Raw genomic sequence first — 57,131 nt, forward strand, 5'->3', positions numbered from 1 at the left:
GTACGAGGGCGATCCTCCGCCTTGCGACTGCACGCACCAGACGCCGCGGGCCCCGCCCTCCGGGCGGACGGCGCCACTTTCGAAACACGCCCTAGGCCCGACGCCCGCCGCCGGTCGGTGCTTCGCTCAGTGCCCGGCGGCCGGCCGGACGATGCCCTGGGCCCGTGCCGCCGCCAGCCACCGGGGGAACTCGCCGACGAGCCGGTCGTACAGCTCGGCGTCGGACATCCGGCGCGGGTCGCGGCCCGCGTGGAAGAAACCGGCGTTGTCGACGGCCCTGCGGTCCGGCACGGGGAGGTCGTCGAGCCTGCGCAGGAAGTCGAACTGCTTGGCGTCCGGGTCGCCGAAGCCCACGAACTGCCAGAACAGCGGCAGTTTCGCGGCCTTGCAGAGGTAGCGCTCGGCGGCGGGCCTGCTGACCGGGCCGCCGTCGGTCTGGAAGACGACGAGGGCGGGCGCGGTGGTGCCGCTGTCGAGGTAGTGGTCGATGACGGCGTCCATGGCCAGGTGGTAGCTGGTCCTGCCCATGTGCCCGAGCCCGGCGACGATCCGCTCGACGCGGCCCCGGTGGTCGGCGAGCGAGATGTCGGTCTCGGCGTCGATGTCCGTGGTGAAAGTTCTACGTATGGTCCCCTTGAAGGGCACGTCATCAGGGAGGGGCCATGGCCACAGCAGTAGCGACACGGACCGCGCGGGAGTACCTGCGCGTCTCGAAGGGCAAGGGGCGTATCGCCCGCTCGATCACGGACCAGCACAGGGACAACGTCACGGCCGAGCAGGAGCACGGCCCGTGGACATGGGGAGAGGCGTACGCCGATACAGGCAGCGCGTCCAAGTTCGCCCGCAAGACACGGGACGACTTCGATCGGCTCATGGCCGATCTGGAGTCGAAGGACTTCGGAGCACCGGGGACCGTGCTTGTTCTGTGGGAGATCTCCCGCCTCGCCCGCGAGACGGGTAAGGGCGTGTCCCTGGTGGACGCGGTGGAGTCCGGCGGATACCTGATCCACGTGACCAGCCTTGACCGCACGTTCAATCCCCGGAACTACGGCGACCGGCACGCCCTGATCTCCGGCATCAATGACGCGGAAAAAGAGGCACGACTCCTAAGCGTCCGTACGCTGCGAGGCGTGAACTCCGCACTGGGTGAGGGACGGCCGCACGGTAAGACACCGTTCGGGTACGCCAGGGACTATGAGTTGATCGATGGGCGCCCCCGTCCCGTCCGGCAGTACCCGGACCCCAGCGAGGCCCCGTTGGTCCGGGAGTTGTTCCGGCGGGTGCTCGGCAGCACCGAAAAGGCCCCGGAGTCCATCCGGTCCGTGGCCCTGGACTGGGAGCGACGCGGCATTGTCAGCCGCCAGAGCAAAGCCACGTTCTCACCGCAGAACCTGCGGCAGATGCTCATGCGTAAGGCGTACATCGGCATCCGCGTGCACGCGGGCACCGAGCGCCCCGGGAACTGGGAACCACTCATTGAGCCGGAGGTGTTCGAGGCGGTACAGCGGATGCTGGCCGACCCGTCCCGGAAGACGTACACCACGGCCAGCGTGCGGTACGTACTCACCGGCACCCTGCGGTGCGACGTGTGCGGCGGGCGCATGTCCGTCTCGAAAGGCGGCAATCGCCACCAGCTCCACCCGGCATACGTCTGCTACGCGTACGGCCATCTGGCCATCGACAAAGCCGAGACGGACGCGTTCCTGATCGGAGACGCGGAGCACCCCGGCGTCTTGCTGGCCTACCTGTCACGCCCCGACGTGGCGGCGGGCCTCTCCTCCCCCGCCGACGACTCCGAGGTGTCCGCCGTGCGCACGGAGTTGGCCACGGCGCGCGCCAACTTGGAGGCGTTCGAGGCAGAGGACCCGGAGACCCCGGCGGAGGCGCGGATCATCGCGCGGAAGATCTCCAGCCTGGAGGAGACCATCAGGGAGTTGCAGAACCGGGAGAGCGCCCTCACCGCGCCGAACCCGCTGGCCTCCATGTTCGAGGCGGGCCCCGGCGCGGCGGAGCGCTGGGAGGCAACAGAGGTCAACGCGCAGCGCGCCATTGCCGCCTTGCTGTTCTCCCCCGGCATCATCGGCCAGCCGCGCGTCATGCGTGCCGCCGACAGCGACTCAGGGTCCGTGTTGGACAGGGTCCGTTTCGTGGTTTCTCCTACGGCTTAACCCGCAGGTCGGGCACACAAAAGGCTGTCAAAGAAATAGAAGCCACGATCAGGTCACTGTCACAGGGCGCCACTTCCGATTCCGATTTCGGAGGTGGCGCCTTGTAGTATTTGTTGGGCCGTGGGAAGGAGAGCCCCGGTCGCAACGACGCAGTGTCGTTGCGCCCATTCGCCCTCCTGGAGAACGGCAATGCACAGCATCCCCGTGCCGGACGACCTGATCGGCCCTGGTCGCGCAGCGGAGATCCTTCACGTCAATCCCCTGACGATCCAGCGCATGGTCAAGCGGGGCGAACTGACCGGTTACCGGGTCACCTCGGGACTCACAAAAGTGAGTGAGGCCGAGGTGCGTGCGCACATCAAAACGACTGCGCCCACGGTCACAGAGCTGGACGCGCATGTACGCCGGATAGTCGATGCCGCCCCCGCCCTCACACCGGACCAACTGGGGCGCCTGCGTGCGCTCCTGGCGCCCTCCACGGCGGCATGAGCCGCGTCCGGGACGAATGCAGAGAACGGCTCCGGTTCAGGTTCCGGAGCCGTTCCACCACCTCGATGAAAGGCGATCTCAGCATGCCATAGCGAGACCACCAGGCCCTTACGGAGGAGAGGACCCCCGCCATAAACGGGGGCTGACGCCGGGCCCGCAACACAGCAAAAAGGCAACCACCCCGGCGGGCGGGCCGGGGTGGCTTTACAGAAAGCGATGTGTCAAGCATGGCAGATAAGCCAGCGTTTGAGATTCGCAGTCCTCTCCTCCAGGCGGCATTCGCCTACGCCCGCAACGGCTGGTCAGTCTTCCCGTTGCACGACACCACGTCGGGCCGGTGCTCCTGCAACAAGGATTGCGGAAAGGACGTCGGCAAGCACCCCCGCACGATGAACGGCCACAAGGGCGCGACCACTGATTCTCAGCAGATCTTCGAGTGGTGGGACAAGTGGCCGGACTCCAACATCGGCATTGCTACCGGCAGCTCGAATCTCTTCGTGATGGACGTTGACACGAAGGTCTACGTCGACAAGGACGGAATCGAGCAGCGCAAGAAGGGCGCCCAGACGCTCTCCACGCTGGAGGCGGAGAGCGGCCAACTGCCCTCCACCTACACCGTAAAGACCTCCACGGGCGGGTGGCATCACTACTTCCAGATGCCTGCCCAGCGCCTCGGATGCACGCGCGGCGAAGACGGCAAGTACCTCGGTGCGGATATCGACACCCGAGGCGATGGCGGGTACGTGGTGGCGCCTCCGTCGGTCATCTTCGGGCGCCCGTACGCGCTGGAGGTGAACGCGCCCCTGGCGCCACTGCCCGAATGGGTCGTTCAGAAGCTCCAGAAGCCCGTCAGGGTGCCGATGACTCTTCCGGTGGACCGGCGTACCGGAGAAGTCCTTGAGGGCTTCCAGGGGACGCCTGAGGGGCTTCAGCGGTACGTGGACAAGCGCTGCCAAGAGATCCGGGATGAGCCGGTCGGTGGTCGCGGTGAACCCTGGGTGGACGGCATCGCGCTGGAGTTGAGCCACTACGCCCCGCACCAGCTCCACACACACGATCTGCGCGCCGCGCTGTACGCGGCGGTCGACACCTGGACCGACCACCCGGAGGCCGGACGTGCGGGGGTGGATCACGGCCTACGGCACATTGGCACACCCGAGCACGAGACCCGGGTGTGGGAGGAGCGGCGTACGCCGTCGGCGACGGACGGCGCGGAGATTCTTCCCCCGCCCTCGAACCCCATGGCCACGGCACGCGCCTTGATGGTGCGCTGGACGGTCCAGGAAATGCCGACTCTGCGGCACTGGAATGACCAATGGCTCCGCTGGCACGGCTCGCACTGGGTCGAGACCACGGGGACCGACTTGCGGGCAGACATCTATCCCGCCCTCGAATCAGCCCACTACCTCCAGGGCAAGACACCCCTTCCATGGCACCCGAACCGACGCAAAGTCGCTGACCTCATCGAGGCCATGCAGGCCGTTGCCTATCTGTCCGCCACAGTCCAGGCCCCCTCCTTCCTGCCCTGTGCAGGGTGTGTGCAGGGTGCTGTGCAGGGTGCTGTGCAGGGTTCAAAATGCGGTCTGACCTGCACTGTGCAGGGTGTGCAGGGTACAGAGCAGAAAAAGACCCCTATAGGGGCCGTAGTGGCTTGCAGCAATGGACTGCTCGACGTAGCCACGCGGACGCTGCACCCGCTTACGCCGCGCTTCTTCAACTTCGTGTCGGTGCCGTTCGACTACGACCCCGACGCTCCTCCGCCGCAAAGGTGGCTGCGGTTCCTGGACTCGGTCTGGGGGGACGACCCGGATTCGATCCGTGCTCTCCAAGACTGGTTCGGCTACATGGTCAGTGGCCGTACCGACCTGGAGAAGATCCTCTATGTCCAGGGGCCGACGCGCTCGGGCAAGGGAACGATCGAGCGCACCATGACTGCACTCGTGGGCGAGGACAACCGCGCCTCAACGACAGCGGCAAAACTGGCCACAGATTTCGGCCTGGAGTCCCTGATCGGAAAGTCGCTCGCCGTGATCCCGGACTCCCGTGTCCCGAAGGAGAACTCCGAGATCGTGCTGGAGCGACTGCTGTCGATATCCGGCGGCGACCCTGTGTCGGTGTCCCGTAAGTACCAGCGGGACTACATCGGGCAGATTCCCGCCCGCCTGGTCCTCATGAGCAACAACCTGCCGGACTTCAGGGACCCGTCGGGCGCCCTGAGTGGGCGCCTGGTCATCCTCAGCATGACTAAGTCGTTCCTCGGCCAGGAGGACACAACCCTCAAGGAGGCCATCGCCGGAGAGATGCCCGGCATTCTCAATTGGGCCTTGGATGGCCTGGAGCGCGTTGAGCGTCGCGGATACCTCACGGAGCCCGCCTCCAGCGCTGCGGCGCGAGGCATCACCGAAGAGTCTTCCTCCCCGTTGAAGACCTGGATCGAGGACACCTTCACCCTCGGTTCCGAGATGGTGATTTCGAAGAAGGACATGTACGACGCCTACGCCGAGTGGGCCGGGGCGTACGTCATGAAGGACACCCGCTTCTTCAAGGAGCTGTACGAGAGCGGACTGAGGTTCGCCCCCTTCCGCTCGAAGCGAGGACTGTTCGGGGACGGAAAACAGACCCCGATGTTCCGGGGCATCGGGGTCGAGGACGGGTGCCCCGTCTGTGGGCGCCCTCTGGACCCCTCGGTCCCAATGGAGACAGGGCACCCCTGCTGCGCAGTTCCGTAAACAATGGGGGGTTTTGCCCTGCACACCCTGCACAGTGCCGCCTGACCTGCGAAAAGGCTGTGCAGGGTACCCCTGCACAGAACCCTGCACAGCCCCGCTGGGCACCCCCGAACGTGCGTGAGGCCCGCTCCTGGCCGGACATCCGGGAGCGGGCCCCTTCCCCTCAACGCGACCACATCAAGAAGGAGGAGACGAGTATGCGGTTCTCCCGCAGCGTCGTCCAAGAAGTCCGTGAGTGCCCCTACGGGGGCCTGAAGGCCGCGTGCCCTCACTGCATACCGCTGGTCGTCCAAGAGGCCACCATGCGGGCGCACAGCCGTCGCGGGGAACAACCCCTTATCCGCCTCGCCTGGCTTATCGGCATCATCGAGCGGGAGCCAGGCTTGGAGCAGTCGCTGCGCCGCGTCATGCGGCAGGCCAGGGCGACGAAGAAGAATTCCGTCACCTCCGTCTATGAGGTGGTGACGGTCAAGCGCTCCACGGAGTCCTTCGGACTCATGGGGCATCACGAGAAGGGGCCCACCATGGCCGAAATGAGGGTGTCCCTGGAGGGACAGAGCGCCGCCGGGACCACGCTGAGCGCTGTCCCGGGGAATGCCACGGGAACAGCCGTCGACGGCACCCATCCGCACGGTGTGGCAACGGTCGTTGCCGTGGGAACCGGCACCCTGGCCGGGACGCTCACTATCGAGGGCTCTTTGGACGGCACTGCGTGGGTGTCGACCGGGACAACGGTCGCCCTTTCTGCTGCTGCCACTGTCACGGCGACGTCCACGGGAAAGGCGTTCCGTTTCTTCCGTACGTCCTTGTCCAGTGCGACGGGAACGGGTTCGTGCACAGCCCTCATGGGTGTGGTGTGAGAAATCCCAGAGGCCGGAGCCGGCCCCGGCCTCTCCCTTCCCGGTAGATTCATTCCATCGGCGGAGATCTCCCGGCCCTCCGTCTGAATCCGAGTCCGGCGACGGAACCCCTTCCCTTCCTCGGGGTAGGGCGGCCAAGGAATGAGGCCACGCCATGTACGGCATGGGTTACTACGACGGCAATGAGTACGACGCCGACGAGTACGAGGAATTCGAAGAAGCACCACCGCAGCAGCAGCGCAACGCGCCGCGTTCGCCAGGGCTGCGCGCCCACGTGAAGGCGATCACGGCGGAGAACGTGGCTCTGAAAAGGGAGTTGGAGAGTCAGAAGGCGATGCTCCAGGAACTGATGGAGGGCGACGCCCCCCAGATTTCCCAGAGCCCTTATCCGAACTCCCGGCTGACCCCGGAAGAGATCATGCAGTACCAGCGCATGCAGTCCATGGGTGCAGTGGGGGCAGCACCGCCCGCTGGTACCCAGGAGGAACAGATCCGGCAGATACGTGCCGCCAAGAGCCCTGAGGAACTTACGCAGTACCTGCGGAGCCAGGGTTCCATGACCGGCATGAACTACACCGGCGTTGGCTATTAGCCACCCCATGGGAGTTGTCATGGATTCCACGCGTGCCGTACCCGGCACCGACCTGTCCGGCGACCCGGGGCACGAGCGCGGACAGGTGTGGTCGGTCCTGTCGGGCGGTGGTTCCGGCGGGCCCGGTTACACCCTGCCTATGGGAGCGGAACACGGAAACCCTATTCCCAGCGACCTGCCCGCGTCCGGCGAAGAAGTGGAGAGCACCAGTGGCCGAGCGATTCATTCCGGGGCCTGAAGTCGTGGAGGACAACGCTGGCCATGAGGCTGGCGGCGGAGTGTGGCCGGTCATCTCCAAGCATGGCGGCTGCGCGGATTCCTCCATTTCGACACAGCAGCTCTGGATGGCCCCCAATACGGGCGCACAGCGCCCTGGACCCAATGCCATGCACAACGAGTCTCCGTCGTCTGGCTTCCTGGGCGGATCGATGCAGGCTTACACAGGCCCGAGCGCCTAAGGCTGCGCACTCGCCTGTGTACCTGGAATTCGTCGGGGAGTGAGCGTCTTCGGACCCCTTTGGCCATTGCCTCGGACGCTCACAAAACCTGGCGGATGACAGAAGAACCCCCCTGGATCGAGACGTCCAGGGGGGTCTTCCATTTCACCGGAAAGAGCTTCGACGGGGACCGCTAAAAAGCCCCGAGAGATTCCTTGCTAAACACGGGACGTGCTTATCTCCCTCACAGGCCCTGAATTGTCGACTTTCCCTCCGGAATGGCGCGTGTACAGCTTCTTTTCACGGAGCTGCGCGCAAAAAGGGGAGGACTCTCCCCCTACGCGCTTCCCCCGCTCCCCGCACGCGCGGCCCAGATGCGCGTCATGATCCGCAGGAGGACGGGGTCGATCAGTTCCACGTCGTCGACGTGGTCCGCGTGCGCCCAGATGTCCCAGCCGGGACCGGAGTTGGACTCCTGGTGCGCTACGAGCACAGCCGCCTGCGGCGGCACGATCACCTTGTCGCAGGCCCGGCACACGCGCGTCACGCCTGCCTGCCCAGGTTCTCGTAGTGGTCGCACAGGGCAGTGACGGCACGCGCGAGCTTCTGCGCCACAGCGATGCGGACGGCCAGCGTCCCGCCGTTGCCCAGGCGCAGCCTGTCGCGTGCGGTCATCACGCACACGGAGGCCGCGTACCGGGGGGCGCTGCCGCTCGGTTCCTCGTGAGCCAGCCTCTCGACGTCCGGGATGAGCCGCTGCGCATACCCGCGCAGCGCGGTGACGACGGAGTCCAGGTCGTCAGGGGGAATGGCTTCAGTGAGCGCACGGCGTGCACGGGCACGCATGAGCGCGATGTCCGGCGGCCGTGTGTCGGCGCCGGATGTATGGACGGTAACTTGCATGTGTCGACGCTCCTCGCAGCGTTGGCCACGCCCCGGGGCCGTTTGCGCGGTCGCCGGGGTCCTTTCATGCTTCACGGTATCCGGGTGTACTACCCCCTGCTACCCCCGTGGGTAGCTATGGCATGACTACGGCAGTCACCTAACGTCCCTGATCATGAGCATTGACCGCGAGGGCCCCGTACCGCCGTACCGGCAAATCGCCGACGATCTGCGGCGGCAGATCAAGAGCGGAGCAATTCCGGTAGGCCGTCGCATCCCGAGCCTGGTCGAGCTTGAGGCCACGTACGGCGTAGCCCGCGACACCCTCCGAAAGGCTGTCCAGGTACTCAGGGATGAAGGTCTGGTCGAGACCGTGACCGGCATGGGCGTGTTCGTGGTCGACAAGGCCACGGAGCAGCCGCAGGCGTGAGCGCTTTGGACTGCCGCCCGTCTCGGTCAGGGGTGACCTAAGGGGTCTGGGGCGCATACAAGAGGGGAGTACATCCCCTCCCAGGGCCGCGCCCTTAAAACCCCCGGGTCAGAGGGTGAGGGACAGACCGGATGAATCGGTACACACCGCCACCATCCAGGCATGGGAGTCGGTAGCTCCGCTTTGCCTGGACGCGCCCCGGCACTGCCGCAGCCGCGCTGGCCTGCACATTCATCTACCTATGGACACCTTCGCTGCGTTACCCAGCGAAGAACGCAAAGCAGAGTCACGTACTGGCAAAGCACAGCCCAGCGGAGGGCAATGCGAGCAGCGCGTGGGCCCTGCATGGATGCGTGCCACAACTACACCTTTCCTGGGCGGCGCGCGTTCGGCATCAAGAGCATGGGCGAGGCCATACCCGTGCACATGGTGATCATGGAGGACTTCACCCCCTCCGCCCACCGACGCACCGCCCGCCTTCGCGACTCTTAGTTGAGTACGGCGGATCTCCGTACTAAGGCCAACCTGGGAGTTCGTGGCTCCGCCCCCTGCTGTCCGGACGTGCCCCGGGGGTGCCAGAACCGGCTACAGGGCGTAGCGCTCACAGCGCCCGACGGACCCTCTGGTGATCATGGCCCGATTCGCAGAGGCGAATCGCTCTGACCTGCGGGTTCCTTGATCACGACCTAGTCACTCAGCGTTGAACCACGCGTGAAGCGTTGTCCGTCGAGAAGAACACCACGGGCACCCGGCCGTCGTCGTCGAGGTGCGCGGACAGCCCGAGCACCCGGTCCGCGAGCTCCTGCACGCTGCCGTCGTCGTAGTACGGCTTCATGGAACCGGAGTGGTCGACCACCAGGTAGACGGCGGCCCGCAGCCCGTCGAGGCCGTGCTTGGCCAGGGACACCCCCGCGCTGCGGTAGGCCGGGACCAGCGCGGGCGCGGTCTCCTCCAGCTTGCTGAGACTGATCGCGGCCATGCCGGACTCCCCCTCGTTCCCGTTCCGGGGGCCGAGACTACGTGATCACGGACCCCCGCCGACCGGCCGTCGGAAGGCCCGGTTATTTTGATCGCCGCCGTCCCCACCGGCTCGTCCCGTCCCCGTTTCCCGAGGAGCCGGCTGTGGCCGCCGAATCTGCCGTGACCACGTGTTTCCGCCATCCCAAGGTGGAGTCCCACGTGCGCTGCACCCGCTGTGACCGCTACATCTGCCCGAACTGCATGCGGGAGGCCGCCGTCGGCCACCAGTGCGTGGAGTGCGTGAAGGAGGGCGCCCGCTCGATCCGTCAGGCGCGCACCGCGTTCGGCGGCCGGATCTCGGCGGTGCCGGCGGTGACGTACGTACTGATCGGGCTGAACGTCGCCGCGTATCTGGCCGAGTTGGTGCGGCCGTCGGTCGTGGACCGGTTCGGGATGCTGGGCCGCGGGCTCGTGGGCGCCGACGGCCACTTCCTGTGGCAGTACCCGTACGGCCCCGACGTGCACGCCGAGGGGATCGCGGGCGGCGAATGGTACCGCCTGTTGACCGGCGCGTTCCTGCACGAGCCGCCGACCGGGGGTACTTTCGGCATCGCGCACATCCTGATGAACATGGTCGCGCTGTGGACGATCGGCCGGGTGGTCGAGGCGCAGCTGGGCCGGGTCCGCTACCTCGCCCTGTACCTGCTGTCGGCGCTCGGCGGCTCGGTGCTGGAGCTGCTGATCGCGCCGGACGCCCTGTCGGTCGGCGCCTCCGGGGCGATCTTCGGGCTGGGCGCCGCGTACTGGGTGATGGGCCGCCGGCTCGGCTACGACATGGCTGAGGTCAACCGGTTCATGTCGGGTCTGCTGCTGTGGCTGGTGATCTCCGCGTGGATCACCTCCTGGGAGGGGCACCTCGGCGGGCTGCTGGCGGGCGGTGCGGTGACCCTGGCGTACGCGTACGCGCCCCGCGACGGCCGCCGGACGCTGATCCAGGCGGGCACCTGTGTGGCGCTGCTCGTGCTGCTCCTGGTGCTCGCGTACGCCAAGGCGTCACGGCTCACCGGCACGGCGATCTGAAACGGGCACTACCGTGTCCGTCGGGGGGCGTGAAGACGTCGTGATGCGAAAGCGCACATGACAGGAAGCGCCGGGAAACGATCCGCTGTGCAGCAGGATCCGTCATGAGGTGGGTAGTGGCATGAAGCGTGGGGGAATCCTGCTGTTCGCGGCCGTGCCGGTGGTCGTGACCGCGGTGGTGTTCGCCGTCGGTCCCGGCGACTCCGGTTCGTCCGGGACGTCGGCGGGCTCGGCGTCCCAGCAGTCCCGGCAGGACGCCAAGGCACGGGCCGAGCGCTCCGAGCGGGCCCAGGACGACGAGGTGATAGCCGACCTGCCGCCGGGCCTGGCCGCGCCGGACAAGAAGGAGCTGGCGCAGCAGCTCGTGGCCAGCGCCGAGAACTCCACGCTGGACTGGCGCAGTTCGTACGGCTACATCGAGGACATCGGCGACGGCCAGGGCTACACCGCGGGCATCATCGGCTTCTGCACCGGCACGCACGATCTGCTCACCCTGGTCCAGCGCTACACGGACGACCACCCGGACAACGGCCTGGCCAAGTACCTGCCGGCGCTGCGCGACGTGGACGGCACGGACTCCCACGAGGGCCTGGACCCGGGCTTCGTCCCGGCCTGGAAGAAGGAGGCCGCGGTGCCGGCGTTCCGGACGGCGCAGGAGAAGGAGCGCGACCGCGTCTACTTCAACCCGGCCGTCCGCCTCGCCAAGCTCGACGGCCTGGGCACGCTGGGCCAGTTCGTCTACTACGACGCGATGGTCTTCCACGGCCCCGACACCGACGCCGACGGCTTCTACGGCCTGCGCGAACGCGCGATGAAGGAGGCCGACACGCCTTCGCAGGGCGGCAAGGAGAAGGCGTACCTGGACATCTTCCTCGACCTCCGCCGCGAGGCGATGAAGGAGAAGAGGTCCGACATCGACACCACCCGCATCGACACGGCCCAGCGACGGTTCCTCTACGACGGCAACATGACCCTGAAGACACCACTGCAATGGAAGGTGTACGGGGAGACGTACCGGGTGCCGTAGGGCTCCTCCAACTTCCCCTTCCCTCTGGCCCTTTGCTGTCATGATGTGGGTTCGGCCGGCGGGGAGGGGACGGTGCCGATGTCGGGGGACGGGTCGGGCAAGGGCAGAAGGCGGGCACTGCTGATCGGTGTGAGGGAGACGCCGTATCTCGCGGACCATCCCGAACTGGCCGAGCGCTACGGCGGTCTGGACTTCGTCGACCGGGACCTGTCGCTGGTCCGCACCGCCCTGGAGGAGTCGGACTACACCGTCGAGATCAAGTCCGACGACACCGGTCGCGGGCCCGTGATCGGCGCGGTGTCGCGGTTCCTCGCCTCCTGCGAGCCGGGGGACACGGCGCTCCTCTACTTCTCCGGGCACGGCGAGACGGTCAACGACCGGGACCATCTGGTCCTCGCCGACAGCCAGGCGGACTGGCCGTCCGCGGACGGCGCTCCCACCCTGGACACCAACACCCTGCTCAGGGCCGATCCGAGCGAGCTGCTGCGACGGCTGCCGTCCGGGGTCACCGCGATCGTCTGCCTGGACATCTGCCGGTCGGGCGGCCCGCGGCGGCGCGAGAGCGACGAGGCCGGCGGCTGGCTCTCCGGCCACGAGGCGTACTGGCTCTACAGCTGCGGCTCCGGCCAGCGCTCCTACGCGGACCCGGTGGCCGGGAGCTGGTTCGCCCAGGCCTTCGCCGAGGCGCTGTCCCGGGTCACTCCGCCGACCACGTTCCACGAGGTGGCCCGGTACACGGCCGCCGAGCTGGACCGGATCGCCGACGCGTACGCGCACGTCGAACCGCCCACCGTCGCCAAGCGGCTCCCCTGGCCCGCAGGCGACGCGGAGCACCGCGACCCGGTGGTGTGCGAGGGGTCGGAGCAGACCCTGGAGTGGACCCGGATCATCCGCGAGTCCGGGCTGTGGCGGCACACCTCGGGCGCCGCCGTGCACGAGCGGGTCAAGGAACAGCTGGTCGAGCTGGTGCGGTGGGTCGTGGAGAGCAGTGAGGGCACGGCCGCCCACCGGGACGACCCCTGGACGGATCCGCGCTACCCCGCCAGGGTCGAGGAGCAGCTGTCCGCGCTCGTGGGCCGGGCCAAGCTGCAGAACGACGAGTTGCTCTCCCCCGCCGAGACCGCCTGTCTGCTGGCCGCCGCGGTGGTGCAGGAAGGCGTGGTCACCATCGCCCTCGACGAGCTGCGCCGGCTGCTGCCCGGCCGGCTCGACCCCGGGCCGCGCGGCGGTGACAAGCGGGCCGCCGACCACGACGGGCTGGTCCGGGAGGCCGCCCGGGACGTGTGCCGCGCGCACCCCCAGGTGCTGCGCGCCACGGAAACGCTGCGCGGCCGCGGTCTGAAGGAAGCCACCACCGCCGCCGACCACTGGCTGCGGCACCGGTTCGTCGCCGACTGGGACCGGCTGTGGGAATGGGAGCCGCCCGGCGTCTACCCGGCGGTCGACGAGCTGATCGGCCTTGTCGTGAAGGCGATCGAGGCGGCGGCCGACGGTCCGGGCGCCGGTCCGCGCGGCGACGAGGAGCGCCGGGAGGTCGACCGGCAGGTCCGGCAGGTCCTCGGCCATCTCACGGTCAAGCCGGACCGCGGACCGCGCATCAGCGACACCGCCCACGGCGAGGAGTGGATCGGCACCAGACCCGTGCGCGGCAACCAGTGGCGCGGGCACCAACTGGCCCGGCTGCTGTGGACGGCGGGCCAGCTCGCCGCCGATCCGCGACGGCTGTCCAGCGTGCTCGTGGACCACCTCGGCGCCAGCGAGCCCATCGTGCCCCGGCAGGTCGGCGCCGCGCTCGGCAGCTTCGACTACGAGATCACGGACGGCCACTCCCCCGACTCCTACGGGCTCGCCGTGCGCTTCAGCTGTCCCCACCCCGCCCTGCACGCGGCGCTGGAGGAACTGACTCTGGCGGCCGACGCCACGGTGCGCGCGTTCGGTGCGGACGCCGTGACCCAGCCGCTGCTGCGGGGGCTGCCCGGCCGGGTCACGGCCGACGAACTGCGGCCCCTGCCCGGCCGGTACAAGGAGCCGCTGGAACGCTTCCGTCTCGCCGAGGACGAGATCCGCCCGCTCCTCATGGGCACCCAGCTGTACGGCGACCGGATGCTGGCCGTCCGTGAGCTGTACCAGAACGCCCTGGACGCCTGCCGCTACCGGGACATGCGGCGCCGCTACGGCCGACTGCCCACCTCCTGGGACGGCACGATCACCCTCACCCAGGGCCGGCACGACGGCCGTCCCTACATCGAGTGCCTCGACAACGGCTCCGGCATGACCCGGGCCAAGCTCACCTCGATGTTCGCCCGTGCAGGCAAGCGCTACGAGCAGGACCCCGAGTTCGTGCAGGAACGGCGCAACTGGCGCCGCGAGCACATCGGGGTGCGGGCCATGAACTCCCGTTTCGGTATCGGGGTGTTCAGCTACTTCATGCTCGCCGACGAGGTCGTCGTGTGGACCCGGGCCGTGGACCGCTTCGGGCGGGTGGGCCCGGAGCCCGCCCTGCGGGCCGACATCCAGTCGGGCTCCGGGCTCCTCCAGATCGGCACCTCGCACGACGCCGAGGTACCCGAGGAGGGCGGCACCCGGGTCCGGCTGTACCTGGCGGAACCGGGTGCGGACGAGAAGCAGCCGTCGCTGGTGGAGACGCTGAAGGAACTGCTGTGGGTGACGGAACACCGGGTCACGGCGGTGGAGTCGAGCGAGAGCGGTGAGCCGGTCAGGGAGCTCTCCTGGGTGCCCGGGGCGCTGGAGAAGCGGGACGGGTGGCGGGGCGAGCCGCTGCCCGTCGGCGCGGAAGGCGACCTGTGGCTGGTGCAGGGGCCGGGCCAACTCCTCCTGGACGGTGTCCGGTTGCCCGGCGCTCCCGAGGTCTTCGGCCGTGTGATCAACCTGCGGGAGCGGCACAGCCCGGTGCCGAGCGTGGACCGCAACAAGATCCTTTCGTACGACCACGAACTGGTCACCCAGGAGTACCTGACGGGCGTTCGGGAGGCGGTCGCCACCTGCACGGAGGTGTCCTTGCCGTGGCTGTGGCGACTCGCCTCGTCGGCACCTCGGGTGGCCGTGGCCATGCTGAGTGCGCTGCCCTCCGGTACCACGGCGACGTTGCAGTCGGACACGGGCAAGCGCCTGGGCGCGGGGCAGGTACGGCTGGACCGGGTCGGCTGCCTGCCCAGTGACGGAACGTGGCTGGACCATTACTACGCCGAGCCGGTGAACCTCGACGAGGACCGGCCCGAGGAGAGCAAGCTGTTCCAGGACTGGCAGGCCACCAGGCTCGGTCTGCGCCAGGCCAAGGACCGCTTCGCACCGGAGAGTTATCCTCCGCCCGTCGGCCTGGACGCCCTGGTCTTCCTGAACGGCGCACCTGACCGGTGGGCCACCGTGCTCCAGGCGGCCGCACAGGCGAAGATCACGGTTCGTACCGCTCTTCGCGCCCTGCGTCGCCACGCCGTGATGGGGCTCGCGGTCCCGGCCGTCGAAGACCTGCGCTCGCTGGACGACACGACGGTCTCCCAGCCCGCGGCCGATCTGTACTCCGCCTACGCCGATCTGAGGGCCCATGTCCGGAATCTAGGGACTCCCGAGGAGCACCGATTCCTCATGCGCTCTCACGAGATCCGCCGGGCACGCCCTCCGGCCGAGCACGCACCCGTTCTCGCCGTCTCCGCCCTGCACAGGCTCACCCTGGGCAAGGTCGCCGAACTGCTCGACCGTCTGCGCCTGGTGGACCCCACCCTGCCCGGCCTGCCACCACTCGACCCCGCACTGGCCGAGAGGCGCCTGACCAGGTCCGAGGTGAACATGCTGGCCGTCGTCGACGCCGTGTCCTTCACCACCCCCTGGGCCGAGGCGTTCTGGCTGGCCGGCAGGGTGGGTCCGGTCGATCTGCTCACCCGGGCCGCGTCGTCGTCCACCCCCGACCGACTGGCGCAGCTCATCGAGTCGCTGCGGGTGTTCGGTATGAACCTCGACGGTCCGCTCACCGAGGCGGCACGCCGTGCCGGGACCCTGCCGCCGGACCAACGGCTGCTGCTCGCCGAGGACCTGGACGGCGAGCCGCCCTGGAACGAGGGTGCGATCTCCATCTCCCACCTGCTGGAGGCGTCCTTCCGGCTCGGCGCTCCCCTGGGAAGGGTGGCCGACCACGTCAACGCCGGGACCGAGTTGTCGGGTGCCCACGCCCCCCACATCCCCGAGGCGGCGAGCGACTGGCAGGTCCCGGAGTGGGTGGCGGACACCGTGCAGGAACTCGCCGTGGGACAGGCGGACGTGCCTCTGCGCCCATGGCAGATCGTCGGCGGTTTCCTGAACGGCGACGGTGACATGAGCACACTTCACGAGAGTGTCGTCATGCTTGATCACTGCGGTCTCGTCGACTGGGGCGCGGCCGACGACGCGTCGCTGGAACGCCAGGCACGAAGTCCCCACAGACTCCTCGTCCCGGAACCCGGCGGCATCGTGTTCCCCGGCAGTCCTTATCTCGGCGTGAGCGGCGACCTCGACGGGGCAGGGGCCTCCCCCGCCTATCTCATGGCTCTGGCAGCCCGCGACAGAACCGATCTGGGAACGATCGTCGACGCCCTGACGGACATCGAGACGTCCCTGCCCCTGAAGATCGGGCAGGTCGCCCACCCGGACCGCGCTCTGCGCCCGACCGCCGAGGACGTACGGACCCTCTGCGAGGACGCCCCGGTCAACGCACCCGTGCGCTTCCGCCCCCGCCTCACGATCGGGGACGTCCTCGCCCACGCCGCTCGCAGCCACATCCCTCTCGCCGATTCCGTCACCCGGCTCGGCGCCTTCACCGATCTGGGCGTGCCGCACGTCCCGGGCGACTTCACCGGCCCGGACGCGGAACGCCTCGCCGCGTTCGAGCCGGACCGGTTCGATCACGCCGCCTTCGACCGGGGACTGCTCGGGCCCGGGACGCTGGGACCGTTGGAACTCCTGCTGGTGGCGGGCCGGTTCGGCTGGCCGATCGGGCGCGTGTACGAGCGCTACGCCCCGTTCCGCTGCCTCGGCCTCACCGTCGGCGTGGTGGAGCCCGACCCCGAGGAGGCCAAGCTGGAGCCCCGCTGGGAGGACGTGATCCTGCTGACCGCGGAGCTGACCGGTCGCGCACCCGCGCTGTCGGGTCGCGTGACGGAGGATCACATCGCCCTGTGCGCCGAGGAGACGGGGCTCGACGAGGACACGGTCCTCGAACGGCTCGGCCGGTACGCCCGGCTCTTCGGCCTCACCGTCCCCGCGGCGGACGACAACAACAGGAAGGTGTCATGACCCCCGCCACGCAGTACCGGCGCGAGCGCCATCCCGGCCTCGTCACCTTCCAGTGGACGGCCGAGGACGGCGAGGGCGAGCGGGAACTGGTCGCCACCGGCGACTGCCCGGTGTGCCGGTGCCCGATGAGACGCTCTTTCGGCCCCGTCCAGCCGCTGATCTCCAAGGGGGGCTTCCTGGGCCGCCGCCGTGATCCCGGACCCGAGCCCTGGACGACGACCTGCCGGTGCGAGAGCTACCACCAGCCTCGCCCGGCGAACGCCCACGGCTGCGGCGCGCTGCTGACCCTCGCCCCGCCCCCGGCCGCCCTGACCGACGGGAGCTGAGCGCCCTCCATGGCCTTCACCGACGAGCAGGTGCGCGAGGCGGAAGCCAGGGGAGACGCCCTGCGCGACCCGCACCAGCAACTGCGGCTCGCCCTCCAGCAGGCGGAGGGCTACCGCACGTACCTCTCCACGCTGACCGGACTGCTGACGGCCGTCTTCGTCCTCAAGGGGCAGGAGAACCTGAGCAAGCTGGCGCACGGGCCGCGCTGGGCGGTGATCTCCCTGCTCGTCACCGGATTCCTCGCCCTCGTCTCGGCGTCCTGGTGCAGTGTCGTCGCCGTGCACGGGCGGCCCGGCGAGCAGGTCTACGCGGAACCCACCCGGCTGCTGCGCTACGAGAGGCAGCGGACCAGGACGGTCTGGCGGCTGGTCGAGGCCGCCCGCTGGCTCGCGCTGGTCGGGGTTCTCGCCGTGGCCGGCGCCGTCGTCGTCACCTGGGTCGCCCCCGGGGGCGGGAAGTAGCCGGGCCGAGGGCGGAGAACAGGCGGGAATGCGGCGGCGCCTGCCCGGGGTCCGGTCGGGGACTGGGCAGGCGCCGTCTGGTGTTCCGTACGCCTTTGTACGGGACGTTCTCGGTGGGGATCAGACCATGAGTGAGCGGTCCGTGGGGCGGATGGGCGCCGGGAGGTCGCTGACGCCGGTCAGGAAGCGGTCGACTCCCCGGGCGGCGGAGCGGCCCTCCGCGATGGCCCACACGATGAGGGACTGGCCGCGGCCGGCGTCGCCGGCGACGAACACGCCCGGCACGTTGGTCTGGAAGTCGGCGTCGCGGGCGACGTTGCCGCGCTCGTCGAGGTCGAGACCGAACTGCTCCACCAGACCGTTCTCGCGGTCGGTGCCGGTGAAGCCCATGGCGAGGGTGACCAGCTGGGCGGGGATCTTCCGCTCCGTGCCCGGCTTCTGGGTCAGCTTCCCGTCGACGAATTCGACCTCGGCGAGGTGCAGCCACTGGACGTTGCCGTCCTCGTCGCCCTCGAAGTGGGTGGTGGACGCCGAGTAGATCCGCTCGCCGCCCTCCTCGTGGGCCGAGGTGACCTTGTAGAGGATCGGGAAGGTCGGCCAGGGCTGGTTCGTCGGGTGCCGCTCCTCGCCCGGACGGGGCATGATCTCCAGCTGGGTGACGGAGGCCGCGCCCTGACGGTGGGCCGTGCCGACGCAGTCGGCGCCGGTGTCGCCGCCGCCGATCACGACGACGTGCTTGCCCTCGGCCGAGAGGGGCGACACGACGTAGTCGCCCTCCTGGACCTTGTTGGACAGCGGCAGGTACTCCATCGCCTGGTGGATGCCCTTCAACTCCCGCCCGGGGACGGGGAGGTCACGGGCGGTCGTCGCACCGGCGGCGACGACGACCGCGTCGTACCGCTTCCTCAGGTCGGTCGCCTTGAGGTCGCGGCCGACCTCGACCCCGGTGCGGAAGCGGGTGCCCTCCGCGCGCATCTGCTCGATACGGCGGTTGATGTGCCGCTTCTCCATCTTGAACTCGGGGATGCCGTAGCGCAGCAGGCCGCCGACGCGGTCGGCGCGCTCGTACACGGCGACCGTGTGGCCGGCCCGCGTGAGCTGCTGCGCGGCGGCGAGGCCGGCCGGGCCCGAGCCGATGACCGCGACCGTCTTGCCGGACAGCCGCTCGGGGACGCTCGGGGCGACGTCGCCGGTCTCCCACGCCTTGTCGATGATCGAGACCTCGACGTTCTTGATGGTGACCGGCGGCTGGTTGATGCCCAGCACACACGCCGACTCGCACGGGGCGGGGCACAGCCGGCCCGTGAACTCCGGGAAGTTGTTGGTGGCGTGCAGCCGCTCGGACGCCTCGGTCCAGTCCTCGCGGTACGCGTAGTCGTTCCACTCGGGGATCAGGTTCCCCAGCGGACAGCCGTTGTGGCAGAACGGGATGCCGCAGTCCATGCACCGGCTGGCCTGCTTGCTGATGATCGGCAGCAGGGAGCCGGGGACGTAGACCTCGTTCCAGTCCCGGACGCGGTCGGCGACGGGACGGGTCTCGGCGACCTCACGGCCGTGGTTCAGGAAGCCCTTCGGGTCAGCCATGGGTCGCCGCCTCCATCATCTTCTCGGTGATCTCGGTCTCGGAGAGACCCGCTCGCTCGGCGGCGTCCTTGGCGGCGAGCACTGCCTTGTACGTACTGGGGATGATCTTGCTGAAGCGGTCCACGGCGGCGGGCCACTCCGCCAGCAGCTTCTCGGCGACCGTGGAGCCGGTCTCCTCGGCGTGGCGGCGCACCACGTCGTGCAGCCACTGCTTGTCGGTGTCGTCCAGCTCCTCGATCGCGCCGAGGTTGCCGGCGTTGACGTTGTGGCGGTCGAGGTCGATGACGTACGCGACGCCGCCCGACATGCCGGCCGCGAAGTTGCGGCCCGTCTCGCCGAGGACAACCGCGTGCCCGCCGGTCATGTACTCGCAGCCGTGGTCGCCCACGCCCTCCGAGACCACCAGCGCACCGGAGTTGCGCACGCAGAACCGCTCGCCGGTGCGGCCGCGCAGATACAGCTCGCCGCCCGTCGCGCCGTACGCGATGGTGTTGCCCGCGATGGTCGAGTACTCGGCGAGGTGCTCCGCGCCCCGGTCCGGGCGGACGATCACACGGCCGCCGGACAGGCCCTTGGCGACGTAGTCGTTGGCGTCGCCCTCCAGGCGCAGCGTGACGCCGCGCGGCAGGAAGGCGCCGAAGGACTGGCCGGCCGAGCCGGTGAAGGTGATGTCGATGGTGTCGTCGGGCAGGCCGGCGCCACCGAACTTCTTCGTCACCTCGTGGCCGAGCATGGTGCCGACCGTCCGGTTGATGTTGCGGATGGCGACCTGGGCGCGCACCGGCTGGGCGTCGGTGGCACCGGAGCCGCCGAGGGCGTCGGCGGCGAGCTTGATCAGCTCGTTGTCGAGGGCCTTCTCCAGACCGTGGTCCTGGGCGACGAACTGGTGGCGGACCGCGCCCTCGGGCAGGTCGGGCACGTGGAACAGCGGCGCCAGGTCGAGGCCCTGGGCCTTCCAGTGGTCGACGGCACGGGTGACGTCGAGCGCCTCGGCGTGGCCGACGGCCTCCTCGATGGTGCGGAAGCCCAGCTCGGCGAGGAGCTCGCGGACCTCCTCGGCGATGAACCGGAAGAAGTTCACGACGTACTCGGCCTTCCCGGCGAACCGCTCGCGCAGGACCGGGTTCTGGGTGGCGATGCCGACCGGGCAGGTGTCCAGGTGGCAGACGCGCATCATGACGCAGCCGGAGACGACGAGCGGCGCGGTCGCGAAGCCGAACTCCTCGGCGCCGAGCAGCGCGGCGATGACGACGTCGCGGCCGGTCTTCAGCTGGCCGTCGGTCTGGACGACGATGCGGTCGCGCAACCCGTTGAGCAGCAGCGTCTGCTGGGTCTCGGCGAGACCGAGTTCCCAGGGGCCGCCCGCGTGCTTGAGCGAGGTCAGCGGGGAGGCGCCGGTGCCGCCGTCGTGGCCGGAGATGAGGACGACGTCCGCGTGCGCCTTGGAGACGCCCGCGGCGACGGTGCCGACACCGACCTCGGAGACCAGCTTGACGTGGATGCGGGCCCGCGGGTTGGCGTTCTTGAGGTCGTGGATCAGCTGGGCCAGGTCCTCGATGGAGTAGATGTCGTGGTGCGGCGGCGGGGAGATGAGCCCCACGCCCGGCGTCGAGTGCCGGGTCTTCGCCACCCACGGGTAGACCTTGTGGCCGGGCAGCTGGCCGCCCTCGCCGGGCTTGGCGCCCTGGGCCATCTTGATCTGGATGTCGTCCGCGTTGACCAGGTACTCGGAGGTCACGCCGAAGCGGCCGGAGGCGACCTGCTTGATGGCGGAGCGGCGGGCCGGGTCGTAGAGGCGGTCCGGGTCCTCGCCGCCCTCGCCGGTGTTGGACTTGCCGCCGAGCTGGTTCATGGCGATGGCCAGCGTCTCGTGCGCCTCGCGCGAGATGGAGCCGTACGACATGGCGCCGGTGGAGAAGCGCTTGACGATCTCGGAGACCGGCTCGACCTCGTCGACGGGGATCGAGGGGCGGTCGGAGGCGAAGCCGAACAGGCCGCGCAGTGTCATCAGGCGCTCGGACTGCTCGTTCACGCGGTCCGTGTACTTCTTGAAGATGTCGTAGCGGGCGGTGCGCGTGGAGTGCTGGAGGCGGAAGACCGTCTCCGGGTCGAACAGATGCGGTTCGCCCTCGCGGCGCCACTGGTACTCGCCGCCGATCTCCAGCGTGCGGTGCGCGGGCGCGATGCCGCTGGCCGGGTACGCCTTGGCGTGCCGGGCGGCGACCTCCTCGGCGACGACGCCGATGCCGACGCCGCCGATCTTGGTGGCGGTGCCGTTGAAGTACTCGTCGACGAACGCCTGGTCGAGGCCGACGGCCTCGAAGACCTGGGCGCCGCGGTAGGAGGCGACGGTGGAGATGCCCATCTTGGACATGACCTTGAGGACGCCCTTGCCGAGCGCGTAGATCAGGTTGCGGATGGCCTGCTCGGTGTCCATGCCCGGCAGGAACGTCCCTGCACGGACCAGGTCCTCGACGGACTCCATCGCCAGGTAGGGGTTGACCGCGGCGGCGCCGTAGCCGATGAGCAGGGCGACGTGGTGGACCTCGCGGACGTCGCCTGCCTCGACCAGCAGGCCCACCTGGGTGCGCTGCTTGGTGCGGATGAGGTGGTGGTGGACGGCCGCGGTGAGCAGCAGCGAGGGGATCGGCGCGTGCTCGGCGTCGGAGTGGCGGTCCGAGAGGACGATCAGCCGGGCGCCGTTGTCGATGGCGGCGTCGGCCTCGGCGCAGATCTCGTGGATGCGCGCGGCGAGGGCGTCGCCGCCGCCGCTGACCCGGAACAGACCGGAGAGGGTCGCGGCCTTGAAGCCGGGCATGTCGCCGTCGGCGTTGATGTGGATGAGCTTGGCCAGCTCGTCGTTGTCGATGACCGGGAAGGGCAGCACGACCGAGCGGCAGGAGGCGGCGTTCGGGTCGAGCAGATTGCCCGAGGGGCCGAGCGACGAGCGCAGGGAGGTGACCAGTTCCTCGCGGATGGCGTCCAGCGGCGGGTTGGTGACCTGCGCGAACAGCTGGGTGAAGTAGTCGAACAGCAGCCGCGGGCGCTCGCTGAGCGCGGCGATCGGGGAGTCGGTGCCCATGGAGCCGATCGGTTCGGCGGCGGCCCTGGCCATCGGCGCGAGGATGACGCGCAGCTCCTCCTCGGTGTAGCCGAAGGTCTGCTGGCGGCGGGTGACCGAGGCGTGGGTGTGGACGATGTGCTCGCGCTCGGGCAGGTCGCCGAGCTCGATCTCGCCGGCCTCCAGCCATTCTCCGTACGGCTGCTCGGCGGCGAGGGTCGCCTTGACCTCGTCGTCCTCGATGATGCGGTGCTCGGCGGTGTCCACGAGGAACATGCGGCCGGGCTGGAGGCGGCCCTTGCGGACGACCTTGGCGGGGTCGATGTCGAGGACGCCGACCTCGGAGCCGAGGACGACCAGGCCCTCGTCGGTGACCCAGTAGCGCCCGGGGCGCAGACCGTTGCGGTCGAGCACGGCGCCGACCTGGGTGCCGTCGGTGAAGGTGACGCAGGCGGGGCCGTCCCAGGGCTCCATCATCGTGGAGTGGTACTGGTAGAAGGCGCGCCGGGCCGGGTCCATGGAGTCGTGGTTCTCCCACGCCTCCGGGATCATCATCAGCACGGAGTGCGGCAGCGAGCGGCCGCCGAGGTGCAGGAGTTCCAGGACCTCGTCGAAGGACGCCGAGTCGGAGGCGTCGGGCGTACAGACCGGGAAGATCCGCTCGATGGTGCGCCCGTCAGAGCCGCTGTGCCCATGGTCGGCGGAGCCGAACAGGTCGGAGACCAGCTGGGACTCGCGGGCGCGCATCCAGTTGCGGTTGCCCTTGACCGTGTTGATCTCGCCGTTGTGCGCGACGAAGCGGTACGGGTGGGCGAGCGGCCAGCTCGGGAAGGTGTTCGTGGAGAACCGGGAGTGCACGAGCGCGATCGCGGAGGCGAAGCGGCGGTCGGACAGGTCCGGGAAGAAGGGCTCCAGCTGCCCGGTGGTGAGCATCCCCTTGTAGACGATCGTGCGCGCGGAGAGCGACGGGAAGTAGACACCGGCCTCGCGCTCGGCGCGCTTGCGCAGCACGAAGGACTTGCGGTCCAGCGCGATGCCCTCGCTGGCGTGGTCGGTGACGAAGACCTGCCGGAAGGACGGCATGGTGGAGCGGGCGGTGGCGCCGAGGAGTTCGGGGGCGACCGGGACCTCGCGCCAGCCGAGGACCGTGAGGCCCTCCTCGGCGGCGATCGTCTCGATGCGTGAGACGGCGTCCTGGGTGCCGTCCTCGGGCAGGAAGGCGATGCCTACCGCGTACGCGCCCGCCGCGGGAAGGTCGAATCCGGCCACCTCACGGAAGAAGGCGTCGGGCACCTGGCAGAGGAGGCCGGCGCCGTCGCCGGAGTCGGGTTCGGAGCCGGTCGCGCCGCGGTGCTCCAGGTTGCGCAGGACCGTGAGCGCCTGCTCGACCAGCGCATGGCTCGCCTCACCGGTGAGGGTGGCCACGAAGCCGACGCCGCAGGCGTCGTGCTCGTCGCGGGGGTCGTACATACCCTGCGCAGCAGGGCGAGCATCCATGAACGACCAGCTGTGGTCGTTCGCGGAGTGCTGGGACGGCTGGCGCGGCGTACGCATCGGCTCTCCCGTCGTCGTCAAGTGGCAAGTTCATGTGCCGAGGGACGACGTTGGCCCTCTGCGAGTGCAAAATTTCGTGCAGGTTACATGATGGAGCGGTTCTCGGGAAGTGGATATGCCATTCCAATATGCGGACACTGCGGGGTCGCGGCAGAGCATCGCGCGGGGGCGATCAGCGTGGGTGGGGGCCGGTCCGGACGAGATCGATCGGATCGGTGCGGCTCGGCCCTGAGGGCGGGGGGAGCGTCATCGGCCCACCTCGCGGGTGCTCGGCAGGCGTCATTGCCCGCAGCGCTTACGGCTCATGCCCGGTGGTCAAGCGCTCGAAACCAGCAGGTAACGGCTACTTATTCGGTCCGACGCATAGCTAGCGGCGCACCTATCCTACGACCGTTCCGAACAGGCTGCCCAGGGCATACGTCACACCGGCCGCCGCACCGCCCAGCGCCAGCTGCCGCAGTCCGCTGAACCACCAGGTCCGCGCCGTCACCCTGGCCACGACGGCACCGCAGCCGAACAGCCCGGCGAGCGCCAGCAGCAGGGCGGGCCACAGCACGGTCGCGCCGAGCAGGTACGGCAGCACCGGCAGCAGGGCGCCGAGCGCGAAGGAGCCGAACGAGGACACGGCCGCGACCAGCGGAGAGGGCAGGTCGCCGGGGTCGATGCCCAGCTCCTCGCGGGCGTGTATCTCCAGGGCCTGCTCGGGGTCCCTGGAGAGCTGCCGGGCGACCTCGCGGGCCAGCTCCGGCTCGACGCCGCGGGCCTCGTAGAGGGAGGCGAGTTCCGCCTGCTCGTCCTGGGGGTGCTTGCGCAGCTCGCGCCGCTCCACGTCCAGCTCGGCCTCGACCAGTTCGCGCTGGGAGGCGACGGAGGTGTACTCGCCGGCCGCCATCGAGAAGGCGCCGGCCGCGAGGCCCGCGAGACCGGTGATGACAATGGTGTGCTGACCGACGGCACCGCCCGCGACACCGGTCATCAGGGCGAGGTTGGAGACCAGGCCGTCCATCGCGCCGAAGACGGCGGGGCGCAGCCAGCCGCCGTTGACGTCGCGGTGGGTGTGGTTGTCGCGGTGCGCCTCGTGGAGCGTCGCCTCGGTCTCGATGATGGCCATGAAATTCCCCCAGCAAGCTTAGCCAAAGCTAACTTTGGACATGTTCTATGTTTGGATAACGCTCAACCTACGCCCACTATTTCCGCCGCGCCAGCAAGGAAAGGCTCGGCTAACCTGCGGTTTTGTGCTTGATCGCTCATTCGTGAGCTACTCCGCGCAGATGTCGACCGGGTGATGCTCGGCTCCGTGATGCTCGGACGCGGCCCTCGCGGTGGGACACATCCGCAAAGGTCCCCGACGGAGAGGCATCTCTATGGCCCCGATCACCCACGTCTCCTCCGCCTCTTCCGTCCCCGCCGTCTCCGCCGTCCCGTCCGTTTCGGCGACACCACCGGTCCTGTCCGTTTCCTCTGCCCCACCTGTCCCGTCAGTCGTGTCGGTCCCGTCAGTCCCATCGGTCCCCGCGCCGGGGGACGTCGACGAGCTGCGGGAGCGGGCCCGGGGGGCGCTGCTCGGTCTGGCCGTCGGGGACGCGCTCGGGGCGCCCGCGGAGAACATGAAGCCCTCCGAGATCCGCGCGCGCTGGGGCCGTATCACCGGATACGTCGCCGAGAAGCCGGCCGGCACGGACGACACCGAGTACGCGATCTTCTCCGGGCTGCTGCTCGCCCGGCACGGCGGCGCCCTCACCCCGGCCCATGTGGAGGCGGCCTGGCACGAGTGGATCGCCGGCCGGGCCGAGGGGCGCTTCCGCGGCGCGGGCTTCAGCGAGCGCGGCACCCTGGAGAACCTGCGCCGGGGGCTGGCCGCGCCCATCTCCGCCCAGCACCGGCACGCCTGGAGCGACGGTCTCGCGATGCGGGCGGCGCCGTTCGGGGTGTTCGCGGCGGGCCGCCCCGCCGAGGCGGCCCGGCTGGTCGCCATCGACGGCTCGGTCAGCCACGACGGCGAGGGCATCTACGGCGGGCAGGCGGTCGCGGCCGGGGTCGCCGCGGCGATGGCGGGCGCCCCCACCATCGCGGTCGTCGCCGCCGCGCTCGCCGTCGTGCCCGACGACTCCTGGACGGCACGCTCGCTGCGCCGGGCGGTGGCCGTCGCGCACCGCGGGGAGCGGGCGGTGCGCTCGGCCGTCGTCATCGGCGGCTACCCGTGGACCGACCTGGCGCCCGAGGCGGTCGCGCTCGCCTTCGGCGCCTACGCGGCGGCCGACGGCGACTTCCGGCAGGCCGTCCTCACCGCGGTCAACATGGGCCGGGACGCCGACACCACCGCCGCGGTGGCGGGCGCGCTGGCCGGGGCCACCCAGGGCGAGTCCGCGATCCCCGGCGACTGGGCCGCGGCGATCGGGCCCGCCCGCGGCAGCTGTCTGCCCTCCATGGCGGGCCACCACGTGCTGGACGTGGCGGAGCTGCTGGTGGGCGGCGCGAACGTACCGGACGCGACACGCGTCCTGGCCTCCGAGGACACCCACCACGACCGCCCGGCCCCGACGGCCCACGTCCCGGCCGAAGGAGACCACACCCCCACCTGACCCACGGCTGCCCCCCCCAGGGCGGGGGCAGCCGACGACCCACTGCCGGGGCCTCCCCGACGACGAAGCGCCACCGCCCACCGGCGACCCGGCCCCACGACGGAGCGCGACCCGCGCACCGCTCCTCCGGCCACAAGGCGTCCCCCGACCGCAGGCGCGCCGACGCCCACCGTGATGTCCGCCCCGCTCCCCGACGCCGGACGGCCCCCGGCCGCCGGGCCCCGACCCGCGGCATCGCACCCCCACCCCCACCCCCACCGCCGCCCGGCCTCGCCGACTCGCCGACCCGCCGACCCGCCGACCCGCCGACCCGCCGACCCGCCCCGACGATGTGCGCCCCCGTCCCGTCGAGGTGTGCGGCTCTCACCGGGACGGGGTCCTCGGTGAGCCGGGGGGGGCACCCCGGCCCCGGTCCACCCCGGTCCCCGGCGAAGCGCCGCGGGCTTCCGTTCCGTCGACCACGAGGTGTGTTCATGTCCCGTCGTATCGAAGGTCTTCTTCTCGGGCTGGCCGCCGGGGACGCCGCCGGATGGCCCGCCGCGCGGCACCGGGCCGCGCGGATGCCCGAGTGGACGCGGCGGCTCACCCGCGAACTGGACACCTTCGCCGAGCAGAACGCGACGACCACGCTCCCCGTCCCCATCGCCCTCAACCAGCCCCCCGAGCCCCTGCGCCTCGGCCCCTCCGACGACGCCGAGTGGGCGGTGTTCGCGGCCGAGGCCGTCCTGCGGGCCGGCGACGACAGCGCGCTCGGCGACCTGAGCCGGGAGCGCCGTACCCGCGCCGCCATCGACCTGACCTGGAGCGCCGTGGCCTCCGAGGTCGCCGCGGCGGCCGACCGCGCCCCCGAGGTCGAGTCGGCGGTGCTGCCGCTGCGCGCCCGCATCTCGGTGCGCGCGGGCCTCGGCAACCTCGCCGCGGGACTGCGCCCGCCCGCCACCGGCCACGACAACCCGCACTACTTCGACGACGCGGCCTGCGTCCGTGCCTGCGCCCTCGCGGTCGCGCACGTCGGCGATCCCGGACGGGCCGCGGGGCTCGCGGAGTTCGACGCCCGCTACACCCAGGACGGCGACGGTGTGCACGGCGCGCGGGCGATGGCGGCGGCGCTCTCCCTGGCCCTGGCCGGCGCCGACACCGGGGCGTGTGTGACGGCCGCGCTCGCCGAGCTGCCCGAGGCGACGGAGATCGGCCGCAACGCCCGCCACGCGCTGGCCCTCGCGCACGGCACCGACTCCGCGTTCGCCCTGATCCCCCTGCTCGAACACCAGATCGTGGACCACGTCTACAGCTACGGCATCGCCGCCGCCGAGACGGTCCCGGTCGCCCTCGCCCTGGCCACCGCCGCCCGCGGCGCGATCGCCGAGGCCGTGCCCGCCGCGGCCTGTCTGTCCCGGGTCGCCGACTCCGCCCCGGCGCTGGTGGGCGCCCTGACCGGGGCGCTGGGCGGCGGCGACACGATCCCGGCCGCCTGGCGCGACGCCTGCCGCACCCTCTCCGGCTGCGCGCTCCCGCGGCTGACCGGGACCGACCTCGTGGAACTCGCCGAACTCCTGGAAGCCACACAACCGGCCCTTCCAGGGGGATGATTCGGGGCATGACGCCCAAAGGAGAAGAAAGCAGCGGCCCCGGTCTCGACGAACGGATCACCGGAGCGCTCGTGGGTGCCGCCGTCGGCGACGCGCTCGGCGGTCCCGTCGAGGGCTACTCCCCCGACCAGATCCTCCAGCGCCACGGCGGCCGGGTGCACGGCGTCGTCGGCCCCTGGAACGGCGACGCCTGGCGCACGGCCCGCCCCATCGCCCCGTACCACAAGGGCGACGGGCACGTCACGGACGACACCTTGATGACGCACGCCCTGGTACGGGTGTACGCCCGTGTCCGCGACCACCTCGACGCGTACGCGGTCGCCGAGCACCTGGTCCCGGACCTGATGACCACCCCGCGCTGGATCCCTGAGCTGGAGGCGGAGGCGCTGCCGCTCCAGCGGGTCTTCCTCGCCGAGAAGTGGCTGGTGGCCCGGCTCCACTACGGCCACGTCGACCCCCGGGAGGCGGGCGCGGGCAACATCGTCAACTGCGGTGCGGCGATGTACATGGCGCCGGTCGGCCTCGTCAACGCGGGCAACCCGGCCGCCGCGTACGCCGAGGCGCTGGACGTCGCGGGCGCCCACCAGTCGTCGTACGGCAGGGAGGCGGCGGGCGTCTTCGCGGCGGCGGTGGCGGCGGCGGCCTCGCCCGGCGCCACCCCGGAGTCGGTGGTGGCCGTCTGCCTGGACCTGGCGAAGGACGGCACCCGGGCGGCGATCGAGAAGGTCTGCGAAGTCGCCGCCCGGCACGGGGAGTTCGAGTCGGCGATCGGTCCGGTCCGGGAGGCGGTGGCCCCGTACGACACGGTCGGCCCCGACTACCGCGCCCCCTCGCTCGGCGCCCGCCGCCCCTCACGGCTCCACTCGATCGAGGAGCTTCCGGTCGCCCTGGGCATGCTGCTGATCGCCGGCGGCGACCACCGGCGGGCGGTGCTGGGGTCGGTCAACTACGGCCGGGACTGCGACTCCATCGCGACGATGGCCGGGGCGCTGGCCGGGGCCCTGGGCTCGCCGGTGCCGGAGGACTGGGCGAAGACGGTGGCCGAGGCGAGCCGGCTGGACCTGTGGGAACCGGCCCGCGCGCTCGCCGGAGTGGCCCGCGAGGTCTTCGCCCGGGACGTGCGGCGCCGCCGGTCCCACGAGCGGGCGTTCGGCGCACTCGGGGGCGCGGAATGCTCCGACTGACCTGGGTCCAGCCGGAGGACCTGCTCCCGCACGAGATCCGCCAGGCCCGTCAGGACGGCCGGGAGCCCTTGGTGATCGAGCGGCGATGGCACGCGGCGGGCGGCCGGGAGGCCCCCGCCAGGGCCGGCGCCTCCCCCACCCGGGCCTCCCGCTACCTGCGCCAACTGGCGGAGGACCTCCTCGACGAACTCGCCGACCTCCCCAGCGACCTGCGGGACGACGAACCGACGGACCTGGCGAGGATCAAGGCCCTGTGCCCCGCTTGGCCGGCACACCCCGCGATCACCGCCGCCCCGCACCCGCCCGGTGGGCCAGCGGACGGCCCCGCCGCCACGGTCCGACCCGCTCGGCCCTCGGACAGCCCCGCCGGCCCGACCCGGCCCGGTCGGCCGTCGGCAGGTCGTACCGTCGGGGCGGCGGGGATCCCCCCTGGCGGAGCCGAGCCGGGGCCGGGGTCCTGGGAGAGCGCCGGCACGGACGGCGCGTCGGCGGTGCGAGCGGCTGATCCACGGGTCCGCCCGGTTCCCCCGTCCGGCGCCTTCGAGGCCGCCTGGGTCGGCAGGGCCGTCGGGTGTCTGCTCGGGAAACCCGTCGAGAAGCTTCCTCTCGACGGCATCCGCCGCCTCGCCCGGTCCACCGGCAACTGGCCCCTCTCCGCCTACTTCACGGCCAGGGGCGTCCCGGAGGAGCTGACGGCGGCGTACCCCTGGAACCGCCGCTCGGCCCCCACCTCCCTCGCCGAGAACATCGACGGCATGCCCGAGGACGACGACCTCAACTACCCCCTCCTCGGGCTCCTCCTGCTCCAGCGCCACGGGCGGGCCTTCACCACCACGGACGTCGCACGGCTCTGGCTCGACGAACTCCCTGCCGGCCGCGCCTTCACCGCCGAACGCGTCGCCTACCGCAACCTCCTCTCCGGCGTGGAACCCCCGCGCACGGCCCGCCACCGCAACCCGTTCCGCGAGTGGATCGGCGCCCTCATCCGCGCCGACGTGCACGGCTGGACCAACCCCGGCGACCCGGCGGCCGCCGCCGAACAGGCCCACCGCGACGCCGTGCTGACCCACACCGCCAACGGCGTCTACGCGGCGATGTTCACCGCCGCCGTCATCGCCGCCGCCGCGACCGGCACCCACGACGTCCACGCCTGCCTCGCCACCGGCCGCACGGTGGTCCCGCCCCGCTCCCGGCTGGCCCGCGCCGTCGACGAGGCGATGCGGCTGGCCCACGCCCACGAGGACTTCGACGACGTCGTGGACGCGCTCCACGCCGTGCACTCCCCCACGTACCACTGGGTGCACGCGATCCCCAACACCGCGCTCATCGCCGCCGCCCTCACCCACGCGGACGGCGACTTCACCCGCTCCGTCTGCCGCGCGGTGTCCGGGGGCTGGGACACCGACTCCAACGGCGCGACCGCGGGCAGCGTCTCCGGCCTCCTCGCGGGCACCCCCACCGCCCTCCCCGACCGCTGGACCGCCCCGCTCAAGAACCGGCTCGCCACCAGCGTCGCCGACTTCCACGGCACCGGCTTCGACTCCCTCGCCCGTCTCACCCGTCTGGAGGCGACCCGCCCATGACCCACATCGCCGTGCTCGGCAGCATGAACATGGACCTCGTCACCTACGTCGCGAAGGCCCCGCAGCGCGGAGAGACCGTCACCGGACGGGAGTTCGTCACGGTCCCCGGCGGCAAGGGCGCCAACCAGGCGATCGCGGCGGCCCGCGCGGGCGCCACCGTCTCCATGATCGGCGCGGTCGGCAACGACGCCTTCGGCACCCGGCTGCGCGACGGCCTCGAACACTCCGGTGTGGACACCGACTCCCTGCGCACCGTGGAGGGCCCGTCCGGCACCGCGCACATCGTCGTGGACGACGAGGGCGGCAACGCGATCGTCGTCATCCCCGGCGCCAACGGCACCCTCGACCACCTCACCCCCGGCGACGAGGGCGTGATCGCCTCCGCCGACGCCCTGCTGCTGCAACTGGAGATCCCCCTGGACGGCGTCCTCGCGGGCGCCCTCGCGGCCCGCCGACACGGGGTCCGCACGGTCCTCACCCCCGCGCCCGCCCAACCGTTGCCACCCGAACTCCTCGACGCCACGGACCTGTTGGTGCCCAACGAGTACGAGGCCGCCACCCTCACCGGCCGCCCCGACCCGCGCGACGCGGCCCACGCCCTGCTCGACCTGGTGCCCGAGGTGGTCGTCACCCTGGGCGAGGTCGGCTGTCTGTACGTCACCCGGGACGCCGAACCCCTCGTCGTCCCCGCGCCGCACGTGAACGCCGTGGACTCGACGGGCGCGGGCGACACCTTCGTCGGGGCGCTCACGGTGGCGCTCGGCGAGGAGCGCCCGATCCGCGAGGCGCTGACCTGGGCCGCCGCCGCGGCGGCGATCTCGGTGCAGCGGGAAGGCGCGTCGGTGTCGATGCCGTACCGCCCGGAGATCGAGGAGCGGTACACGGCATGACCGGCACGACCAGCGCCCGCCCGCTCGACGGACTGCGCGTCCTCGACCTCGCCACCCTGTTCGCCGGCCCGCTGGCCGCCACCCTGCTCGGCGACTTCGGCGCCGAGGTCGTCAAGGTGGAGCACCCCCGCAGACCCGACCCGTCCCGCGGCCACGGCCCGGCCAAGGACGGCATCGGCCTGTGGTGGAAGGTGCTCGGCCGCAACAAGCGGACCATCACCCTCGACCTGTCCACACCCGGCGGCCGGGCCACCCTGCTGCGGCTGGCCGCGACCGCCGACGTGATCGTGGAGAACTTCCGCCCCGGCACCCTGGAGAAGTGGGACCTGGGCTGGGAGGAGCTGTCCGCCGCCAACCCCCGGCTGGTCCTCGCCCGGGTCACGGCCTTCGGCCAGTTCGGCCCCTACGCCCACCGCCCCGGCTTCGGCACCCTCGCCGAGGCGATGAGCGGCTTCGCGGCGATCACCGGGGAGCCGGACGCCCCGCCGACGCTGCCGCCCTTCGGCCTCGCCGATTCCATCGCCGGCCTCGCCACGGCGTACGCGGTGCTGACAGCGCTCGCCGCCCGCGCCCGCACCGGCGAGGGCCAGGTCGTCGACATGGCGATCATCGAGCCGATCCTCACGGTCCTCGGCCCGCAGCCCACCTGGTACGACCAGCTCGGCTACGTACAGGACCGCACCGGGAACCGGTCCGCCAACAACGCGCCCCGCAACACCTACCGCACGGCCGACGGCTCCTGGGTCGCCGTATCCACCTCGGCGCAGTCGATCGCCGAGCGGGTGATGCACCTGGTCGGGCGGCCGGAGCTGATCGAGGAGCCGTGGTTCGCGACCGGCGTGGACCGGGCCGCGCACGCCGACGTCCTGGACGAGGCGGTCGGCCGCTGGATCGCCTCCCGCACCCGCGAGGACGTGCTCGCCGCCTTCGAGAAGGCCGAGGCGGCGGTGGCCCCGGTCCAGGACGTACGGGACGTGCTGGGCGACCCCCAGTACGCCGCCCTGGACACGGTCACCACCGTCGAGGACCCGGAGCTGGGCCCGCTGCGCATGCAGAACGTCCTGTTCCGGCTCTCCGCGACCCCCGGCGGGATCCGCTGGGCGGGCCGTCCGCACGGCGCGGACACCGAGGAGGTCCTGACGGAACTGGGTCTCACCCCGGCGGAGCTGGACGCGCTGCGCGAGGAGGGCGCCCTGTGACGCCTTTCCCGCTGACCTGGCTCTACGTCCCCGGCGACCGCCCGCACGTCGTGGCCAAGGCGCTGGTCTGCGGGGCGGACGTGGTGGTGATCGACCTGGAGGACGCGGTCGCGCCCGACCGCAAGGAGTACGCCCGCGCCGTCACCGCCGAGCTGCTGTCCGAGCCCCAGCCGGTGCGGGTGCACGTCCGGGTCAACGGCACGGGCGGGCCGTGGGCGGCGGCGGACCTGACGGCGCTGGCCGAGCTGCCGGGCGTCTCCGGGCTGCGGCTGCCGAAGGTGACGTCGGCCGCGGAGGTGGTACGGATCGCCGAGGCCACGGGGCTCGGTCTCTACGCCCTGCTCGAATCGGCGCTGGGCATCGAGCACGCCTACGCCATCGCCGCCGCGCACCCAGCCCTGCGGGGCGTCTCCCTCGGCGAGGCGGACCTCCGGGCCGACCTGGGGGTCCGGGCCGACGCCGGCCTCGACTGGTGCCGCTCCCGGATCGTGGTCGCGGCCCGTGCGGCGGGGCTCGCGCCGCCGCCGCAGTCGGTGCACCCCGACATCCGTGACCTGGAGGGCCTGGCCGCGTCCTGCGCCCACGGCCGCGCCCTCGGCTTCCTGGGCCGGGCCGCGATCCACCCCCGCCAGCTCCCGGTCATCGAGCGCGCCTACCTCCCCACGGAGGCGGAACTGGAACAGGCGGAGCGGATCGTCAAGGCGGCCACGACGTCCCAGGGCGCCCAGGCCCTCCCGGACGGCAGCTTCATCGACGCGGCGACGGTGACAGCGGCCCAAAGAACCCTCTCCCTGACCAACCGCCGCTGACGCCTGTCCCAGGCCATACACGTCGAGGGCGCCCGGAGCTTCTCCGGGCGCCCTCGACGTCGTACCACGAGCGATCAGATCTTCTTCGCCGCTCCGGAGGACTCCGCCTCGTCCTTGCTCCCGGATCCTTCCGAGGACTCGGCGTCCGCCTTCTCCTCCGGCTCCGCCGACTTGTCCTCCAGCTCGCCGGACTTCTCGGCATCGGCGTCCACCGCGCCCTCGGCCGCACCGCCGGAGGCATCCGGTTCCACCACGGCCTCGCGGCCCGGCCGCTTCTTCGCCGAGACGACGATGTACGTCACCGCCAGCAGGAACACGACCAGCGCGGTCCAGTCGTTGAGCCGCAGCCCCAGGATGTGGTGCGCGTCGTCGACCCGCATGTACTCGATCCAGAACCGGCCCACGCAGTACGCGGCGACGTACAGCGCGAACGCCCGCCCGTGCCCCAGCCGGAACCGGCGGTCCGCCCACATCACCAGCAGGGCGACCCCGATGCACCACAGCGACTCGTACAGGAACGTCGGGTGGTAGTAGCCCGGCACCCGGCCGCCCTCGGAGGAGGTGATGTGCAGCGCCCATGGAACGTGGGTCTCGCGCCCGTACAGCTCCTGGTTGAACCAGTTGCCCCAGCGGCCGATGGCCTGCGCGAAGGCGATGCCGGGCGCGACGGCGTCGGCGTAGGCGGGCATCGGGATGCCCCGGCGCCGCGCCCCGATCCACGCGCCGAGCGCGCCGAGCGCGATCGCGCCCCAGATGCCGAGGCCGCCCTCCCACACCTTGAAGGCGTTCACCCAGTCACGGCCGTCGCTGAAGTACAGCTCGTAGTCCGTGATCACGTGGTACAGGCGACCGCCGACCAGGCCGAACGGCACGGCCCAGACCGCGATGTCGGCCACCGTGCCCGAGCGTCCACCGCGGGCGATCCAGCGCCGGTTGCCGAGCCAGACGGCGACGAAGACACCGATGATGATGCAGAACGCGTAGCCGCGCAGCGGAAGAGGACCGAGGTGCAGCACCCCGCGCGACGGGCTGGGAATGTAGGAAAGTTCCATGGCAGGGTCGACGCTACCGTGCCGGACCGGGCACACGGCAGGCGGCCCGGCTACGGGTCCATAACAGGGACACGGAATTCGCCCGCCCGTCAGCCCTGTGCGGCCTCCACCATCTGCTTGAGCCTGGCCGGGGTCATCGTCTGGTCCTGGTAGATGTTCTTGCCGTTCAGCAGCACCGTCGGCGTGCCCGTGAAGCCGCCGGCCCGGAACGCCTTGTTGGACTTCTGCACCCAGCTGTTGTGCGTGCCGTCCTTGACGCACTTCTGGAACGCGGGCGTGTCGAGCCCGTCCACCTTGCCCGCCAGCTCGATCAGCCGGGCGTCGTCGGCGAACGCGTCGTCCGTCTCCTTGGGCTGGTTCTCGTACAGCACGTCGTGGAAGTCTCGGAACTTGCCGGCGTCCTGGGCGCAGGCCGCGGCGTTGGCCGCGCGCAGGGAGCCGCTGCCGCCGAGGTTGCCGTCGATCAGCGTGACCAGGTGGTACTCGACCCGGAGCTTGCCCGCGTCGGTCAGCTCGTGGAGCGTCGGACGGTACGTCGTCTCGAACGCCTGGCAGGCCGGGCAGCGGAAGTCCTCCCACACCGTGAGCGTGGACTTCGCGCCGTCCTCGCCGACCGGGACCGCCAGGCCGTCCTTGCCCTGTGCCCCCGAGGGCGCCACGGCCGGGCCGGCGCTCTCGCCGCCCTTGTTCCTGCCCGCGTTGGCGGCGATCACGCCGATCACCGCCGCCAGGCCGAGGACGCACACGACACTCGCGCCCACGATCAGCGCCCGCCGTCGCTTCTCCGCCGACCTCTGCTTCTCGCGCTCGACCGCCAGCCGCTCCCGGGCGGTGCGCTTTCCGTCACGGTTCTTCTCGCTCACACCCCCAGAACGAACCGGGGAGGCGCAGCGCGCCTCCCCGGTCCCAGGTCCACCCGTTCGAGTGATCGGCGTGTCACGCCTGTCCGCGGACGCCCTTCGCCAGCTCACCGGCGAGTTCCCGCACGGCCGCGATCCCGGCGGCGGGGTCGGGCGCGTCCAGCATCCGCTTCACGAACGCCGAGCCGACGATCACGCCGTCGGCGAAGCCGGCGACCTCGGCGGCCTGCGTCGCGTCGGAGACGCCGAGGCCGACGCAGACGGGCAGCTCGGTGCCGGTGGCCCGGGTGCGTTCCACCAGGTCCTGGGCCTGCGCGCCGACGGACTCACGGGTGCCGGTGACACCCATGAGCGAGGCCGCGTAGACGAAGCCGCTGCCCGCCGCGGTGATCTCGCCGAGCCGCTCGTCCTTGCTGCTGGGGGCGACCACGAAGACGGTGGCGAGGCCGTGCTTCTCGGCGTGCTCGCGCCACAGCGCGGACTCCTGGACCGGCAGGTCGGGCAGGATGCAGCCCGCGCCGCCCGCCTCGGCCAGCTCGGCGGTGAACCGCTCGACGCCGTAGCGGTCGATGGGGTTCCAGTACGTCATGACGAGCACCGGCTTCCCGGTGGCCACCGACGCCTCGTGGACCGTGCGCATCACGTCCGCGATCCGGACGCCGCCGCGCAGGGCGATGTCGTCGGCGGTCTGGATCACCGGGCCGTCGAGGACTGGGTCGCTGTGCGGCAGCCCGACCTCCACCACGTCGGCGCCGCCGTCCAGGACGGCGCGGATCGCCTCGATGCCGCCGTCCACGGTGGGGAACCCGGCCGGGAGGTAGGCGATGAGGGCGGCGCGTCCCTCGGCCCGGGCGCCGGCGAGGGTGTCGCTCAACAGCTGGATGTTGCCGCTCACTTGGCGTCCCCCTCGATCTCGGCGGTGTCGGCGGCGTCGGCCGCGACCTCGGCGTCGGTGTCGTACAGCCCGAAGTAGCGGGCGGCCGTGTCCATGTCCTTGTCGCCGCGCCCGGACAGGTTGACCACGATCAGCCCGTCCTTGCCCAGCTCCTTGCCGACCTCCAGGGCGCCGGCCAGCGCGTGGGCGCTCTCGATGGCCGGGATGATGCCCTCGGTGCGCGACAGCAGGCGCAGGGCCTGCATGGCGGCGTCGTCGGTGACCGCGCGGTACTCGCCGCGCCCGCTGTCCTTGAGGTAGGAGTGCTCGGGCCCGATGCCCGGGTAGTCCAGTCCGGCCGAGATCGAGTACGGCTCGGTGATCTGGCCCTCGTCGTCCTGGAGGACGTAGGAGCGGGAGCCGTGCAGGATGCCGGGCTCGCCCGCGGTCAGGGTGGCCGCGTGTTCCCCGCTGTCGATGCCGTGGCCGGCGGGCTCGCAGCCGATGAGGCGGACGCCCTCGTCGGGGATGAAGGCGTGGAAGAGGCCGATGGCGTTGGAGCCGCCGCCGACGCAGGCGATCGCGGCGTCGGGCAGCCGGCCCGCGTGCTCCAGGAGTTGGCGGCGGGCCTCGACGCCGATGACGCGGTGGAAGTCGCGGACCATCGCCGGGAACGGGTGCGGTCCCGCGACCGTGCCGAACAGGTAGTGGGTGCGGTCGACGTTGGCGACCCAGTCGCGGAACGCCTCGTTGATGGCGTCCTTGAGGGTGCGGCTGCCGGACTTCACGGCGACGACCTCGGCGCCGAGCATGCGCATGCGGGCGACGTTGAGGGCCTGCCGCCGGGTGTCGATCTCGCCCATGTAGATGGTGCAGTCGAGGCCGAACAGGGCGCAGGCGGTGGCCGTGGCGACACCGTGCTGGCCGGCGCCGGTCTCGGCGATGACCCGGGTCTTGCCCATGCGCTTGGTGAGCAGGGCCTGGCCGAGCACGTTGTTGATCTTGTGGGAGCCGGTGTGGTTGAGGTCTTCGCGCTTGAGGAACACCCGGGCGCCACCGGCGTGTTCGGCGAACCTCGGGACCTCGGTCAGCGCGCTGGGGCGGCCGGTGTAGTGGACCAGCAGGTCGTCGAGTTCGCGGGCGAACTCGGGGTCGTGCTTGGCCTTGTCGTACTCGACGGCGACCTCGTCCACGGCGGCGACGAGGGCCTCCGGGATGAACTTGCCGCCGAATGCCCCGAAGTAGCCTTCGGGGGTGGGAACTCGACCCTCCGGGTCGGGGAAGAAGTAGTCGCTGGGCATGCGTGTACCTCACGGTGAGTGTGTGAACGGACACTGTTCGCCGTGGGGGCGGGGATCGTCAGTCGGCCGCGGGCCGGACGTGGTTGATCGCGCAGTTCCCCGCGCCCCTCACGGGGCGCTGCCATCGGCGGCCGTTCACCTGTCCCGGTTCGTCACCGATGACGTACCGCACCCGACGGCCGTGCACCCGCCTCGCCGGGGCGCGGCAGCCCCGCGGGCGGCAGCCGCGCGCCAGACGGGCGTAGCGGTCCACGGTGGTCACGGTGAGAGTCATCGGGGGCAGCCTAGCGGGAGATCAGTCCCGGCCGTGCCGGAGGGCCGGGTGGGCGCCCGCCGCGACCAGGTCGGCGACGGCCGTCCTGGGGTCGCGGCCGGTGACCAGGGACTCGCCGACCAGGACGGCGTCCGCGCCGGCGTTGGCGTAGGCGATCAGGTCGTGCGGGCCGCGCACGCCGGACTCGGCGACCTTGACGATGCCCTCGGGGATCTCGGGGGCGACGCGCTCGAACGTGCCGCGGTCGACCTCCAGGGTCTTGAGGTTGCGCGCGTTGACGCCGATGACCTTGGCGCCCGCGTCCACGGCGCGGTCCACCTCGTCCTCGTCGTGGACCTCGACGAGCGGGGTGAGGCCGATGGAGACGGCACGCTCGATCAGCGACTCCAGGGCGGGCTGCTCCAGGGCGGCGACGATCAGCAGCGCGAGGTCGGCGCCGTACGCGCGGGCCTCCCACAGCTGGTACGACGTGACGATGAAGTCCTTGCGCAGCACCGGGATGTCGACCCGGGCGCGGACGGCCTCCAGGTCGGCGAGCGAGCCGCCGAAGCGGCGCTGTTCGGTGAGCACGGAGATGACGGCGGCGCCGCCCGCCTCGTAGTCGGCGGCCAGGCCGGCCGGATCGGCGATCGCGGCGAGCGCGCCCTTGGACGGGCTGGAGCGCTTGACCTCGCAGATCACCTTGACGCCGTCGCCGCGCAGGGCGGCCACGCCGTCCTTGGCGGCGGGCGCCTTCGCCGCGCGCTCCTTCAGCTCGTCGAGGCTGACGTGCGCCTGCCGCTCCGCGAGGTCGGCACGGACTCCGTCGATGATCTCGTCGAGCACACTCACGCGAGCGGCCCCCTTTCCGGGCGGTGGTTCCTTCCGGGTCCGAAACCCGTGGTCACTGCGATGGTATCCGGAGGAGGGCGCGGGCCTCACATCCGGTTGACGCCCGCCCCTCCGCCACACCGGGCGGAGGGGAGTCGATCAAGGGTGGAGCCAGCCGCCGAAGGGCAGGTTCCGGACGACGGTGAAGACCAGCAGCAGCGCGCCCAGACCCCACAGCTGGGCGGGGCCGAGGCGCAGGTTGACGGGCCGGCCGCGGGCGGCGCGGGCCGCCCAGAGGGTCCACAGGACCACGAAGCCGAGGTAGGCGGCGACGGCCGGCGCGTTGTCGTGGAGGGCGGCGGAGAAGTCGCCGTGGACGAACGCGTGCGCGCTGCGCAGTCCGCCGCAGCCGGGGCAGTACAGGCCGGTGAGGCGGTACAGGGGGCACACCGGGTAGTGGCCCGGCTCGTTGGGGTCCACGGTCCCGACGTAGGCGAAGGCCCCGGCGACGGCGGCGAGGATCCCGGCCGGGACGGCCAGCCGGGCCAGGGGGCCCGTGCGCGGTACGACGTGCTGACGGTCGGCGTTCACGTCTCGCATTGTGCCCCGGGCGGGGCGGGGACGCGCCGCGGGGGCGGGCCCTGGTGCGGGTCCGCCCCCGTGCACGAGGTCGCGTACGGCGGGATCAGCTCTCGGCGCCGGCCGGCTCGGGCGTGGCCGCCGCGGTGCGGGGCTGCGGCTGGGGCACCGTGTGGGCGTCCTTCGGCTGGCCGAGGCCCATGGCGCGCATGATGCCGCCGACCACACCGCCGAGGGCGATGATCACCATGCCGGCCCAGAAGCCGAGCGGGTTGGCCCCCACCATGAAGGCGCCCGCGACGCAGAAACCGATGAAGGCGATGATGACACCGGTCCAGGCGGCCGGGGTGTGGCCGTGGTTGCTGCCCGCCATTGCTTGCTCCTCGTGGCTGTGTGCGTGTGTGAGCCGGACGCTCATCACGTTCCATTGTCCTGTATGCCCCCGCCCACCGTGACCGCGGGTACCCGTCTGCTTCGCCACACCGGAAGCCCGCCGGCCGGCACGTCGTGCCGCCGCGCCGGCCCCGGGCGGGTCTACGCGCCCGTCGGGTCCTCGCCGCGGTCCAGGGCCTTCCAGAGGTCCTCGGGGCGGTCGGGGTCGGTCGGGGCGGGGGTGCGGGCGGGACGGGTGCCGCCCCGCTCGTAGCGGCCGGACATCGCGGGCCACAGGCGGCCGTAGCGCAGGGCGAGGAGCCCGGCGAGCAGCAGCAGCACACCGCCGGCCGCCGCGACGTAGGGCCAGCCCGTGTGGCTGAGCGCGGCGGCGGTGGCGGAGGAGTCCCCGGTGGCCTGCGCGGCCTTCTCGTCGAGTGCGGAGCCGTCGTCCGCGCCCATGAGGGCGGCGGCGACGGTGCCGGCGCCGGAGAGCGCCAGGAGCCCGGCGACCAGCAGTCGTCCGGAGCGGCGGACGGCGAAGACGGCGACGAGCGCGGCGAGGCCCACCACGGCGAGGGCCGCGGGGACGCCCGTGACGTCGCTGCCGCGCACGGTCAGCGGGAAGGCGCCGCCGGCCACCGACGCGGTGCCCTCCGACCAGCGCTGCCGGGTGGCCAGCAGGGCCACGGCCGCGCCGAGCGCGCCGCAGAGCAGGGCGAGCGCGAGGCTCCGGCGACCGGCTCGCGCGGGGTCCGCGGCTTCGGTACGGGGGTGAGGTACGGCAGTCACGTACTCCACTATCGCCTGAACCCCGGGTTCCGCGTCACCCGGGGTTCACGTGACAATCGCCCCATCGGCGCCCCGAAGGCGCCTAGCGGCCCAGCCGGTTCGCCGTGTGGACGGCGCGGAGCACGGCGGCGGCCTTGTTGCGGCACTCCTGGTCCTCGGCGACCGGGTCGGAGTCGGCGACGATGCCGGCGCCGGCCTGCACGTAGGCGGTGCCGTCGCGCAGCAGCGCCGTACGGATGGCGATGGCGGTGTCGGAGTCGCCCGCGAAGTCGAGGTAGCCGACGCAGCCGCCGTACAGCCCCCGTCTGGCGGGCTCCAGTTCGTCGATGATCTGCATGGCCCGGGGCTTGGGGGCGCCGGAGAGGGTGCCCGCGGGGAAGCACGCCGTCAGGACGTCGAAGGCGGTGCGGCCCCGGGCGACCTTGCCGGTGACGGTCGAGACGATGTGCATGACGTGCGAGTACCGCTCGACGGACATGAAGTCGACGACCTCGACGGAGCCGGGTTCGCAGACCCGTCCGAGGTCGTTGCGGCCGAGGTCGACGAGCATCAGGTGCTCGGCGCGCTCCTTGGGGTCGGCGAGCAGTTCCTCGGCGAGGTCCTGGTCCTGCTGCGGAGTGGCGCCGCGGTGCCGGGTGCCGGCGATGGGGTGCACCATGGCGTGGCCGTCCTCGACCTTGACCAGGGCCTCGGGGCTGGAGCCGACGACGTCGAAGACGCCGCCCTCCGTGTCGGGGAAGCGGAACAGGTACATGTACGGGGACGGGTTGGTGGCCCGCAGGACCCGGTAGACGTCGAGGGCGCTCGCGGTGCAGGGCGTCTCGAAGCGCTGCGAGGGGACGACCTGGAACGCCTCGCCCGCGCGGATGCGTTCCTTGATGTCCTCGACGGCGTCCCGGAAGTCGGGGCCGCCCCAGCGCGCGGTGTACTCGGGCAGCTCGGAGGGCGGCAGCACGGCCGGGGGCTGGGCGACCGGGCGGGAGAGGTCGGCCTCCATGGCGTCGAGGCGGGCCACGGCGTCGGCGTAGGCCTCGTCGACGCCGGTGTCGAGGTCGTTGTGGTTGATCGCGTTGGCGATCAGCAGGACCGAGCCCTCCCAGTGGTCCATCACGGCGAGGTCGCTGGTGAGGAGCATGGTCAGCTCGGGGAGCCGCAGGTCGTCGTGGTCGCCGGGGCCGATCTTCTCCAGGCGGCGGACGATGTCGTAGCCGAGGTAGCCGACCATGCCGCCGGTGAAGGGGGGCTGGCCCTCCTGGTGCGGGGTGTGCAGGGCCTCGACGGTGGCGCGCAGGGCGGCGAGGGGGTCGCCGTCGACGGGGACGCCGACGGGCGGGGTGCCGAGCCAGTGCGCCTGCCCGTCGCGGGTGGTGAGGGTGGCGGCGGAGCGGACGCCGACGAAGGAGTAGCGCGACCACCTGAACGCCGTGCGGCCGTTCTCCGCGGACTCCAGGAGGAAGGTGCCGGGGCGTTCGGCGGCCAGCTTGCGGTACAGCGCGACCGGGGTGTCGCCGTCGGCGAGGAGCGTGCGGGTGACGGGGATGACCCGGCGGTCGGTGGCGAGTTTGCGGAACGTCTCCAGATCCATGGCGGCCGACCTTACTGAGCCGGTGCGGCCGGGGCGCCGCCGGCGTCCTTGACCAGCACGTCCTCGTCGAAGCAGGTGCGCGCGCCGGTGTGGCAGGCGGCGCCGACCTGGTCGACCTTGACCAGCACGGTGTCCCCGTCGCAGTCGAGGGCGACGGACCTGACCCACTGGACGTGCCCGGAGGTGTCGCCCTTGACCCAGTACTCCCGGCGGCTGCGGGACCAGTAGGTGCAGCGGCCGGTGGTCAGCGTGCGGTGCAGTGCCTCGTCGTCCATCCAGCCGAGCATGAGCACCTCTCCGGTGTCGTACTGCTGGGCGATCGCGGGGACGAGCCCGTCGGCGCTGCGCTTGAGGCGGGCGGCGATCTCGGGGTCGAGGCTGCTGGGCGGGGGCGTGCTGGTCATGGGTGCCATTGTGCCGCGCGGGGCCGACAGGCCCGGTGCGGTGTCCACAGCGTGGTCGTAGGCTGACAGCATGTCGACCTTCGCCAAGCGTGAACGGCTCCTGTTCGCCGATCTCTTGGAAACCACCGGTCCGGACGCCCCGACCCTGTGCGAGGGGTGGGGGACCCGGGATCTCGCGGCGCACGTGGTGGTGCGCGAGCGCCGCCCCGACGCCGCGGGCGGCACCCTGCTCAAGCCGCTGGCCCCGCGTCTCGACCGGGTGATGGAGGAGTACGTCGCGAAGCCGTACTCGGAGCTGATCCAGCTGATCCGCACCGGCCCGCCGCGCTTCTCGCCCTTCCAGCTCAAGCAGCTCGACGAGGCGGCCAACACGGTCGAGTTCTACGTCCACACGGAGGACGTGCGCCGCGCCCAGCCCGACTGGTCGCCGCGTGAGCTCGACTCGGTCTTCCAGGACGCCCTGTGGGCGCGTCTGGAGCGCACGGCCCGGCTGCTGGGGCGGGGGGTGCCGACCGGTGTGGTGCTGCGCCGCCCGGACGGCCAGACGGCGGTGGCCCACCGCGGGACCCCGGTCGTGACCGTCACGGGCGAGCCGTCCGAACTCCTCCTGTTCGCCTTCGGCCGCCAGAGCGCGGCGAAGGTCGAACTGGACGGCGAGGACGCCGCCATCACCAGACTCCAGGACTCCAGGCAACTCGGCATCTGACTCCCCCGCCCGCGCGGGGGGCCACCCGCCTCAGCGGACCGGGTGGCCCGCCTCCCGGAGGGCCGATTTGACCTGGGGGATCCTCAGGTCGCCGAAGTGGAAGACCGAGGCCGCCAGGACCGCGTCGGCGCCCGCGGTGATCGCCGGGGGGAAGTGGGCGAGGGCGCCTGCGCCGCCGGAGGCGATGACCGGGACCGTGACGTGCTTGCGGACGGCGGCGATCATCTCCAGGTCGTAGCCGTCCTTCGTGCCGTCGGCGTCCATCGAGTTGAGCAGGATCTCCCCGGCGCCCAGCTCGGCCGCGCGGTGGGCCCATTCCACCGCGTCGATGCCGGTGCCCCGGCGCCCGCCGTGGGTGGTGACCTCGAAGGAGCCGGACTCCGTGCGGCGCGCGTCCACCGACAGGACCAGGACCTGCCGGCCGAAGCGCTCCGCGATCTCGCGGATCAGGTCGGGGCGGGCGATGGCGGCGGTGTTCACGCCCACCTTGTCGGCGCCCGCCCGCAGCAGCCGGTCCACGTCGTCGGCCGTGCGCACGCCGCCGCCGACCGTCAGCGGGATGAACACCTGCTCGGCGGTGCGGCGCACCACGTCGTAGGTCGTCTCCCGGTTGCCCGAGGACGCGGTGATGTCCAGGAAGGTGAGTTCGTCGGCGCCCTCGGCGTCGTACACCTTGGCCATCTCGACGGGGTCGCCCGCGTCGCGCAGGTTCTGGAAGTTCACGCCCTTGACGACCCGGCCGTTGTCCACGTCCAGGCAGGGGATGACTCGGACCGCCAGGGTCATGCGGGCACCCCCCGGAACGCCTCCACCTCGACCTCGACGACCATGCTCGGGTCCACGAAACCGGAGACGATGATCATCGTTGCGGCGGGCCGGACGGCGTCGAACAGTTCCTTGTGCGCCCGCCCGACCTCGTCCACGTCACGCGCGTGAGTGATGTACATGCGGGTCCGTACGACGTCGTCCCGGCCGAGCCCCACCTGCTCCAGCGCCGACAGCGCGACGTTGAAGGAGTTCACCGCCTGCTCGTACGGGCCGCCGCCGACGATCTCGCCGTTCACGACCGAGGCGCAGCCGGCGACCAGCACCAGGCCGCCCGGCAGCTCCACCGCACGGGAGTAGCCGAACTGCTCCTCCCAGGGCGCGCCCGTGGACACGCGTCGTACGTCGCTCACCGGGACACCGCCTCCAGGGCCTCTTCGAGGGTGAACGCCTTCGCGTAGAGGGCCTTCCCGACGATGGAGCCCTCGACACCGAGCGGCACCAGATCGGCGATCGCCCGCAGGTCGTCCAGGGACGACACCCCACCGGAGGCGACGACCGGGCGGTCGGTGGCGGCGCAGACGTTCTTCAGGAGCTCCAGGTTGGGGCCCTGGAGCGTGCCGTCCTTCGCGATGTCGGTGACGACGTAGCGCGCGCAGCCCTCCTTGTCGAGCCGCTCCAGCGTCTCGTAGAGGTCGCCGCCGTCCCGCGTCCAGCCGCGCCCGCGCAGGGTCGTGCCGCGCACGTCGAGGCCGACGGCGATCCGGTCGCCGTGCTCGGCGATGACCCGGGCGACCCACTCGGGGCTCTCCAGGGCGGCGGTGCCGAGGTTGACGCGCGTGCAGCCGGTGGCGAGCGCGGCGGCCAGCGAGGCGTCGTCGCGGATGCCTCCGGACAGCTCCACCTTGATGTCCATGGCCCCGGTGACCTCGGCGACCAGGGCGCGGTTGTCACCGGTGCCGAACGCGGCGTCCAGGTCGACCAGGTGCAGCCACTCGGCGCCGGCGCGCTGCCAGGCGAGGGCGGCCTCCAGCGGGGAGCCGTACGAGGTCTCGGTCCCGGACTCGCCGTGCACGAGGCGGACGGCCTGGCCGTCGCGGACGTCGACGGCGGGGAGGAGTTCGAGCTTGCTCACAGTGTTCCGATCCAGTTGATGAGGAGCTGGGCGCCGGCGTCGCCGGACTTCTCGGGGTGGAACTGCGTGGCCCACAGCGCGCCGTTCTCCACGGCCGCCACGAACGGCCTGCCGTGCGTCGACCAGGTCACCCGGGGCGCCCGCATGGCCGGGTTGAGCGTCTCCAGGGACCAGTCGTGGACGGCGTAGGAGTGCACGAAGTAGAAGCGGGCGTCGGTGTCGAGGCCCGCGAACAGCTCGGAGCCGGGCGCCGCCTCGACGGTGTTCCAGCCCATGTGGGGCACGACGTCGGCCTCCAGCGGCTCGACCGAGCCGGGCCACTCGTCCAGCCCCTCGGTCTCCACGCCGTGCTCGATGCCGCGCGCGAACAGGATCTGCATGCCGACGCAGATGCCCATGACCGGGCGCCCGCCGGACAGCCGCCGGTCGACGACCCAGTCGCCGCGCGCCTCGCGCAGCCCCTTCATACAGGCGGCGAAGGCGCCGACGCCCGGTACGAGCAGTCCGTCGGCGTTCATGGCGGCGTCGAAGTCACGGGTGATCTCGACGTCGGCCCCGGCCCGTGCGAGGGCGCGCTCGGCGGAGCGCACGTTGCCGAAGCCGTAGTCGAAGACGACGACCTTCTTCCGGCCGCGCGCGGGGCTGTTCGCGGGGCTGCTCAATTCCACACCTCCAGCCGCAGCACGCCGGCCGCGAGGCACATGGCCGCGCCGATGGACAGCAGCACGATCAGGCTGCGGGGCATCTGCTGCTTGACGAAGGAGACGATGCCGCCGACGAGGAAGAGGCCGACGACGATCAGGATGGTGGACAGGCCGTTCATGGCTTTACAGGGCGCCCTTCGTGGACGGGAGGATGCCGACGGCGCGCGGGTCGCGCTCGCTCGCGTAGCGCAGCGCCCGCGCGAGCGCCTTGAACTGGCACTCCACGATGTGGTGCGCGTTGCGCCCGTAGGGCACGTGCACGTGCAGGGCGACCTGGGCCTGGGCGACGAACGACTCCAGGATGTGCCGGGTCATCGTGGTGTCGTACTCGCCGATCATCGGCGCCATGTTCTCGGGCTCGGTGTGCACGAGGTAGGGGCGGCCGGAGAGGTCGACGGTGACCTGGGCGAGGGACTCGTCGAGCGGGACCGTGCAGTTGCCGAAGCGGTAGACGCCCACCTTGTCGCCGAGCGCCTGCCGGAAGGCGGCGCCGAGCGCGAGGGCGGTGTCCTCGATGGTGTGGTGGGAGTCGATGTGCAGGTCGCCGTCGGTCTTCACGGTGAGGTCGAACAGACCGTGCCGGCCGAGCTGGTCGAGCATGTGGTCGTAGAAGCCGACCCCGGTCGCGATGTCGGTCCTGCCGGTGCCGTCGAGGTCGATCTCGACCAGGACCGAGGTCTCCTTGGTGGTGCGCTCCACGCGCCCGACGCGGCTCATGCCTCAAGCTCCTTCTTCAGTTCACGGACCGCGTCCAGGAACGCGTCGTTCTCCTCGGGGGTCCCGGCGGACACCCGCAGCCGTCCCGGTACGCCGTTGTCCCGGACCAGCACGCCCCGGTCGAGAATCTTCCGCCAGGCGGTGTGCGCGTCCTCGAACCGGCCGAACTGCACGAAGTTGGCGTCGGACGCGGTGACGTCGTAGCCGATGGCGCGCAGTTCGGCGACGAGCCGGTCGCGTTCGGCCTTCAGCTGCTCGACGTACTTGAGCAGCGTGTCGGTGTGTTCCAGGGCGGCCAGCGCGGTCGCCTGGGTGACCGCGGAGAGGTGGTACGGCAGCCGGACGAGCTGGACGGCGTCCACGACGGCGGGGTGCGCGGCGAGGTAGCCGAGGCGCAGTCCGGCGGCGCCGAACGCCTTCGACATGGTGCGCGAGACGACGAGGTGCGGCCGGCCGTCGAGCAGCGGCAGCAGCGAGTCGCCGTGGCTGAACTCGACGTACGCCTCGTCCACGATCACCATGGTCGGCCCGGCCGCCTGTGCCGCCTCGTACAGCGCGAGGACCGTGTCGGCCGGGACCGCGTTGCCCGTGGGGTTGTTGGGGCTGGTGACGAAGACGATGTGCGGGCGGTGCTCGGCGACGGCGCGCTCGGCGGCGGGCAGGTCGATGGTGAAGTCCGCGCCGCGGGGGCCGGAGATCCAGCCGGTGCCGGTGCCGCGCGCGATGAGGGAGTGCATCGAGTACGACGGCTCAAAGCCGAGGGCCGTACGGCCCGGTCCGCCGAAGGTCTGGAGGAGCTGCTGGATGACCTCGTTGGAGCCGTTGGCCGCCCAGACGTTCTCCGGGCCGAGCGGGTGCTTGCCGGTCCTGGTCAGGTACTTGGCCAGCTCGGTGCGGAGCTCCACCGCGTCCCGGTCCGGGTAGCGGTTGAGGTCGCGGGCGGCCTCGCGCACCCGCTCCGCGATCCGCTCGACCAGCGGTTCGGGCAGCGGGTAGGGGTTCTCGTTGGTGTTCAGCCGTACGGGCACGTCCAACTGGGGCGCGCCGTAGGGGGACTTGCCGCGCAGCTCGTCCCGTACGGGCAGATCGTCGATTCCGAAGCTCACTTGCTCTCAGGCACCTTCCAGCCGAACCTCGCCTTGACCGCCGCGCCGTGCGCGGGCAGGTCCTCCGCCTCCGCGAGCGTCACCACGTGGTGCGCGACCTCGGCCAGCGCGTCCTTCGTGTAGTCCACGACGTGGATGCCGCGCAGGAAGGACTGGACGGACAGGCCGGAGGAGTGGCAGGCGCAACCGCCGGTGGGCAGCACGTGGTTGGACCCGGCGGCGTAGTCGCCGAGCGAGACCGGGGCCCAGGGTCCGATGAAGATCGCGCCCGCGTTCCTGACCCGGTCGGCGACGGCGGCGGCGTCGGCGGTCTGGATCTCCAGGTGCTCGGCGCCGTACGCGTCGACCACCCGCAGGCCCTCGTCGACGCCGTCGACCAGGACGATCGCGGACTGCCGGCCGGCGAGGGCGGGGGCGATCCGGTCGTCGACGTGCTTGGTGGCCGCGACCTGCGGCTCCAGCTCCTTCGCCACGGCGTCGGCCAGCTCGACGGAGTCGGTGACCAGGACGGCGGCGGCGAGCGGGTCGTGCTCGGCCTGGCTGATCAGGTCGGCGGCGACGTGCACCGGGTCGGCCGTGTCGTCCGCGAGGATCGCGATCTCGGTCGGGCCCGCCTCCGCGTCGATGCCGATGCGGCCGGTGAAGAAGCGCTTGGCGGCGGCGACCCAGATGTTGCCGGGGCCGGTGACCATGGCGGCGGGGGCGCAGGACTCGGTGCCGTAGGCGAACATCGCGACGGCGGTCGCGCCGCCGGCCGCGTAGACCTCGTCCACGCCGAGCAGGGCGCAGGCGGCGAGGATCGTGGGGTGCGGCAGCCCGCCGGCCGGATCGTTCTCGAAGGCGGGGGCCTGGGCGGGCGAGGCGAGCGCGATCGACTCGACGCCGGCCTCCTGGGCGGGCACGACGTTCATGACCACGGAGGACGGGTAGACGGAGCGGCCGCCGGGCGCGTAGAGCCCGACCCGCTCGACGGGCACCCACTTCTCGGTGACGGTGCCACCCGGCACGACCTGGGTGGTGTGCGTCGTACGGCGCTGGGCGCGGTGGACGAGGCGGGCGCGGCGGACGGACTCCTCCAGGGCCGCGCGGACGGCGGGGTCGAGCGCGTCGAGCGCGTCGGTGAGCGCCCGCGCGGGGACGCGGACGGATTCCAGCCGTACCCCGTCGAACCTCTCGGCGAAGTCGATCAGCGCCGCGTCGCCCCGATGATGCACGGCCTCGCAGATGGGACGCACCTTCTCGAGGGCGGCCTGGACGTCGAAGTCGGCTCGGGGCAGCAGGTCGCGCAGGGCGGGGCCCTCGGGAAGGGCGTCGCCACGCAGATCGATTCGGGAGATCACGGTTTCAATTCTCTCAGACCGGGGTGGGGCATCGTCCGCGCGTATCAATGGCTGATACAGAACGTGGCCGGAACCCGGAAGATCACCCTCCCGTCTAGTGTTCCGGGCGTCGCGCACCGGGCATCAACGCTGCACCACCGCGCATGAGCGGAGCGTCACCGCGAGAAGCGGAGGAACCCGAGCATTCGGATCAAGCAGAGGAAACAGAGAAAGAGAGCACAGCCGTGACCGACGGGGAGGGCCTGCGCGCCGGTGACCTGCCGAACGACCTGACGGCGGCCGAGGCGGGCATGTGGCAGGCGTTCCGCAACGGCACCGTGTACGACCTGAGCAGCGGCGACCCGGTCGTCGACGATCCGCACGGCGGGCACCCGTGGGGGCCGGGGCGCACGGTGCGGGCGCGGATCGTGTGCTGGCTGCTGCTGGACGGTCCGCCGCCGCTCGCGGGCCGGGTGGCGTCCCTGAAGCTGTCGGGCGTGCAGATCACCGGCACCGTGGACCTGGCGGGCGGCACGGTGACGCCGTACGTCGAGCTGAAGGGCTGCCGTTTCGAGCGGGAGGTGCTGCTGCCGGAGGCCCGGTTCACGACCGCCCGGCTGGTGAACTGCTCGGTGCCGCGGCTCGAGGCCGCCCGGGTGAGCACCGAGGGCGATCTGCATCTGCCGCGCTGCCGCTTCCACAACGGCGTCCGGCTCACCGACGCGCACATAGGCACCGACCTCATGCTCAACCAGGCGGTGGTCTACCGGGACCGCACCGGCCGTTCGATCGCAGGGGACGGCATGACCGTCGGCCAGGACCTCCAGGCCGAGCTGCTGGAGTCGCACGGTGAGCTGAGCCTGCGCGGCGCCAAGGTGGGGGTGTCGCTCAGCCTGCGCGGGGCCCGGCTGGCCAACCCGTACACACGGCTCGCGCTGAACGCGCCCCAGCTGACCGTCGGGCGCACGCTCTATCTGACCCCGGCCGGGGTGGGCAGCCCGCTGCTGAGCGGGACGACGCCCGCGCGCGGGACGCGCATCCAGCGCTTCGAGTGCGAGGGCGGGGTGCGGCTGGACGACGGGCGGTTCGGGGACTCGGTCGACCTGGAGCGGGCGCGGTTCGTGTTCACCGACGAGCAGGAGCTGTCGCTGCGCCGGGTGCAGACGCCGGAGCTGCGTTTCGTCGGGGAGCGGCCGGCGCTCGGCAAGGTGGTGCTGTCGGGCGCGCGGATCGTCACGCTGGTGGACCGTGCGGGCAGCTGGCCGGGTCCGGGCAGCCTCCAGATGGGCGGCTTCGTCTACGAGAACCTGGTGCCGCAGGGGCCGTTCCCGCTGGAGCGGCGGCTGGAGTGGGTGGCGGCGGCCACCGCCGAGTACCACCCGGAGCCGTACGAGCGGCTGGCCGCGGTGCTGCGGGCCGCCGGGGAGGACGAGGACGCGCGCGAGGTGCTGCTCGCGAAGCAGCGCAGGCGCCGCGAGACGCTGCCGCTGGCGGGCAAGCTGTGGGGGTACGTGCAGGACTGGACGGTCGCCTACGGGTACCGGCCGGGCCGGGCGGCGGTGTGGATGGCGGTGCTGTGGGCGGTGGCCACGCTGGCGTTCGCGCACGCGGGACGTCCGCAGGCGGGGCCCGGCGCGCATCCGGTGTGGAACCCGGCCCTGTTCGCGCTGGACCTGCTGCTCCCGGTGATCGATCTGGGTCAGGCGGGGCAGTGGCAGCTGCGCGGTCCCTGGCAGTGGCTGGCGGCGGTGCTGATCCTGGTGGGCTGGATCCTGGCGACGACGGTGGCGGCGGGCGCGACACGGCTGCTGCGCCGGGGGTAGCGAGTGGTGCGGCAGCCGGTGGTACGGCAGCGGATGGTACGGCTGTGACTCCTGTGGCGTGAGAGGCGTGCGACGGGCGCCCGACAGGTGAGGAACAGTCACCTTTTACCCTCCCTTGACCGTCACGCGTACAACTTTCCATGAGTTGTCCCGATGGCCTGGCGCGTCCGCGACCTGCGTCTTTCAATGGTCGGCACCATGGCTCTGCTGCGCGCGCTCCTCCGCTCCGCCCGGAGGTCACGAACCTCCTCGCGCCCCGCCGGATCGCCGGCCGACGACGAGGTCCTGCTCGACGCGCCCGACGACCGTCTCGCCCCCGCGCTGGTCGGGGCCGGCCGCGGCGAGTACGGCCCGGCCGCCGATCTGCTCGCCGCCACCCGCGGGGCCGCCGCGTGGGAGGACCGCGACCGTTACGTGCTGGGGCTCGCCGCCTTCGCCCGCTCCCGCCCCGAGTGGGTCGCGGACTGGCGGGCCGCCGCCCCCGGTGACCCCGGTGTCCTCCTGCTGCTGGCCCAGCTCGCCGTCGACCGCGGCATGGCGTCCCCGGCCCGTACGGAACTGCTCGCCGACGTGGGCCCGCTGATCGCCGCCGCCGCGGACGCCGGTCCGCAGGACCCGGTGCCCTGGCGGCTCGCCCTGGACCACGCGCACGGGGTCCGCGCCGGGCACCCGGAGTTCGAGCGGCTGTGGGCGCAGGCGGTGCGCCGCTCGCCGCACCACTACGGCTGCCACGTCGCCGCCCTGCGCCATCTGTCCGCGACCTCGCGCGGCTCCCACGGCGAGTGCTTCGACTTCGCCGAGTCGGCCGCCCAGGACGCCCCCGCCGACGCGCTCGTCCAGGCGCTCCCGGTCCGCGCGGCGGTCGCCTGCCTGGCCCGGGGCACCCGCGTGGGCGCGGCCCGGCTGGACGCCGCCGCCGACCGCGCGATCGCGCTGTCCGCGCGCTTCCCGGCGGGTGACCCGTGGCCGGCCGAGGTGCGCAATCTGCTGGCGTACGTGCTGGTGGCCGTGGGCCGGCGGCAGGACGCACTGGAACAGCTCCGGCTGATCGGGCCGTACGTCACGTCCTTCCCGTGGGACCGCGTGTCCGACGATCCGCTGGGTCACTTCCTGCGGCTGCGCGCGGAGCTGTCGGCGCCGGATCCCGGGCTCATCCCGTCCCCGCGGCGGCCCGGGAGCGAGGACGGCGGACACACTTCCGCCGGTGACCATTAGGCTGTGACGCCGTGACCACCGTCCGTCTCCCCCTCTTCCCGCTGAACTCGGTGCTGTTCCCGGGACTGGTGCTCCCTCTGAACGTCTTCGAGGAGCGCTATCGCGCCATGATGCGCGATCTGCTGAAGTCCCCCGAGGACGAACCGCGCCGGTTCGCCGTCGTGGCCATCCGCGACGGCCACGAGGTGGCGCCGAGCGCGCCGGGCATGCCGGACCCCACGGCGCAGCCCGAGCGCGGCCCCGCCGCGGGCTTCGGCCCCGACCCGGTCCGGGCGTTCCACGGGGTGGGCTGTGTGGCCGACGCCGCGACGATCCGGGAGCGGGCCGACGGCACGTTCGAGGTGCTGGCGACCGGGACGACCCGGGTGCGGCTGCTGTCGGTGGACGCGTCGGGGCCGTTCCTGACGGCGGAGCTGGAGTCGCTGGCGGAGGAGCCGGGCGACGAGGCGGGGGCGCTGGCGGAGGGGGTACTGCGGTCGTTCCGGCAGTACCAGAAGCGGCTGGCGGGGGCGCGGGAGCGGTCGCTGGCCTCGGGTGCGGACCTGCCGGACGAGCCGGCGGTGGTGTCCTACCTGGTGGCCGCGGCGATGATGCTGGACACCCCGACGAAGCAGCGGCTGCTCCAGGCGCCCGACACGGCGTCGCGGCTGCGGGACGAGCTGAAACTCCTTCGCGCCGAGACGGCCATCATCCGTAACCTGCCCTCACTGCCCGCGTCGGACCTGACGCGGGGCCCGACGAGCCTGAACTGAGATCCGGAACACCCGTGGCGAAGAAGTCGAAGAAGCAGCAGCCGGGCGGCACACCGGCGACGGTGGCCCTGACGGCGGCGGGCGCGCAGTACACCGTGCACTCCTACGAGCACGACCCCGCGCACCCCTCGTACGGCGAGGAGGCGGCCGAGGCGATGGGGGTGTCCCCCGAGCGGGTGTTCAAGACGCTGGTGGCGGACGTCGACGGCGCGCTGACGGTGGCGGTGGTGCCGGTGTCGGGCTCCCTGGACCTGAAGGCGCTGGCGGCCGCGGTGGGCGGCAAACGCGCGGCGATGGCCGACCCGGCCCTGGCGGAACGCACCACGGGCTACGTCCGCGGCGGCATCTCCCCCCTGGGCCAGCGCAAGAGGCTCCCCACGGTCCTGGACGACTCGGCGACGGCCCACTCCACCATCTGTGTCTCGGCGGGCCGCCGCGGCCTGGAGGTGGAACTCTCCCCCACCACCCTGACCACCCTGACAGAAGCCACGCTGGCTCCCATCGCCCGCCCCTGACACGGCCTGGCGACACAACTCGCGAAGCTCGCTCTTCGATCTGCCGAGTCGGGTGATGGGCACACCGTGCGACGCCCACCTTCCCCACCCACCGACCCTTCCCGCCCTTGCCCCGCCTTATGACGTCCCGAGTCGGGTGGCGGGTGGGCACGGGTCTCGGGGGGCCGGGGGCGGAGCCCCCGGGGTGGTGGGGCAGCCGGGTCGGCCCGTTACGCCGGGGGCAGGGTTTCCGGGTCGCGGGGGCCGAACAGGGCCGTCAGTCCCAGGTGGACCACCAGCGCGGCGAACGGCCACGCCAGCAACGCCCCCTTCGTCCCCAGCTTCAACGGCGCCGAGAAGGTGACCCCCTTCCCCACCGCCTTCGCGTGAGCGATCACGTCCTTCTCGGGCCCCAGGAACACCCCAAGCCGCCAGGCGACGACCCCGCCGAGCAACGCCCCGACCCCCAGCCCCACCGCCAGCGGCACCCCGCCCCGCCGCCGCAGCAGGAACACCACGACCGCGCTCACCGCCCCGAACGCCAGCGCCAGCAGCGTGAACGTGCCGTCCACCCCGATCGCCTGCTCGCCCTCGCTGTCCTTGAGGTACACGACCCAGTTCTTGTCGACCTGGTCCCCCACCAGGGGCACGTGCGGCGCCAGCCACACCCACAGCAGCCCGAGCAACACCCCGCACACCGTCAGCGCGACCGCGACCACGGCGGCCTCACGCACTTCCGTCTTCATCCCGGGCCCGTCCTGTTCGTACGCGCCCCCGGCCACCGGCGGCGGCACCTGCCACGCCTGGTAGGAGGACTGGTCGTGCGGCGGCGGAGGCGGCGAGAACGGTGCGGTCACCCTGACATCGTGCCAGGCCCGCCTGTGCGGCGCGTCATCGGACGGCGGCCCGCCGGTACGCCCAGGTGGCCACGGCCAGCGACACCACCCCGACCCCGGCGCACACCCCCAGGTCAGCGAGGACGAGCGCCCAGTCGGGACGCGCCCCGAAGGTCCGCGCGTACGCCTCCACGCCGTACGTCGACGGCAGCAGGTCCCGTGCCAGCCGTACGATCTCGGGCATCCGGTCGGCCGGCAGCACCCCCAGCAGCAGCGCCGCGGACATGCCCAACTGGCCGAGCAGCGTCGCCAGTTCCGGCCGGGGCGCGAGCAGCCCGCAGGCCGCGCCCAGCCCGGAGAGCGCCGCGCCGGCGAGCGGGATCACGGCGAGCAGTATCCACAGGTTGGTCAGCGGCAGCCCGAACAGCACGGACCCGAACACGGCCGTCACCAGCGTCCCCGGCACGGTGAACGAGGCGTACGCCCCCGCCGCGCCCAGCACGACCGCCGCCGGCGGCACCGGCAGCGTCGCGTAGTGGTCGAGCCCGCCGCTGGCCCGCAGGTGCCCGAAGTACTGGGCGAGCAGGTTGAGGGCAACGTAGGCGACGACCACGATCGAGGACCCGGCCACCACGGACTGCGCCTCGCCGCGGCTGTCGACCACTCCGCGCATCATGATCATGATGCCGACGGACTGGAAGGTCGCGACGAACAGCAGCGGGATGCGCGCCACCCGGGCCCGGGACAGCTGCGCCCGGTAGACGGCCACCAGCGACGGCCACAGCCGCGCGCGCGGCCCCAGCCCGGCCGCGCCCGCGGCCGTGTCCTCCACGGCCAGGGCACCGCCCGGCAGAACCTCCGCGGGTACGACACTCACGTCGAGCAGCTCCTCTTCCGTACGGGGGCGGAACCGTCCTCAAGGGACCGTACGGCTCCCGCGCCCCTTCCGCTCACGCTCACGCCTTCACCAGCCCCTGCCGGGCGGCCCCGCCCAGCGCCAGGTACACGTCCTCCAGGCTGGGCGTGGCGAGCGTGAAGTCGTCCAGCGCGGCGAAGGCGGCGCCGCCGGTGACCGTGGCGACGACCGCGCGGGCCTCCTCGGGCGCGAGCCGCAGTGTCCAGCGGCGCCCGGACTCGGTGGCGCGTTCCCGCAGCACGGCGATCTCGGGCACCTCCAGCGGCGCCCGTTCCCGCCACACCAGTTCGACCCGCACCTCGTCGGCGACGCGCTCCTTGAGCCCGGCCGGGGTGTCGCAGGCGATGACCCGGCCCTGGTCGAGGACGGCGACCCGGTCGAGGACGGTCTCGGCCTCGATGACGTTGTGGGTGACCAGCAGCACGGTCGTGCCCTGCTCGGCCCGCCGCCGGTCGACGGCCGCCCACACCGCCCGCCGGGCCACCGGGTCCATGCCGGTGGTCGGCTCGTCGAGCACGAGCAGCGGGCGCGGGCCCACGAGTGCCGTGGCGAAGCAGGCCAGCCGCCGCTGCCCGCCGGACAGCTTCTTCAGCGCGCGCCCGGCGATCGGGGTGAGGCCGAGCTCGTCGAGCACGGCGTCCCGCTCGGCCCGCGCCCGCCGTACCTCCAGGCCGCGCAGGCGTCCGGTGGTCTCGGCGGCGAGGGAGACGGTCAGTTCGTCGAGCGCGGTGGACTCCTGGCCGAGGTAGGCGAGGATGCGCGCGGCCCGCTCGGGGTGGCGCACGATGTCGTGGCCGAGGATCTCGACGCTGCCCGTGTCGGGGCGCAGCAGTCCGGTCAGCTGCCGGACCAGGGTGGACTTGCCGGCGCCGTTCGGGCCGAGGAGTCCGAAGATCTCCCCGCGCCGGACGTCCAGCTCCACGCCGTCGGTGGCGCGGACCTCGGGCACCGCCGGCACTCCCCGCCGCGCGCGCACGGCCGGGTAGGTCTTGGTCAGCCCGCGCACGGCGCACACGACGTCACTCTGGTGCCGAAGTGCCTGTGCCGCGCGCGTACTCACAAGGGACGAGCCTAAGGGGTCCGGGCGCCCCGGCCGTTCCCGGGGTGGGGCGCGTCAGGCCGTCTCACTCGCCCGCGGGGGCACGCTCGGTCGCCGTCCGGGGGTCGATCTCACGCCAGAACCCCGCCCGGATGGCGTAACGGTCGTGTTCGTCGATCTGGTCGTCCTTGTGGGCGAGCAGACCGAAGCGGGCCGCGTAGCGCAGCAGCTCGCCGTCGATGCGGTGCGGGATGCGCGGGTACATGCCGGACAGCTTCTGCAGGTGGTTCTGGTCGCCGAGGCGGGCCGTCCAGCGGCGGGCGAAGACCTGTCCGACCTCGTAGGGGTCGCCGCCGACGGTGGTGATGTCCTCCTCGCGGTCGGCCCACCGCTGCTCGGCCGTGGTGAGCTGCGCGAGCGTCGGCATGGCGGTCACGTCGGGGGACTCGGCGGCGGCGCCGGGCCGGTCGACCCAGCCCTTGTCGGAGGACCAGCGCAGGGTCGCGGTCGTGGGGTGCTGGACGGCGTGCGGTCCGGGGGCGCGCAGCGCGGCGAGGTCCTTGGGGGTGGGCACGCCCTTGGCCGTGGGGACGCGTTCCTGGGCGCCGTTCTCACCGGCGGCGGGCGCGGGCTGCTCCTCCTGCACGGGGGGCCGCTCGGTGGCGCCGGCGAGCGCGGAGTCGGGCAGGGGCGCGGAGAGGATCGCGGCGATCTCGGGCCGGGGCACGGGCGGCGGGGCGCAGATCCCGCCGAGTTCCTTGACGCGTACGGCCTTGGTGATCCACGTACGGTCGAGGACGCGGCGTTCGTCGGCCTCGGCGACCAGGTCCTCGGACTGGTTGTAGTCGCCGTCGGCGGCCTGGACGGCCCACAGGTGCACGGCGACGCCGTGTTCCTTGGCGGCCATCATGCCGGGCAGCAGATCGCCGTCGCCGGTGACG

The 57,131-nt window shown here is 71.9% G+C and carries 51 protein-coding genes and 2 pseudogenes (1 of these 53 running past the window's edge); 23 read left to right on the forward strand and 30 right to left on the reverse strand.

Going from position 1 to position 57,131, the window contains the following annotated elements:
• Positions 1-126: 126 nt before the first annotated feature.
• A pseudogene (locus AB0F77_RS17035) lies at positions 127-615 on the reverse strand (VWA domain-containing protein); the annotation flags it as partial.
• A 47-nt stretch (positions 616-662) separates the two neighbouring features.
• Between AB0F77_RS17035 and AB0F77_RS17040 the strand changes: the two are divergent.
• The 5 genes from AB0F77_RS17040 to AB0F77_RS17060 all read left to right on the forward strand — a co-directional run bounded on the left by AB0F77_RS17040 (position 663) and on the right by AB0F77_RS17060 (position 6,838).
• Positions 663-2,168: a recombinase family protein gene (locus AB0F77_RS17040; RefSeq protein WP_361948325.1), complete on the forward strand. Its 1,506-nt coding sequence runs from the start codon at positions 663-665 to the stop codon at positions 2,166-2,168.
• Positions 2,169-2,357: 189 nt separating this feature from the next.
• On the forward strand, positions 2,358-2,657 hold the full coding sequence (locus tag AB0F77_RS17045) for a helix-turn-helix domain-containing protein (protein WP_361948328.1): 300 nt from the start codon (positions 2,358-2,360) through the stop codon (positions 2,655-2,657).
• Between the two features lie 227 nt (positions 2,658-2,884).
• The gene (locus AB0F77_RS17050) at positions 2,885-5,386 is read left to right on the forward strand and encodes a phage/plasmid primase, P4 family (protein WP_361948331.1); all 2,502 of its coding nucleotides are present in this window, start codon (positions 2,885-2,887) and stop codon (positions 5,384-5,386) included.
• A 197-nt stretch (positions 5,387-5,583) separates the two neighbouring features.
• Positions 5,584-6,246: a hypothetical protein gene (locus tag AB0F77_RS17055; protein WP_361948334.1), complete on the forward strand. Its 663-nt coding sequence runs from the start codon at positions 5,584-5,586 to the stop codon at positions 6,244-6,246.
• A gap of 154 nt (positions 6,247-6,400) precedes the next feature.
• Positions 6,401-6,838 carry a hypothetical protein gene (locus AB0F77_RS17060; protein WP_361948337.1) on the forward strand — a complete coding sequence of 146 codons (438 nt, stop codon included), beginning with the start codon at positions 6,401-6,403 and terminating at the stop codon, positions 6,836-6,838.
• Between the two features lie 774 nt (positions 6,839-7,612).
• On the opposite strand, the gene AB0F77_RS17065 is transcribed toward AB0F77_RS17060, so the two are convergent.
• Positions 7,613-7,822 (reverse strand): hypothetical protein, encoded by a 210-nt coding sequence (locus AB0F77_RS17065; protein ID WP_361948340.1) that lies wholly within the window; start codon positions 7,820-7,822, stop codon positions 7,613-7,615.
• Positions 7,819-8,121, reverse strand: a complete 303-nt coding sequence (locus tag AB0F77_RS17070; RefSeq protein WP_361948342.1) for a DUF6415 family natural product biosynthesis protein — start codon at positions 8,119-8,121, stop codon at positions 7,819-7,821. The genes AB0F77_RS17065 and AB0F77_RS17070 overlap by 4 nt, the downstream gene beginning before the upstream one ends.
• A gap of 211 nt (positions 8,122-8,332) precedes the next feature.
• Here AB0F77_RS17070 and AB0F77_RS17075 point away from each other — a divergent pair, with 211 nt between their 5' ends.
• Positions 8,333-8,587 carry a GntR family transcriptional regulator gene (locus AB0F77_RS17075; RefSeq protein ID WP_361948345.1) on the forward strand — a complete coding sequence of 85 codons (255 nt, stop codon included), beginning with the start codon at positions 8,333-8,335 and terminating at the stop codon, positions 8,585-8,587.
• A 721-nt stretch (positions 8,588-9,308) separates the two neighbouring features.
• On the opposite strand, the pseudogene AB0F77_RS17080 reads toward AB0F77_RS17075, so the two are convergent.
• Positions 9,309-9,566: pseudogene (locus AB0F77_RS17080) on the reverse strand (VWA domain-containing protein); the annotation flags it as partial.
• A gap of 143 nt (positions 9,567-9,709) precedes the next feature.
• Here AB0F77_RS17080 and AB0F77_RS17085 point away from each other — a divergent pair.
• The 5 genes from AB0F77_RS17085 to AB0F77_RS17105 all read left to right on the forward strand — a co-directional run bounded on the left by AB0F77_RS17085 (position 9,710) and on the right by AB0F77_RS17105 (position 17,725).
• Entirely contained in the window at positions 9,710-10,627 is a 918-nt protein-coding gene (locus AB0F77_RS17085) for a rhomboid family intramembrane serine protease (RefSeq protein WP_361948348.1), read from the forward strand.
• Positions 10,628-10,748: 121 nt separating this feature from the next.
• Positions 10,749-11,654: a chitosanase gene (locus tag AB0F77_RS17090; RefSeq protein ID WP_361948351.1), complete on the forward strand. Its 906-nt coding sequence runs from the start codon at positions 10,749-10,751 to the stop codon at positions 11,652-11,654.
• Between the two features lie 78 nt (positions 11,655-11,732).
• On the forward strand, positions 11,733-16,937 hold the full coding sequence (locus AB0F77_RS17095) for a caspase family protein (protein ID WP_361948857.1): 5,205 nt from the start codon (positions 11,733-11,735) through the stop codon (positions 16,935-16,937).
• On the forward strand, positions 16,934-17,263 hold the full coding sequence (locus AB0F77_RS17100) for a hypothetical protein (protein ID WP_361948354.1): 330 nt from the start codon (positions 16,934-16,936) through the stop codon (positions 17,261-17,263). The genes AB0F77_RS17095 and AB0F77_RS17100 overlap by 4 nt, the downstream gene beginning before the upstream one ends.
• A 9-nt stretch (positions 17,264-17,272) precedes the next feature.
• Positions 17,273-17,725, forward strand: a complete 453-nt coding sequence (locus tag AB0F77_RS17105) for a hypothetical protein (RefSeq protein WP_361948357.1) — start codon at positions 17,273-17,275, stop codon at positions 17,723-17,725.
• Between the two features lie 120 nt (positions 17,726-17,845).
• Here AB0F77_RS17105 and AB0F77_RS17110 read toward each other — a convergent pair whose 3' ends face one another.
• The 3 genes from AB0F77_RS17110 to AB0F77_RS17120 form a co-directional block, all read right to left on the reverse strand.
• A complete protein-coding gene (locus AB0F77_RS17110; RefSeq protein WP_361948360.1) occupies positions 17,846-19,309 on the reverse strand; it encodes a glutamate synthase subunit beta in 1,464 nt (487 codons plus the stop codon).
• Positions 19,302-23,924, reverse strand: coding sequence for a glutamate synthase large subunit (gene gltB / locus AB0F77_RS17115; protein ID WP_361948363.1), 4,623 nt, complete (start codon positions 23,922-23,924; stop codon positions 19,302-19,304). The genes AB0F77_RS17110 and gltB overlap by 8 nt, the downstream gene beginning before the upstream one ends.
• 379 nt (positions 23,925-24,303) lie before the next feature.
• Entirely contained in the window at positions 24,304-25,035 is a 732-nt protein-coding gene (locus AB0F77_RS17120) for a VIT1/CCC1 transporter family protein (protein WP_361948366.1), read from the reverse strand.
• A 373-nt stretch (positions 25,036-25,408) separates the two neighbouring features.
• Between AB0F77_RS17120 and AB0F77_RS17125 the strand changes: the two genes are divergently transcribed.
• From AB0F77_RS17125 to AB0F77_RS17155, 7 genes are all read left to right on the forward strand, one after another.
• Entirely contained in the window at positions 25,409-26,506 is a 1,098-nt protein-coding gene (locus tag AB0F77_RS17125; protein ID WP_361948369.1) for an ADP-ribosylglycohydrolase family protein, read from the forward strand.
• A 473-nt stretch (positions 26,507-26,979) separates the two neighbouring features.
• Entirely contained in the window at positions 26,980-28,095 is a 1,116-nt protein-coding gene (locus tag AB0F77_RS17130) for an ADP-ribosylglycohydrolase family protein (RefSeq protein WP_361948372.1), read from the forward strand.
• Positions 28,096-28,103: 8 nt separating this feature from the next.
• On the forward strand, positions 28,104-29,279 hold the full coding sequence (locus tag AB0F77_RS17135; RefSeq protein ID WP_361948375.1) for an ADP-ribosylglycohydrolase family protein: 1,176 nt from the start codon (positions 28,104-28,106) through the stop codon (positions 29,277-29,279).
• Positions 29,267-30,862 carry an ADP-ribosylglycohydrolase family protein gene (locus AB0F77_RS17140; RefSeq protein WP_361948378.1) on the forward strand — a complete coding sequence of 532 codons (1,596 nt, stop codon included), beginning with the start codon at positions 29,267-29,269 and terminating at the stop codon, positions 30,860-30,862. Before AB0F77_RS17135 ends, AB0F77_RS17140 begins: the two co-directional genes overlap by 13 nt.
• Positions 30,859-31,752 carry a ribokinase gene (gene rbsK, locus AB0F77_RS17145; protein ID WP_361948381.1) on the forward strand — a complete coding sequence of 298 codons (894 nt, stop codon included), beginning with the start codon at positions 30,859-30,861 and terminating at the stop codon, positions 31,750-31,752. The genes AB0F77_RS17140 and rbsK overlap by 4 nt, the downstream gene beginning before the upstream one ends.
• Entirely contained in the window at positions 31,749-32,951 is a 1,203-nt protein-coding gene (locus AB0F77_RS17150; RefSeq protein WP_361948384.1) for a CoA transferase, read from the forward strand. Before rbsK ends, AB0F77_RS17150 begins: the two co-directional genes overlap by 4 nt.
• A complete protein-coding gene (locus AB0F77_RS17155) occupies positions 32,948-33,760 on the forward strand; it encodes a CoA ester lyase (protein WP_361948387.1) in 813 nt (270 codons plus the stop codon). Before AB0F77_RS17150 ends, AB0F77_RS17155 begins: the two co-directional genes overlap by 4 nt.
• Before the next feature lie 74 nt (positions 33,761-33,834).
• Here the strand turns inward: AB0F77_RS17155 and lgt are convergent, their stop codons facing one another.
• The 11 genes from lgt to hisI all read right to left on the reverse strand — a co-directional run bounded on the left by lgt (position 33,835) and on the right by hisI (position 42,663).
• Positions 33,835-34,812, reverse strand: a complete 978-nt coding sequence (gene lgt, locus AB0F77_RS17160) for a prolipoprotein diacylglyceryl transferase (protein ID WP_361948390.1) — start codon at positions 34,810-34,812, stop codon at positions 33,835-33,837.
• A gap of 89 nt (positions 34,813-34,901) precedes the next feature.
• A complete protein-coding gene (locus AB0F77_RS17165; RefSeq protein WP_361948393.1) occupies positions 34,902-35,675 on the reverse strand; it encodes a thioredoxin domain-containing protein in 774 nt (257 codons plus the stop codon).
• Positions 35,676-35,748: 73 nt separating this feature from the next.
• On the reverse strand, positions 35,749-36,567 hold the full coding sequence (gene trpA / locus AB0F77_RS17170; protein WP_361948395.1) for a tryptophan synthase subunit alpha: 819 nt from the start codon (positions 36,565-36,567) through the stop codon (positions 35,749-35,751).
• Positions 36,564-37,847: a tryptophan synthase subunit beta gene (gene trpB, locus AB0F77_RS17175; RefSeq protein WP_361948398.1), complete on the reverse strand. Its 1,284-nt coding sequence runs from the start codon at positions 37,845-37,847 to the stop codon at positions 36,564-36,566. Before trpB ends, trpA begins: the two co-directional genes overlap by 4 nt.
• Positions 37,848-37,905: 58 nt before the next feature.
• Positions 37,906-38,121, reverse strand: a complete 216-nt coding sequence (locus tag AB0F77_RS17180; RefSeq protein ID WP_361948401.1) for a tryptophan synthase subunit(beta) — start codon at positions 38,119-38,121, stop codon at positions 37,906-37,908.
• Between the two features lie 21 nt (positions 38,122-38,142).
• Positions 38,143-38,952, reverse strand: coding sequence for an indole-3-glycerol phosphate synthase TrpC (gene trpC, locus AB0F77_RS17185; RefSeq protein ID WP_361948404.1), 810 nt, complete (start codon positions 38,950-38,952; stop codon positions 38,143-38,145).
• A 138-nt stretch (positions 38,953-39,090) separates the two neighbouring features.
• Positions 39,091-39,531: a DUF2752 domain-containing protein gene (locus AB0F77_RS17190; protein WP_361948407.1), complete on the reverse strand. Its 441-nt coding sequence runs from the start codon at positions 39,529-39,531 to the stop codon at positions 39,091-39,093.
• A gap of 85 nt (positions 39,532-39,616) precedes the next feature.
• Positions 39,617-39,883: an HGxxPAAW family protein gene (locus tag AB0F77_RS17195; protein ID WP_361948410.1), complete on the reverse strand. Its 267-nt coding sequence runs from the start codon at positions 39,881-39,883 to the stop codon at positions 39,617-39,619.
• 161 nt (positions 39,884-40,044) lie between these two features.
• Complete coding sequence (locus AB0F77_RS17200; RefSeq protein WP_361948413.1) at positions 40,045-40,683, reverse strand: TIGR02234 family membrane protein; 639 nt, start codon at positions 40,681-40,683, stop codon at positions 40,045-40,047.
• Between the two features lie 73 nt (positions 40,684-40,756).
• Positions 40,757-42,259, reverse strand: a complete 1,503-nt coding sequence (locus AB0F77_RS17205; protein ID WP_361948416.1) for an anthranilate synthase component I — start codon at positions 42,257-42,259, stop codon at positions 40,757-40,759.
• Positions 42,260-42,270: 11 nt separating this feature from the next.
• The gene (gene hisI / locus AB0F77_RS17210; RefSeq protein WP_361948419.1) at positions 42,271-42,663 is read right to left on the reverse strand and encodes a phosphoribosyl-AMP cyclohydrolase; all 393 of its coding nucleotides are present in this window, start codon (positions 42,661-42,663) and stop codon (positions 42,271-42,273) included.
• Positions 42,664-42,733: 70 nt separating this feature from the next.
• Between hisI and AB0F77_RS17215 the strand changes: the two genes are divergently transcribed.
• Positions 42,734-43,369: a TIGR03085 family metal-binding protein gene (locus AB0F77_RS17215; protein WP_361948422.1), complete on the forward strand. Its 636-nt coding sequence runs from the start codon at positions 42,734-42,736 to the stop codon at positions 43,367-43,369.
• A gap of 30 nt (positions 43,370-43,399) precedes the next feature.
• Here the strand turns inward: AB0F77_RS17215 and hisF are convergent, their stop codons facing one another.
• From hisF to hisD, 8 genes are read right to left on the reverse strand one after another with little or no spacing between them, the layout of a single operon-like run.
• Positions 43,400-44,155, reverse strand: coding sequence for an imidazole glycerol phosphate synthase subunit HisF (gene hisF / locus AB0F77_RS17220; protein WP_361948425.1), 756 nt, complete (start codon positions 44,153-44,155; stop codon positions 43,400-43,402).
• Positions 44,152-44,547, reverse strand: a complete 396-nt coding sequence (locus tag AB0F77_RS17225; protein ID WP_361948428.1) for a RidA family protein — start codon at positions 44,545-44,547, stop codon at positions 44,152-44,154. The genes hisF and AB0F77_RS17225 overlap by 4 nt, the downstream gene beginning before the upstream one ends.
• Positions 44,544-45,269: a bifunctional 1-(5-phosphoribosyl)-5-((5-phosphoribosylamino)methylideneamino)imidazole-4-carboxamide isomerase/phosphoribosylanthranilate isomerase PriA gene (priA, locus tag AB0F77_RS17230; RefSeq protein WP_361948431.1), complete on the reverse strand. Its 726-nt coding sequence runs from the start codon at positions 45,267-45,269 to the stop codon at positions 44,544-44,546. The genes AB0F77_RS17225 and priA overlap by 4 nt, the downstream gene beginning before the upstream one ends.
• Positions 45,266-45,931, reverse strand: coding sequence for an imidazole glycerol phosphate synthase subunit HisH (gene hisH / locus AB0F77_RS17235; RefSeq protein WP_361948434.1), 666 nt, complete (start codon positions 45,929-45,931; stop codon positions 45,266-45,268). Before hisH ends, priA begins: the two co-directional genes overlap by 4 nt.
• Positions 45,928-46,092, reverse strand: a complete 165-nt coding sequence (locus AB0F77_RS17240; RefSeq protein ID WP_361948437.1) for a hypothetical protein — start codon at positions 46,090-46,092, stop codon at positions 45,928-45,930. Before AB0F77_RS17240 ends, hisH begins: the two co-directional genes overlap by 4 nt.
• Before the next feature lie 4 nt (positions 46,093-46,096).
• Entirely contained in the window at positions 46,097-46,690 is a 594-nt protein-coding gene (gene hisB, locus AB0F77_RS17245; protein ID WP_361948440.1) for an imidazoleglycerol-phosphate dehydratase HisB, read from the reverse strand.
• Entirely contained in the window at positions 46,687-47,796 is a 1,110-nt protein-coding gene (locus tag AB0F77_RS17250; RefSeq protein ID WP_361948443.1) for a histidinol-phosphate transaminase, read from the reverse strand. The genes hisB and AB0F77_RS17250 overlap by 4 nt, the downstream gene beginning before the upstream one ends.
• Positions 47,793-49,136, reverse strand: a complete 1,344-nt coding sequence (hisD, locus tag AB0F77_RS17255) for a histidinol dehydrogenase (protein WP_361948446.1) — start codon at positions 49,134-49,136, stop codon at positions 47,793-47,795. Before hisD ends, AB0F77_RS17250 begins: the two co-directional genes overlap by 4 nt.
• Positions 49,137-49,360: 224 nt before the next feature.
• On the opposite strand from hisD, the gene AB0F77_RS17260 reads away from it, so the two are divergent.
• From AB0F77_RS17260 to ybaK, 4 genes are all read left to right on the forward strand, one after another.
• Complete coding sequence (locus tag AB0F77_RS17260) at positions 49,361-50,938, forward strand: oxidoreductase (RefSeq protein WP_361948449.1); 1,578 nt, start codon at positions 49,361-49,363, stop codon at positions 50,936-50,938.
• A gap of 186 nt (positions 50,939-51,124) precedes the next feature.
• Positions 51,125-52,153: a hypothetical protein gene (locus tag AB0F77_RS17265; RefSeq protein WP_361948860.1), complete on the forward strand. Its 1,029-nt coding sequence runs from the start codon at positions 51,125-51,127 to the stop codon at positions 52,151-52,153.
• Positions 52,154-52,164: 11 nt separating this feature from the next.
• Positions 52,165-52,905 carry an LON peptidase substrate-binding domain-containing protein gene (locus AB0F77_RS17270; RefSeq protein ID WP_361948452.1) on the forward strand — a complete coding sequence of 247 codons (741 nt, stop codon included), beginning with the start codon at positions 52,165-52,167 and terminating at the stop codon, positions 52,903-52,905.
• Positions 52,906-52,919: 14 nt separating this feature from the next.
• Complete coding sequence (gene ybaK / locus AB0F77_RS17275; protein ID WP_361948455.1) at positions 52,920-53,420, forward strand: Cys-tRNA(Pro) deacylase; 501 nt, start codon at positions 52,920-52,922, stop codon at positions 53,418-53,420.
• Between the two features lie 209 nt (positions 53,421-53,629).
• On the opposite strand, the gene AB0F77_RS17280 is transcribed toward ybaK, so the two are convergent.
• The 4 genes from AB0F77_RS17280 to AB0F77_RS17295 all read right to left on the reverse strand — a co-directional run.
• The gene (locus tag AB0F77_RS17280; protein WP_361948458.1) at positions 53,630-54,256 is read right to left on the reverse strand and encodes an AAA family ATPase; all 627 of its coding nucleotides are present in this window, start codon (positions 54,254-54,256) and stop codon (positions 53,630-53,632) included.
• 34 nt (positions 54,257-54,290) lie between these two features.
• On the reverse strand, positions 54,291-55,112 hold the full coding sequence (locus AB0F77_RS17285) for an ABC transporter permease (protein WP_361948461.1): 822 nt from the start codon (positions 55,110-55,112) through the stop codon (positions 54,291-54,293).
• 79 nt (positions 55,113-55,191) lie between these two features.
• The gene (locus AB0F77_RS17290; protein ID WP_361948464.1) at positions 55,192-56,211 is read right to left on the reverse strand and encodes an ABC transporter ATP-binding protein; all 1,020 of its coding nucleotides are present in this window, start codon (positions 56,209-56,211) and stop codon (positions 55,192-55,194) included.
• Between the two features lie 64 nt (positions 56,212-56,275).
• Positions 56,276-57,131 carry the 3' portion of an NYN domain-containing protein gene (locus tag AB0F77_RS17295; RefSeq protein ID WP_361948467.1) on the reverse strand. It continues 362 nt past the right edge of the window, so only the last 856 of its 1,218 coding nucleotides appear in the window; its start codon lies off the right edge, out of view; the stop codon is at positions 56,276-56,278.

The organism is Streptomyces sp. NPDC026672 (assembly GCF_040638185.1).
Classification (GTDB): Bacteria; Actinomycetota; Actinomycetes; order Streptomycetales; family Streptomycetaceae; genus Streptomyces.

Excerpts from the sequence above, each read along its gene's own strand:
- AB0F77_RS17215 (WP_361948422.1), top strand. The coding sequence starts at position 42,734 with ATGTCGACCTTCGCCAAGCGTGAACGGCTCCTGTTCGCCGATCTCTTG.
- AB0F77_RS17140 (WP_361948378.1), top strand. The coding sequence starts at position 29,267 with ATGCTCCGACTGACCTGGGTCCAGCCGGAGGACCTGCTCCCGCACGAG.
- rbsK (WP_361948381.1), top strand. The coding sequence starts at position 30,859 with ATGACCCACATCGCCGTGCTCGGCAGCATGAACATGGACCTCGTCACC.
- AB0F77_RS17105 (WP_361948357.1), top strand. The coding sequence starts at position 17,273 with ATGGCCTTCACCGACGAGCAGGTGCGCGAGGCGGAAGCCAGGGGAGAC.
- lgt (WP_361948390.1), bottom strand. The coding sequence starts at position 34,812 with ATGGAACTTTCCTACATTCCCAGCCCGTCGCGCGGGGTGCTGCACCTC.
- AB0F77_RS17040 (WP_361948325.1), top strand. The coding sequence starts at position 663 with ATGGCCACAGCAGTAGCGACACGGACCGCGCGGGAGTACCTGCGCGTC.
- AB0F77_RS17075 (WP_361948345.1), top strand. The coding sequence starts at position 8,333 with ATGAGCATTGACCGCGAGGGCCCCGTACCGCCGTACCGGCAAATCGCC.
- hisF (WP_361948425.1), bottom strand. The coding sequence starts at position 44,155 with ATGACCCTGGCGGTCCGAGTCATCCCCTGCCTGGACGTGGACAACGGC.
- AB0F77_RS17150 (WP_361948384.1), top strand. The coding sequence starts at position 31,749 with ATGACCGGCACGACCAGCGCCCGCCCGCTCGACGGACTGCGCGTCCTC.
- hisB (WP_361948440.1), bottom strand. The coding sequence starts at position 46,690 with ATGAGCCGCGTCGGGCGCGTGGAGCGCACCACCAAGGAGACCTCGGTC.
- trpB (WP_361948398.1), bottom strand. The coding sequence starts at position 37,847 with ATGCCCAGCGACTACTTCTTCCCCGACCCGGAGGGTCGAGTTCCCACC.
- AB0F77_RS17055 (WP_361948334.1), top strand. The coding sequence starts at position 5,584 with ATGCGGTTCTCCCGCAGCGTCGTCCAAGAAGTCCGTGAGTGCCCCTAC.
- AB0F77_RS17060 (WP_361948337.1), top strand. The coding sequence starts at position 6,401 with ATGTACGGCATGGGTTACTACGACGGCAATGAGTACGACGCCGACGAG.
- AB0F77_RS17110 (WP_361948360.1), bottom strand. The coding sequence starts at position 19,309 with ATGGCTGACCCGAAGGGCTTCCTGAACCACGGCCGTGAGGTCGCCGAG.
- gltB (WP_361948363.1), bottom strand. The coding sequence starts at position 23,924 with ATGCGTACGCCGCGCCAGCCGTCCCAGCACTCCGCGAACGACCACAGC.
- AB0F77_RS17265 (WP_361948860.1), top strand. The coding sequence starts at position 51,125 with ATGGTCGGCACCATGGCTCTGCTGCGCGCGCTCCTCCGCTCCGCCCGG.
- hisI (WP_361948419.1), bottom strand. The coding sequence starts at position 42,663 with ATGACCAGCACGCCCCCGCCCAGCAGCCTCGACCCCGAGATCGCCGCC.
- AB0F77_RS17095 (WP_361948857.1), top strand. The coding sequence starts at position 11,733 with ATGTCGGGGGACGGGTCGGGCAAGGGCAGAAGGCGGGCACTGCTGATC.
- AB0F77_RS17045 (WP_361948328.1), top strand. The coding sequence starts at position 2,358 with ATGCACAGCATCCCCGTGCCGGACGACCTGATCGGCCCTGGTCGCGCA.
- AB0F77_RS17240 (WP_361948437.1), bottom strand. The coding sequence starts at position 46,092 with ATGAACGGCCTGTCCACCATCCTGATCGTCGTCGGCCTCTTCCTCGTC.
- AB0F77_RS17100 (WP_361948354.1), top strand. The coding sequence starts at position 16,934 with ATGACCCCCGCCACGCAGTACCGGCGCGAGCGCCATCCCGGCCTCGTC.
- AB0F77_RS17090 (WP_361948351.1), top strand. The coding sequence starts at position 10,749 with ATGAAGCGTGGGGGAATCCTGCTGTTCGCGGCCGTGCCGGTGGTCGTG.
- AB0F77_RS17190 (WP_361948407.1), bottom strand. The coding sequence starts at position 39,531 with ATGCGAGACGTGAACGCCGACCGTCAGCACGTCGTACCGCGCACGGGC.
- AB0F77_RS17050 (WP_361948331.1), top strand. The coding sequence starts at position 2,885 with ATGGCAGATAAGCCAGCGTTTGAGATTCGCAGTCCTCTCCTCCAGGCG.
- AB0F77_RS17070 (WP_361948342.1), bottom strand. The coding sequence starts at position 8,121 with ATGCGTGCCCGTGCACGCCGTGCGCTCACTGAAGCCATTCCCCCTGAC.
- AB0F77_RS17195 (WP_361948410.1), bottom strand. The coding sequence starts at position 39,883 with ATGGCGGGCAGCAACCACGGCCACACCCCGGCCGCCTGGACCGGTGTC.
- AB0F77_RS17205 (WP_361948416.1), bottom strand. The coding sequence starts at position 42,259 with ATGGATCTGGAGACGTTCCGCAAACTCGCCACCGACCGCCGGGTCATC.
- AB0F77_RS17180 (WP_361948401.1), bottom strand. The coding sequence starts at position 38,121 with ATGACTCTCACCGTGACCACCGTGGACCGCTACGCCCGTCTGGCGCGC.
- AB0F77_RS17120 (WP_361948366.1), bottom strand. The coding sequence starts at position 25,035 with ATGGCCATCATCGAGACCGAGGCGACGCTCCACGAGGCGCACCGCGAC.
- AB0F77_RS17130 (WP_361948372.1), top strand. The coding sequence starts at position 26,980 with ATGTCCCGTCGTATCGAAGGTCTTCTTCTCGGGCTGGCCGCCGGGGAC.
- AB0F77_RS17135 (WP_361948375.1), top strand. The coding sequence starts at position 28,104 with ATGACGCCCAAAGGAGAAGAAAGCAGCGGCCCCGGTCTCGACGAACGG.